The organism is Marinospirillum alkaliphilum DSM 21637, assembly GCF_900119735.1.
In the GTDB taxonomy this organism is placed as follows: Bacteria; Pseudomonadota; Gammaproteobacteria; order Pseudomonadales; family Halomonadaceae; genus Marinospirillum; species Marinospirillum alkaliphilum.
Window position 1 is genome coordinate 505,655 of record NZ_FPJW01000001.1, and the last position, 57,671, is coordinate 563,325.

The window sequence follows — 57,671 nt, forward strand, 5'->3', positions numbered from 1 at the left end:
ATTCGGCCCATGCAGACCAGAAAGACCTGCTGAACTTCATCCGGCGCATGCGCCACTGGCCCAGCCAGATACGACTGGTGCATGGGCAGGATACTGCCCGACAAACCCTGAAGCAGCAGATTGAGCGGTTATATGCCAGTAAACGGAAGGGTGTGGAAGTGCTGCTGCCAGAATAGAACAAGTGGTTCAGTCTACTGAATCCAAAGTAAAAAATGACCAAGGGCACAAAAGCGTGCCCTTTTTCATGCCTGAACGGTGCCGGAAAATGCTAGAATCCGTGAGTGTTTTTATCCGGCTTCGGGAATGCGCCGCAAAAATCTCGGGGCGGTAGCGTGTTCTTTTCAGGAATCTACTCACAGGCAAGAACCTTCAATCATGAAAATCGCCATTGCAGGCACGGGTTATGTCGGCCTCTCCAATGCCATACTGCTGGCGCAGCACCACCAGGTGGTTGCGCTGGACATCCTGCCGGAAAAAGTTGCACTGCTGAACAACCGTCAGTCACCGATTGAAGATACGGAAATTCAGCAATACCTGACTGAAAAAACACTCAACTTCAGGGCTACGCTGGACCCTCAGGATGCTTATCAAGGGGCAGATTTTGTCATCATCGCCACCCCCACGGATTACGATCCACAGACCAACTACTTCAATACCAAAAGTGTAGAAGCCGTTGTTCAGGATGTGTTGGCCATCAACCCTGATGCAGTGATGGTGATCAAATCCACCGTGCCGGTGGGCTACACCCAAAGCCTGCGAGAAAGATTCAGCACACAGAACATTCTGTTTTCACCTGAGTTCCTGCGTGAAGGCAAGGCTTTGTATGACAACCTTTACCCCTCACGCATCATTGTGGGTGAGCAGTCCGAACGCGCAGCAGTATTTGCCAACCTGCTGAAGGAAGGAGCCATCAAACAGGATGTGCCTGTGCTGTTCACCGACTCCACCGAAGCGGAAGCCATCAAGTTATTTGCCAACACTTACCTCGCCATGCGAGTGGCCTACTTCAATGAACTGGACTCCTATGCCCAGAGCCATGGCTTGAACTCTCGTCAGATCATTGAAGGTGTCGGGTTGGACCCACGCATTGGCAACCACTACAACAACCCCAGTTTTGGTTATGGTGGCTACTGCCTGCCCAAAGACACCAAACAACTGCTGGCCAACTACGACAAGGTGCCCAACAACCTGATTCGTGCCATTGTTGACTCCAACACCACCCGCAAAGACTTCATTGCCGAATCCATTCTGGCCCGCAAACCGAAAACAGTGGGTGTTTACCGCCTGGTGATGAAATCCGGCTCAGACAACTTCCGAGCCTCTGCCATCCAGGGCGTGATGAAACGCATCAAGGCCAAAGGCATCGAAGTGGTGGTTTATGAACCGGTGTTGAAAGATGAGCACTTCTTCAACTCCCGCGTCATCCGTGACCTGAAAGAATTCAAACGCATCAGTGACGTGATAGTCGCCAACCGCCGAGCCCCCGAACTGGCAGACGTTGAAGATAAAATCTACACCCGCGACCTGTTCGGTAGCGATTGAACATTACTCTATAATTTAGTCCTCTGACATACACAGGCACCAAAACACGTGGCAAAGAAAGAAACAAAAGTTCTGGAGCAGATCCGCGCGGAAAGCTATGAGACCCTGCCCAGCAGCTGGACAACCTACAAGCGCCTGCTGACTTATGTAAAACCCTACTGGTGGGCCTTCATGCTGGCTTTCATCGGTTTTGGCATCTATGCCGGCAGCAGCGCCGGGCTGGCCCATGTCATGAAAATGCTGATTGACTCCATTGAAACCGGCCTGGCAGACAAGCGGCTGTTTTTCCCACTGGTTGTCATCGGTATCTTTGCCCTGCGTGGGGTTGGTACCTTTCTCGGTACTTTTTTCATGGGGCACATTGCCAGGCAACTGGTGCATCACCTGCGCATGCACCTGTTCAGTCGTTTTCTTGTATTACCTGCACGCTATTACGACCAGAGCTCTTCCGGTCATCTGGTCTCCCGCCTTACCTATAACGTCAATCAGGTCACTGGCGCTGCCACCGATGCACTGAAAACCCTGTTGCGTGAAGGTTTGTTTGTGATCGGTCTGATGGGCTACCTGCTGTGGGTGAACTGGGCACTGTCACTGGTGTTTGTGGCCGTGGCACCGATCATCGGACTGGTGGTGCGTTATGCTTCCAAACGTTTTCGTAAACTCAGCCAGCGCATCCAGATGTCCAGTGGTGAAATCACCCATGCTGCATCTGAAGCCATTGGTGGTTACCGGGTCGTGCGCAGCTTTGGTGGTGAGGAATTTGAATACCAGCGCTTCAATAAGGCCAGTGATTACCACCGACGCCAAACCATGAAAATGGCCGTCACCAAATCCATCAATACCCCTGTGGTTCAGCTACTGATCGCTCTGGCCATGGGGTTTCTGGTGTGGTTGGCGCTGTCACCGGAACTGGTGGGTGCCATGACACCAGGAGAGTTCATCGCCTTTCTGACAGCCGCCTCCATGATGGCCAAGCCTATGCGGCAACTAACCGAAATCAACAGCACCATCCAGAAAGGTCTGGCCGCAGCTCAGGATATCTTCACCTACATTGATGCACCCGCTGAACCAGATCATGGTACTCATATGATTGAGCGAGCTGCTGGTGATATTGAATTTGATCAGGTCAGCTTCCGTTACGGACAAGACCAGCCGCTGGCTCTGAAGGGGATCAGCTTCAACATCAAGGCTGGGGAGATGGTGGCACTGGTGGGGCGTTCCGGTTCCGGCAAATCCACCATTGCCAGCCTGATACCGCGTTTTTATGAAATTGAAGAAGGCGATATCCGGCTGGATGGCATTTCCACCAAGGAGCTTACCTTAAAGAGCCTGCGCCAACAGATTGCACTGGTGACTCAGCAAGTCACACTATTTAACGGTACCCTGGCAGAAAACATTGCCTATGGCATGCCAGGTATCAGTCGCGAAAAAATTGAAAGCGCAGCAAAGGCAGCATATGTAACAGAGTTTGCAGAAAAGTTACCCGAAGGTCTGGATACCCTGGTGGGTGACAACGGGATACTCTTGTCAGGTGGTCAGCGCCAGCGCATTGCCATTGCCAGGGCCATTTTGAAGGATGCGCCAATCCTGATCCTGGATGAAGCCACTTCAGCACTGGATACTGAATCCGAACGTTATATCCAGAGTGCACTGGAAGAAGTCACCAGAAACCGTACCACCCTGGTGGTGGCACATCGCTTGTCCACCATTGAAGCTGCAGACAGAATCCTGGTGGTTTCGGAAGGAAAAATTGTTGAAGAAGGCAGCCATCAACAGCTGCTGGAAAAAGGCGGCATGTATGCCACCCTGCATAAAATGCAGTTTAATGATGATGCCACTAGTCTGGCGTGAAAGTGCTGAGCAGCGGGTGATGATCAAGCCGAAAACCTTGTGTGACTACCTCATCAATTGGGTGCAGAAGAAGCGCATCTGGTGATCTTCAACCGTACCGAAAACAGCATCTGAGATAAAAGAATTTGGCACCTTGCAGCAGAGTACAAACAACACCGATACAGGTTGGGGGTGTGAATTGAAATACCGACTAGGTTTGTATCGGATGGCTAAATAAATTTAGGTTAGTATTAGACACATTACAATGAACCACTTGAATAACAAAGCCAGTCTCAAAGCTTGGACAAAAGAAAGCAGAAAAGGCGGCAATGAAGGAATGTTTCTTTGGATGTTTTAACAGTTGCTTGTAAATAAATATTTAAGTTGTTTGCCATTAAGCTAATTGCAGAAGCTTTTCAATGGTTTTTGATGCAGGAAGGTAAGGTATGTTAATATTTGATTTTTTTAGGAAGGAAGATGTTTTTATATCTGCAAAAAGACCGGGTGATCTTTATAAGCAATTAGCTGCGCTTGCAAGTATTTCATCGTATTTGAATCGTGTGTTTTACAGGGCTGATAGCCTTTTTTTTGATTATAGGTTGCTTGATATATTTTCATCTATAGATTTTATTGAGGTTCCTAATCGAAGGGGTAATTATGTCGCACCACATAGATCGACGTTTTTTTTAAATAGTGGTGGTGTGTTTAAATATTCGGAACTTTACGATTCTTTTAAAAGGTATTCTTACAGCTTTTCTGCTAATTATTTTGAGGGTCGAAAAGCTATTTTTCTATCTTTTGAGTCAGAAAAAAGAAAGTGGTTAAATCAGCTGGATTTTTTAGATTTTATTGTACGAAGATTGGGTTCTAAAGCTGTTATTATAAATAGTGGGATGACGCAGACCATTAACAGGGTTTGTTCTGGGTATAAAACAGATCAGAGGTTGTATGAGGAAAATATTCTTACTTCTTGGTGTAAAGAAAATGATTGTGATTTTGTAAATTGTTTTGGGATGAGTGTAGACGAAAAAATCCCGTTTGCTTTATCGTGTGCTTATTCGATTGGTTCTATTGGAACATCAAATTTTATTACTAATGCATTGAGTATTCCTACCTTAAGCGCTGGTAATAACTATATTTATGATTATGCGGTAAGTAGAGGGGTTTCTGGTCATAATAAGAATGAAGTTGTTGTTACAAAAGACTATGTTATCGAAGTCGGTGTTGATGGGAGATTTATAGATAAGGATTATGTTTTTTCTGAACAGCTGGTATCTTATTTAATTGATGAAAGATTTTTTGATATTCTTTCTGAGCGTTTTTGTTTGGGTAGTTAAAGATATGGTTTTATTGGATTGCACCTTGAGAGATGGTGGTTATTATAACGGTTGGAACTTTTCTGAAGTTTTGATACGGAAATATCTTGCAGCAGCAGCTGCTGTTGGCGTGAATGTGGTCGAGTTGGGCATGAGAACGCTGACCAATAATGGTTTCAAGGGGGCTTGTGCTTTTACGACGGAAGCGTTCGTTAACTCTCTGGATGTACCTACGAGTTTGAAAGTTGCTGTCATGGTTAATGCCAGTGAGCTGGTTGGTTCTTTACCACAGGATCAGGTGCTGGAACAGTTGTTTCCTGTGAATGCTGTAAATTCACGTGTGGATTTAGTGCGCATTGCATGCCATGTGCATGAGTTTTCTGCAGCTTTACCGGCCAGTGACTGGTTGAAGAAAAAAGGCTACCGTGTTGGGTTCAATCTGATGCAGGTTGCTGATCGCAGTGAAGCAGAAATTAAAGCACTTGCCAGAGAGGCCGCTGACTACCCCCTTGATGTGCTTTATTTTGCAGATAGCATGGGAAGCATGACTCCTCAGCAAACGGCACAGGTTATCAGTTGGATACGCAGTGAGTGGCATGGTGATCTTGGCATTCATACCCATGACAATATGGGGCTTGCCTTGTCAAATACCCTGCGAGCTCTGGGTGAAGGAGCAACTTGGGTCGATTCAACTGTCACTGGTATGGGACGTGGACCCGGGAATGCGCGTACGGAAGAGCTTGCTATCGAAATTGCAGAGCGCCGTGGCGTAAATATCAATCTGGTGCCACTCATGTCATTAATTCGCCAACACTTCGCTCCAATGCAGCAAAAGTGCGGCTGGGGAACTAATCCTTATTACTATTTGACTGGAAAATATGGGATTCACCCCACCTATATCCAGGAAATGTTGAATGACGCCCGCTATGATGAAGAAGATGTATTGGCTGTAATTGAGCATCTGCGTGTTGAAGGCGGCAAAAAATTCAGCCTGAATACACTAGATGCAGCACGTCATTTTTATCAGGGCAAGCCTGATGGAAAATGGTCTCCATACACTGCTTTTGAGGGGCAAGAGGTTCTGCTTCTTGGTACTGGACCAGGTGTTGAACAGCATGGTAAAGCTATTGAGTCTTATATTCGTAGTCACCGGCCATTGGTTCTGGCTCTGAATACGCAGACACATATTGCAGCTGATTTGATTGATTTTCGGGCGGCCTGCCACCCGGTTCGCTTACTGGCTGACTGTGAGGCGCACACAAGGCTTCCTCAGCCCTTGATTACACCCTACTCTATGTTACCCGAAGATGTTAAAGAAGCTTTGAAAGATAAGAACCTGCTGGACTATGGTTTGAAAGTTCAATCCGATACGTTTGAGTTTCATGAAAACTTTTGTCTCCTTCCTACTTCGTTAGTGGCTGCTTATGCACTAGCTTTACTCACCAGTGGGAAAGCCAGGAAAATTGCCATGGCAGGTTTTGATGGTTATGGTGCAGATGATCCACGAAGTAAGGAGATGCAGAGCTTACTGGATGTATACCAGAGAAATGAAGCCGCCATCCCACTGGAGTCAATTACCCCCACGCGTTATAACTTGCCAGTTCGATCGGTTTATGCACTTTGATTTTTGTTTTTTAAAGGCTTATCTGGAGTAATCATGCGTACAGTAATACTGATTCCGGCTCGTTTTGCATCAAGCCGCTATCCTGGAAAGCCACTGGTTTCACTTCTGGGTAAACCGATGATTTTATGGGTTGCTGAGCTGTCTGCTAAAGCTGTGGGGCAAGAGAATGTATATGTTGCCACTGAAGATGAGCGTATAAGAAGTGTCGTGGAGGCTGCTGGTTTTCAGTCCGTAATGACCAGTGCCGAGGCTTTGACCGGGACTGATCGGCTTGCAGAGGCAGCTGAAAAAATAAAGGCTGATATTTATATCAATGTTCAGGGTGATGAGCCATTGGTGGATCCGAAGGACATCCTGAAAATAATGAATGAAAAACTGACAACGCCAGAGCATATTATCAATGGTTTCAGTTGGGTATCAGAATCAGAAGATCCTCATTCAGTGAATATCCCGAAAGTGATTACGCGTGAAGATAATACTCTGGTTTATATGTCAAGAGCAGCCTTGCCGGGATTTAAAGATCAAAAGTGTGCACCTGTAGGCTATAAAAAACAAGTTTGTATCTATGCATTTAATCAGGATGAGTTGAAAGCATTTCGTAGCTTTGGAAGAAAAAGTCAGTTGGAGCATAGTGAAGATATTGAAATTCTGCGCTTTCTTGAGCTAGGTAAAAGTATACGAATGGTTGAAACAAAGCCAGGAAGTCTTGCTGTTGATGTTCCAGAAGATGTAGGGCGTGTTGAAAAAGCCATGTTGGAACTTGGGTATCATGCTTAATAATTTATCAGAATATAAAACCTTGGTTTTTGATTGTGATGGTGTGGTTCTCAACTCCAACAAGGTAAAAACGCAAGCTTTTTATAATTCAACCTTGCCTTTTGGTAAGTCGGCTGCGAAGGCGATGGTTGATTATCACATTAAAAATGGTGGTATATCGCGATACAGCAAATTTGATTACTTCTTAAAATCCATTGCACCAGAGTATGCTGGTAACCCAGATGTGTTGAGTATTAAAGAGCTGCTGTCAATTTACGCTGAGGAAGTTCGTAAAGGACTTCTGAGCTGTGAAATTACTAATGGCCTTTCGGTGCTTCGTGAACAGACATCGGATTCAAGATGGATGATTGTTTCTGGTGGCGATCAGAAGGAACTTCGCGAAATATTTAAAGTACGTAATATTGACCAATATTTTGATGGTGGTATTTTTGGAAGCCCAGCTACAAAAGATGAAATACTGAATGAGCTAACAATAGATGGTCGCTTGCAAAAGCCTGCTCTTTTTATTGGTGATAGCAAGTATGACTTTGAAGCTGCATCCGGAGCTGATTTAGATTTTGTTTTTATTCGTGCATGGTCTGAAGTTGATGATATAGATTCATGGTTGATGTTAAATGGTATTTATGGATTAAATTTTGTTTCTGATCTTTCTGAAACCATGTGGAAAAAATAATAATGCGAGTGCTTGTTTGTGGTTCTCGACCTGGTGCAAAGATTTATGATGCCGAATATGGTTTTTTTGTTAATGGAGCTATTAGCAAGGCGCATCTTGGAAAGTTTAAGAAGATTTATCAGGTTGTAGCTAAAAATGCCTTTATAAAAGCCTCAAAAAGCACTAAAGATTATGATGTTGTGTGGAGAAGTCAGGTTGTTTTAAAGAATGTTAGCCATATTGATCACATTTTATTTGTTGGTAAGGGTGATTTCGAAAATTTTTCTTCCGTCTATAATGATTTTGGTGGACAGTTAGATGGTTTAAGTTTTGAAGATGTGCAACCTGAATCTCGCAATGAAAAGGTCAAGAAAGTTTGTAGTATTGATATTCCAGTTGGTTTTTTTGTTTCTTTGAAACTGTTGGCTAGATTTCATTTTTTACCTTTTTATGAGAGTCTGAGGTATTTTTTCAGTGGGATAGCAAATAATGATGATTGCCCGGGCTTGTTCAGGCCTTCAAATGGTGTTTATGCTTTGGTTGAGGCAATAGATCGATTTGGGGCTGATTTTGAATATTACCTTGTAGGGGTTGGTATTCACTTTTATGATTATCAATACGATGTTGATGGGGTTGCATATAAAAGAAAGAAAGCGCTTCGACCACATTTGCTTGCAGATATTGCTATTCTTCAAAAGCTCTCAAAATACAATGTATTTGTTGATGATGTTTTTGTTTCTGATTTGTGTGGACTGAAGCTTATAAAAGATGATTCAGATGAGGACTGATATGACCAAGAAAATTGGCTACACAACAGGAGTTTATGACCTCTTTCATATTGGTCACCTGAACGTACTCAAGCGTGCAAGGCTGGAGTGTGATTACCTGATTGTCGGGGTCACCACCGATGAACTCTGCGAATCACGCAAGGGCAAGCGGCCAATCATTCCTTTTGTTGAGCGAATGGAAATTGTTGAGCACATTGATTTTGTGGACGAGGTAGTGCCGCAGGTCAATATGGACAAAATGGAAGCCTGGCGTAACCTGAAGTTTGACAAGATGTTTGTGGGCGATGACTGGAAGGGATCCGAAAAGTGGAATCAGATGGAAAAGGAATTTGCGGCTGTTGGTGTTGAAATTGTTTATTTTCCCTATACATCTCATACATCAAGTACCAAGCTAAGGGAAGTGCTTAACAAGTTTCTTGAGGAGAGCTGAGCATGAGCGACAACGCGCTGAAAGTTTTTCAGGAAAAGTTTCGGGTTCATGAGTTGAGCATAGCCGAAACACCTGGCTGGATTCTTTCAGTGCGTCCACAGCAGTTGACTCTTGGCTCAATGGTTTTAAGTGTGCAGACTGAAGCAAAAAGCTTTGCTGAGCTTACTGCATGCCAGTGTCAGGAGATGGGGCAGTTGCTTGCCCATGCTGAGCAGTTGGTAAAAGAGCGCCTTGATGCCGTTCGCATCAATGTATTGTGTCTGATGATGCAGGACCCTTTGCTGCACTTTCATGTTTTTCCGCGTTATGCTGAGCCACTGCAGTTTGCTGGCCAGGTCTGGCAGGACGAAGACTGGCCGGGTCCGCCACTGATTCGCCCTGTGGTGACTGATCAAGCAGTGCTGCATGAGTTGCAAGGGATTTTTAAATAAATATAAAAGGGGAATGTTTTTGAATCATTTTTTTGATGTGATCAGGTACCGTTATCTGCGTTCATTTGTTGTTAAAACTGCGCGACGATATTACCGGGTCGGTAAATTCAGTGCGGCATGCAAATCCTATAAAAAATGCCTTGCTTCCCTGGAAAGGGTTGATTTGCCAAGTGTTTATAATGTAAAGCGCCAGTGGGAGTTTGAGTATTACCGTTCACTTTATCGGTTGGGTGAATCGCCTTTTGCAGACCCTTTTTTTGATGTGGACTTTAAACAGGCAGTTCCCTCCGTTATACCGCAATCTGTTACCGGTAGCTTTTCCATTCGGACTTTGCACTCTGGATACTTCATCACGGGGATTTATAAAGGGACTGGAAAGCAAGTTTGTTTATGCATTGATGACCAGCCGGTGACCAGTCTTTCGTTCAGAAAGAGTGGCCTTCGAAAAGGACATTTCAAAACTTATCTCAAGCGTTCGGTCGTGGATCGTTTGCCTGCTGAATCCTGCTTGTCACTCAGGGATGATCTTGGTCAGCCGCTGGCCTGTAGTGGTGTGACTTGTTTTAATCTGCTGGTACCTCATGGGGATGGCAGCTTGTTTGAGCGGCTTGCACAGGGCTCAAAAATCAACAAGAAGGGATTTCTGACCCTGACGAATGAGCAGGTCTCGCTGCAGCAGGATCGGTTTCTGGATCTTTATGTACGTGTGCGTCAGCACTTTGATGAAAAACTCGACAAAAAGCTCTTCATTCTTTATGGCACCTTACTGGGATTGATCCGGGAGGGTGATTTTATCAAGGGTGATGATGATTTTGATGCCGGTTATGTTTCCTTTGCCGACAACGCTGAGTCTGTGAAACAGGAAACCATGCAATTGGTTGTGGAGCTGGTTCTGGCTGGATTCACCTGCAGCTTCAATACCAATGGCCGTTTGTTCCGGATTCGTGACCAGGCCACACCTGGACTGCATCTGGATGTACGTCCGGTCTGGTTTGAGAAGGGCAAGGCATGGCTGCACAAGCAGGCTTGCCTGCCACTGGATCAATCAGACTTTTTGCCGGTGACAGAACAGCAGTTGCGCGGCAAGCTGGTTTATACTCCCGCATCTGCAGAAAAGTTTCTGATCAGTTATTACGGCAGCGGCTGGAAAGTTCCGGACCCCACCTATTCCAACGCATCTCAGCGGATCCCGAAATCAGTGACACGGCATTTGAAAAAGCTGTGTATTGGCCCAGAGGATTATCGAGTCATGGTGGATGAAATCGAACGCAGAAGGCCGGATTATCCCAATGCAGGTCAGTTTATTTCTATTGGTCTGCACCCCCTGTATCCCTTGACTGAATATGAGGCCAACTGTGAGTGGTAGTGCACGTTTGGTAGGTGCAACGGCTGATAAAGCTCGAAAGTATCTGAAGCAGGTCACTGATGTGCTGGACAGAAAGGGTGTGATCTATTGTCTGGATGGTGGAACCCTGTTGGGGATCGCCAGAGAAGGGCGTTTGCTGCCCTGGGATGATGACATGGACCTTTTTGTACCTGCTTCAGAAGTGGATAAGCTTAGAAAGTGCATTCTGCCACTGTGGTTGAGTGGCCTGCGGGTAAGAACAGAGGCTTTTGAATCTGTCTGTGGCCCGGCAAAGCCGGGCGATCTGCGTGTTGTGAAGTTCAGGAACCGCAAGCGGTTGATCAGTCGCGGCGAGATTCTGCTGGATATTTTTGTCAAGTATGCCGATGAGGCGTTTTACCATTGGTCGGTTGGCAAGGGTGAAGGTCAGACGGTGAACAAGAAAGTGCCGCGTCACTTTTATGATAACCTTGCAACCCTTGAGTTTGATGGCAAAACCTACCCTGTTCCGGCGGATCTGGATGGTTATCTGACCTGTCGCTACGGTGACTGGCGCACGCCGGTGGAAGCGTGGAACTACAGGCAGGATGACCTGGCTGCTGTTTCTGCTGATCAACAACGCTAATCTTCTGAGTTCTGTCTGACATGTCCAAAACCATTCTGACCTATGGCACTTTTGATATGTTCCATATCGGTCATCTGCGCTTGCTGGAGCGCCTGAGTCATATGGCTGACCGGGTTATCGTGGGTGTATCCACGGATGAGTTCAATCTCGGTAAAGGCAAGAAAACCCTGATTCCTTATGAGCAGCGGGCAGAGATTGTGTCGGCCATCAGTCATGTTGACCTGGTGATTCCCGAGGTTTCATGGGATCAAAAGGTTGAGGATGTAAAAAAGTATGGTGTTGATGTGTTTGCCATGGGCAACGACTGGGAAGGCAAGTTTGATTTTCTGAAAGAGCACTGCGAGGTGGTCTATCTGGAGCGCACCCGGAACATTTCCACCACAGAGCTGAAAAAATCCTTGAAAAGCTTTTTGTCGATTCCGCATGAAGACCTGTTGAAGGCTTTTGAAGTGCTGGAAATGCTGCGCCAGGATCTGGAGTAACTCACACAATGTTTGCCAGGTTTTCCAAGGCACTGCACAAGGCGGGTTTTTATCTTTCGGGTGCAACAACGGCTTATCTGCCGGATGCCTTGTTTCGACCATTTCTGCAATCCAGACTGGCTGCCCTGTCCGATTATGACGAACAGGCGGTGATGGACCGGGTGAACTATTACAACCGCCTGGATGCGCCTTTTGATCTGGGTGATGCCGGTGTACGCATCGGTGATTTCCGACGCGATGGCAGCAGTGCCTATTTTCTTGATCTGAAGCGGTTGGCGCGGTATTTCCCTGCTGATTACCGCATGCACTATCTTTTTGGTGACATCACGCACGTACCGGATGTGCCGAGCTTTCTGAAAAGCCGCCCGATTGAGGGAGATGTCCGCAATTCCGTGTTGCTGAAACTGAATTCGGTTCGACACTATTATGCTGAGTCGGACCTTCTTTCTTTTGAAGGAAAGATTGGTAAGGCGGTATGGCGTGGTGTGGATCATATGCCCTGGCGTCAGGAGTTTCTGCAGCGGTATGCAAATAGCCATTTCTGTGATGTGGGCTGTGTTGGCAAAAAGGCTCGCAGGCCCGAGTTTTTAAAGCCTTTTATGTCGATTCGGGAGCAGTTGCGTTACCGTTATGTGGTGAGCATTGAAGGTTATGATGTTGCCACCAATCTGAAGTGGATTTTGCGCTCCAATTCCTTGTGCATGATGCGTCGCCCACGTTTTGAAACCTGGTTTATGGAGGGGCGTCTGCAAGCGGGTGTGCATTATGTGGAGCTGCGTGATGACCATGCTGATCTTGAAGAGAAGATTGCCTGGTACGAGTCGCATCCGGATGAGGCGCTACAGATTATTGCCAATGCCCGCCAGTTCAGCCGGATGTTTGAAGATGCCCGGCTGGAGGAGCTGGTAGGGCTTTTGGTGCTGGAAAAGTTTTTCCGTTACTCCGGTCAGTTATTGAGCAAGTAGTTAACAATTCTTTCTGAAACCTTCCCATCCAGCGTGCCAATCAATTCTTCTGTGGTGCGATTTCTTTCGCTGCTGAGTCGCTCAGGGTTTGATAGTTCTGCCTTGAGGATTTTGACCAGTTGTGATGGTTTTTCTACATGAGCAGCAAGAGTTTGATAGGGCGTGATGGTCTGGTCCATGCGCTTTTCAAATCGGAAACGTAAGGGGCCGCGATAACTCCAGCGCAGTTTGAGGAAATCCAGCCAGACTACTGGTTTGTTCAGTGCTGCAAATTCAAACAGGGCTGATGATGCTTCGCTGATGAGCAGGTCGGCAGTAGCCATGTAGGGCAGCAGGGAGAGCTCTTCCGGTGGGGCCAGATAGGTGTTGTTGTGTTTGCTCCATGCCTGAAAGCATTTGCGCTGTGCCTTGTAGTTCGGATGCAGGTAGCTGTTCAGGTGGGGTTTGATGATGATGTTGCAGTCAGGTAGCAACGCTGGCCAATCGCGGGGCATGCATTCAATGGAGCTGGGATAAAAGGTGGGTGCATACAGCAGGGTGGGTTTGTTGCTGCTTAGCCCGTGTTGTTCCGGTTTGAAAGCCTGTGGGTATGGCAGGTTTATGGGGGCCAGGGGGTCAAGTTTGGCGAATCCACTCTGGATGAAGCAGGCTTGCGGGTAGAGGTTCTGGAGTTGTTGTTGGCGGTGTGGGCCTTCAGTGAAACGTACATCAAAGTGACTCAGGTCTTCAGCGTAGTAACAGGCTTTTGTTCCTATTCCATGATACAGCAGGGCTGTTCGGGTTTTTTCCGGCAGTTGCGACAGTTCGCTGTAGTTGTTGCCAAAAATGATCCAGTCTGGTTCTTCCTGTTGGTAGTGTGCTGTCACAGCAGCTTCTTCAATAATCCTGAATCGCAGTTGGGATGTTGCGGCAAAGTGTTGTATGAGTGTTTTTGCATCGCTTTTGTTGTGAATCAGCAGTTGGCTTTTAATGCCTCGTAGCTCCAGTTCATGATAAACAGGAAGAAATTGCGGAAGGTGGTACAGGCTCGAAACGTTAAACCAGATATTGTGGGACATTGGGCTGAGGTGTCTGCTGTAAGTTGCTTGGTGTTGGTGTATCTTACCGTTTTTGGTCCTTGGTTTGAATGGACCCTTGTCTGAAGAGTAGCGTATGACGACCAGTGTGATTTTTACAACCTACAACTCACCTGCCTGGCTGGAGAAGGTGTTGTGGGGTTTTTTTGAGCAGACCGTGAAGGATTTCGAGATCGTTATTGCTGATGATGGCTCACGTGACGAAACCCGCGAGCTGATTGAGCGGATGCGCAGTCAGTCACCGGTGCCGATTCAGCATGTGTGGCAGGAGGATGATGGTTTCCAGAAGTGCCGCATCATGAACAAGGCCATTCTGGCAACAAAGGGTGATTACCTGATTTTCACGGACGGAGATTGTATTCCGCGTGCTGATTTTGTTGAGCAGCATCTACGTCATCGTGAGCCGCGTGCTTATCTGTCCGGCGGTTATTTCAAGTTACCCATGCATGTGAGTGAAGCCATCACTCAGGATGATGTGATGCATCAACGTCCTTTTGATCCGGCCTGGTTGGTCAGTCAGGGCATGAAAAAAACGCATAAGTTCATGAAGCTGACCGCTCAGGGGCGCTGGGCTGACTTTCTGAATACCATTAGCCCGACGCGTCCGACCTGGAACGGCCATAATGCCTCTTGTTACAAGGAGTTTGCGCTGGCGGTGAACGGTTTTGAGGAGAAGATGCAGTATGGTGGTCAGGACTGTGAGTTTGGTGATCGTTTGGTGAACTTTGGTCTGAAGGCAAAGCGCATCCGTTATTCTGCGGTATGTGTGCATCTGGATCACAAGCGGGGTTATGTAACGCCTGAGATGCTGGCCAATAGCCGTGCTATCCGCCAGGACACCAAAAAGAATCGTGTAGTGAAGGCGCGTCTGGGTATTGATCAATATTTATAGTGAGATGATCACAAAATGAAACTACGTGAAGTCTGGCCATCCTTGCGAGCGACCTGGCGTGTCTGCCGACTTTCTTCGGCTGTTTTGAAGCGGTCAGCCGAAAAACCCTTGCCTGTCATTGTGACACTGACATCGATTCCTTCTCGTTTGCGGACTTTGCACTTAACAATTCGCAGTTTATTGGCACAATCAACAAAGCCTGAGCGTATTGTGTTGTGGCTTCACCGTGATCTTGAGCACAGCCTGCCGCAAAGCCTTGTTGAGCTGCAGGGTGAGGTATTTCAAATCCATTATGTGGATTTGACTTGCTCACATCGTAAGTTGATTCATTCGCTGACTGCTTTTCCGGATCGCGTGCTGGTTACCTGTGATGATGATGAGATTTATGAGGAGACATGGCTTGAGCGCTTGTATCGTGATCACTTGCAGTTTCCTGGGGATGTGATTGCTCATGAGTGCCGCAGAATTGCTTATGGTGCTGATGGTGCGCCTTTGCCCTACAGGAAATGGCGAACCCTTACGCAGGCGGGGGCTGCAGGTATGGATTTGCTGCCAATCGGTTATGGAGGGGTGCTTTATCCCCCGGGTGCCTTGATGCCCGAAGCCACGGATGTTGACTTGTTCATGCGCCTGGCTCCAAAGGCTGATGATCTTTGGTTTAAGGCGATGTCTTTTCGTAAGGGTACACGAGTCAGGCGCTCGCGTGATCCCTTGCCAAAGCCAGTAGGAATTATTGGTTCCCAGTGGGTGTCTTTGCAGAAAACCAATGTGCATGAGGATGCCAATAGGCTGCAGTGGTTGGCGATTTGTGAGCATTTTGGGATAGAGCTGGAACCACGACCTGCTCAGCGTAAGGCCGGTCCACTGTTGATGCTTTGGTTGTATTTCAGTAGCTGTTGGCGGCTATCCTGATAGCTTGAAAGGGGAGTTATTTCCCCTTTTTACTGTTTTTTCCTATAAGGGGCGTTGTGCTGATGGCGCGAACTGTTTCCAGCATGATTGAGTGTTTAAACAGTTTGCGGTACCGGCGTCTTTGACGCTCAATGGATTTTATTTTCAGTAGCTTGTTGCTGATTGCACAGGTTGAGCGAATGGGAAACAGGGTTTTGTCGCCTAAACCGTCAATGATCATGAAACGGTGGCAATCACCTTGCCATGCATAGACAATATTTCTGCCTGTCAAGTCACTCATCACGAGTGATGAGGCCTTGTAGGTTTGAAAAAAAGCTTCCAGATCTGCAGCGGCCTGGGCATCAAAGCGGCCCGTTTTGAGAAGTTCTGTATAGGTGGGGGCAAGCTTTCCATACTGATCTTTTTGAGCTTCAACAATAATGCCCGGACCCAGGTCTGTATCAGCAAATCCTCTGAAGCTTGCCAGGTGTGGAAAGATTGAAGATTCAGTGGCAATGGATTTAATGCGTACGTATTCGTTTAGCTCACGCAGTACACAAAGGTGCTTGAAACGAAAGCGCAGCTCATGGCGCCATTCTTTAAGTGAGCCTGGTCTTGTGGCATAGGGTTGGTGGATGAGCACCTTTACGAGCAGATTTTTGTCATGCGGATGCTGGTAAATGTGTCGTGCAGAACCTTTGAGTAAAGGTGTCTCTGCAGCCAGCAACAGCTTATGATCAGACATTTATTTACATCCCGCCCATGGTTAAATACTACAATTATATGAAATTTCCATTGCGGGGTAAAACATTACCCACTCTTCTTTGAGCTGTGCAGGGAGTTATGGTTCAGTTTGCTTGATTCGTTTAGTATTGCAGCAAGGCATTTTCTGAAGGAGCAGCCGGTCTGCTCCTTTTTTATTGGGTTTTTTGAATCTGGTTTTCCGAGGTTTTTATGGCAGTTACCCCTGCACATGCTTCCGCTTTTCGTTTTGTTCGTTCCCAGTCTGTGGCCTCTCTGAACCTGGATGTGCAGGAGTTTGAGCATCTGCAGACCGGGGCAAAACATTTTCACCTGGCGGCGGATAATGACGAGAAGGTGTTTCTGGTGGCATTTCGTACCATGCCGCAGGATTCCACCGGGGTGGCGCATATTCTGGAGCATACCGCGCTGTGTGGCAGTGAGCGCTATCCGGTGCGTGATCCCTTTTTCATGATGACGCGCCGTTCGCTGAATACCTTCATGAATGCGTTCACCAGCAGCGACTGGACGGCCTACCCCTTTGCCAGCCAGAACCCGAAGGATTTTGACAACCTGCTGGATGTGTATCTGGATGCCGCTTTCTTTTCCCGGTTGGACCCGCTGGATTTTGCCCAGGAAGGCCATCGGGTGGAGTTTGCCGAGCCTGAAAATCCTGAGTCGGATCTGGTCTACAAAGGGGTGGTTTACAACGAGATGAAAGGTGCCATGAGCGCGCCGACTTCGATTTTGTGGCAGACCCTGACCAAATACCTCTTCCCGGAAACCACTTACCACCACAATTCCGGTGGTGAACCGGCGGCGATTCCGGATCTGAGTTATGAGCAGTTGGTGGATTTTTACAAAAGCCATTATCACCCCTCCAATGCGGTGTTCATGACCTTTGGTGATGTGGATGTGGCAGCCTTGCAGCAGAAGGTGCACGACCAGGCCTTGAGCCGTTTTGTGCGCAGTGAGCTGGAGTTATCGGTACCGGACGAGAAGCGGTATTTTGCGCCGCTGCGGGTGGAGGAAGCCTATGCCCTGGAGCAGCCGGATACCAGCAAACAGACGCATCATGTGCTGGGCTGGCTGCTGCCGAAATCCATTGATGTGGAGTCGTTGCTGAAGGCGCATCTGTTGAGTCGGGTGCTGCTGGACAATTCCAGTTCGCCCTTGCTGGCGGCGCTGGAATCCAGTGAGCTGGGCAGTGGTCCGTCACCCTTGTGCGGGCTGGAGGATTCCAACCGTGAGATGAGTTTTGTTTGTGGTCTGGAAGGCAGTGAGCCAGAACAGGCGGCTGCGTTTGAGCAGCTGGTGCTGGATACCCTGCAAAAGGTGGCCGATGAAGGTGTGGATCAGCGGGCGGTGGAAGCCCAGTTGCATCAACTGGAGCTGAGTCAGCGTGAAATCTCCGGTGACGGCATGCCTTTTGGCCTGCAATTGATTCTGACCGCCATGTCTCCGGCTGTGCATCGGGGTGATCCGGTATCGGTGTTGAACATTGATCCGGTGCTGGAACAGCTGCGTGAGGCGGTGAAAGACCCGCAGTTCATTCCGGGGCTGGTGCGTGAATGGCTGCTGGATAATCCGCATCGGGTGCGGGTGACCCTGCGTCCCGACAATCAGCTGGCGCAGCGTCGGGATGCTGCCGAAGCGGCCCGTCTGGCTGCGATCAAGGCACAACTGACCGATGCTGAAAAGCAGGCCATTGTGGTGCGTGCCAAGGCGCTGGAAGCACGTCAGCAACAGGTGGATGATGATGCCGTGCTGCCGAAGGTGACGCTGCAGGATGTGCCGCTGGAACTGCATCTGCCGCAGGCGCATGAACTGACGGCAGGCCCGCTGAAAACCACCTGGTTTAATGCTGGCACCAATGGCCTGGTGTATGTGCAGGCGGTGCTGGATCTGCCGCAGTTGGATGAAGACGAACAACAGCTGCTGCCCCTTTACACCCACTGCCTGACCGAACTGGGTTGTGGTGAGCGGGATTACCGCGCCAATCAGGCGTTGCAGAGTGAAATCACCGGTGGCCTGAGTGCTTCGGTATCGGTGCGTGGTGCGGTGGAGGATGAACAGCAGGTGTCTGGTTATCTGGTGTTGTCCGGCAAGGCGCTGGCGGTGAACCAGCAGCCGCTGCAACAACTGATGGCGGAAACGCTGGAAAAGGCCCGTTTTGATGAACTGTCGCGCATTCGTGAAATCGTGGCGCAGCGGGCTTCACGTCAATTGCAGTCGATCACCGGTCGCGGGCATGGTCTGGCGATGCAGGCGGCGGCGGCCGGTTTCAGCCCCGCAGCCCGTTTTGCGCACCTGACGCGTGGCCTGGCCGCGATTCAGGCCAGCAAGCAACTGGATCTGGCACTGGCTGATGAGACTCAATTGCAGCAGTTGGGGCAGCGTCTGGCCGCCCTGCACAATAAATTGAAGCAGGCACCGCGTCAGTTCCTGTTGGTGGCTGAAGCCGATCATCAACAGGCCTTGTTGCGGGCACTGGAAATGAACTGGGCGGATCTGCTGCATGTGCCGGAACAGGCTGCATTCAGCCTGCCGACTACGCGTGAACCGGTGCAGCAGTTGTGGCTAACCAGCACTCAGGTGAACTTCTGTGCGCTGGCTTTCCCGACCGTGCCGGGTGGTCATGCTGATGCTGCCGCGCTGACGGTGCTGGGTGATTACCTGCGCAATGGTTTCCTGCACCGTGCCATTCGTGAGCAGGGCGGTGCTTATGGTGCCGGTGCCGGGCAGGACAATGGGGATGGCGTGTTCCGTTTCTTCTCTTACCGTGATCCGCGCATTGAAGGCACCTTGCAGGATTTCCGTGCTTCACTGGACTGGCTGCAGAGCCAGCCGGTGGATGCCGTGAAGCTGGAAGAGGCGATTCTGGGCGTGGTGGCATCCATCGACAAACCCGGTTCACCGGCCGGTGATGCCCGTCAGACCTTCCATTCCAGCCTGTTTGGTCGCACCCCGGAACACCGCCGTGCCTTCCGTGCCCGCATCCTGCAGGTCAGTGGTGAAGACCTGCAGCGGGTGGCAGCCACCTGGCTGAAACCGGCACAGGCCAGCGTCGCCATTGTCACCGGCAGCAAAATGGCCGAAGGGCTGGATGCTGGTTACACCCGAATCGAGATTTAACGGCTGGCTGTAAGGTGATGCTATGAGTGACATGGATTCAGACCAGTGGATCAAACAGGATAAAACCTTGTCGGCTCTGCGCCATCTGGCGGAAAATGCGCCAGTGGACGTGCTTTGGTTATATGGCTCGAGGACAAAAGGAACGGCTGATGAATCCAGTGATTATGATCTGGCTGTTGCTTTCACTGATTTTGAAACCGATCCTCTGGAGCGACGGTTGCGACCAGAGCTGTTAAGTCAGCAGTGGTGCGATGCATTGGGGCTGGATGGTGACAGGTTGTCTCTGGTTGATATCAATCAGGCCCCTTTGCCCTTGGCAATGGCTGTGATTCGTGATGGAAAAGCAGTGTTTGTGCGCAACCCCTTGCGGCTGATTCGTGAGGAACTGCGAATCAGCTCCATGTGGGAGGTCGATTATCAGTATCACAGGGCTCATTATGGATGAAATCTACATCGCAGCAATGCAAGAGCACTTGGCTCAGCTGGCAGAGGAACTGGAAGAGTTAAGTGCTTTGCTTGAAGTATCCGAACGTTTGCCGCAACTGATTTATCGGGGGGCTGAACGTAATCTGCAGTTGTTGACGGAGGCTTGTATTGGCATTGCCAAGCAAACCCTGAAATCCAGAGCCCTGGCTGTGCCAAGTGATGCTCGCCAGTCATTCATCAAGCTGCGTGCGCTGGGTCTGGATCCGACAGATGCAGACTGGAATCGTATTATCGGTTTACGCAATGCGCTGGTTCACGACTACCTCAACTTTGATCCAGCGGTAGTGCTGCAGATCATCAAGGCTCGCAAGTATCAGGTTTTACTGGATTTTGCATTTGGCATCCTGCGTTCTTGCTGACTTGGACGTCTGCAGCAACAATTGTATCAGCCCTCAGGGTAGGGGAGCGTCAATTGCTGTTTTCATTCAGTCCTTTCAGGTAGATGGCAAGTGCATGCCATGCCGGTAATGAAGTTGCGTCGTTGGCAGCGTTGGCAGCAACAGGATGGCTGGCAAAGCGAGCGATCACCATTTCTGCTTCGGGATCGATGTAGAGGGTCTGCCCGTGGACACCGCGAGCCATGAAGGCACCATGTTCATTATGGGTGATCCACCACATGCTTCGGTAGCTCCAGCCCGGCAGTGAGGTGTAGCCTCCAGCTGCAAATGCAGCCTTGTTGCCACCGTTTCGGATATCCTGAATGGCTGCAGGGGGAATAACCTGTTTACCTTCCACCTGCCCATGATCACGAATCATTTCTCCAAAGCGAGCGAGGTCTCTGAGGCTGGTGTTCAGGCCACCTCCGGCAAAAGGGGTGCCTGTGGAGTCAACCGACATATAGGCATCCCGCTCTGCTCCAATTTTCTTCCAGATACGCTCAGACAGCAGTTCTGCAACATTTTTTCCGGTCACTCTGGCCAGCACCCATCCCAGGGCATCAGTGTTTGCTGTGCGGTAATGAAAGGCTTCACCATGCTTTCCCTGGGGTTGCACTGTCTGGAGAAACTCATGGTAGCTGCGAGGACCGGTATATTCAGCCGGTTTGGGAAGCGGGTTGCCAGCCGCCGCATGAGCCCAGACTTCAGCACCGGGGTCAGCATAGTCTTCGCTGAACTTGATACCGGTTGTCATATCCATCAACTCTCTGATGGTGGCTGTGCCAAAGGCGGAGTCAGCAAGTTCCGGCACATAAAAAGCCACACTTTTTGCCTCATCCAGTTTGCCTTCAGCAACCAGCATGGCAGCCAGTGTACCAACGAAGGTTTTCGTGACTGACATGGCACCGTGCTGCCCTTCACGTGTGAGCACACCAAAATAGCGCTCATAAACCAGCTTGCCTCTGTGCAGGACAAGTATTCCATCTGTGTAATTTTCCAGAAGGGCATCATCCCAGCGCATTTTTTGATGGCTGCCAGTGGGAGTGAAAGTCAGGCTGTCAATTCGGGCGTCAGGGTGCTCCGGGAAATGGTGAATAGGGTCGCTGCCACGTGAAACGCTGATCGTCGGCATCAGTTGACGAAAGTTCGATACACTCCAGCGCATGGCGGGAAACTCAAAGTAGCTTCCATCCTCAAAGCGAAGGATTTTATCTGCTGGTGGTGGTGAGCCTTGCATCCAGCCTAGTTTTTTCGGGTCACTGGCTTGTGCATCAGGAAAGGGTTGCGCTGCACCGGGGGTTATTGATGTCACACCGATACTGAGGCAAGCGATTGCAAGCAGGCTTGCTTTGATGCGAGATGTTTTTTTGATCAGATTCATTGTCAGCCCCTGATGACAGCTTGATGGTGAAGACTCTTTGTGTCTTGTAGCCTGACACTTTTGCTGAATTCAGCTTCACCTTTTTTGTCCGTTTGATCAAGTATCTCTGAACAAAGTGGCTATTCAAACTATTTATTCTTGTCGTGACATGCCGCCCTCATTTGTTCGCCTATACCAAACAATGGGTTGTTTTAGGTCTTTGTTTGATATATGGCGAATTATTTGGGGAATTCAGCAAAAACCTGCTCCAGATTATCCAGTGAAAAACAGCGCTGTTCCAGACTGTAACCCTGGCAGTTGAGCTTTTGCAGAAGTTGCTCCGTTTTGGCAGCCAGCTGTTCCGGTTTAAAGCGTTTACTCTGGCGTTTGACTTCAGCCACCAGCAGGCGCTTTTCCAGATCGTTAATGGCGACGATGTCTATTTCGTGTTCGCCTTTGTTGTCCCAGTAGCTGCCAATGCGGTTGAACTGACCTGAGTGCTTCAACTGGGCGACAAAAAGACCTTCCAGCTGCTTGCCTGAGAAGGTATCAAAGTCACGGGCAATCAGCTGGTGCAGATAGCTGAAGTTTTCCATTTCCACTGCGCTGCGGTTGGCATGAATAAAATGAAACCAGAAGAGGAGGAAAGGGTCGACCAAGCTGTAGCGAAGATTGCGCGAGTTTTCTTTGGCATGAATGGGGCGCTGCCTGGCAATAATGTCGAACTCGTTTTCCAGTTTGTCCAATGCCGGGCCGACGCCCATGTCTAAATAGCTTTCTATTCTTGCTCTGCTGGTATGCCCCTTGGCAAGAGCTGCCAGGATGCTGAAATAAGCACGGTGCTCACTGCCAAAATCTTCCAGTGACTGCTCCCCGCCCTGGCGCTAAAGCGCCACGGGCGAGGCTTCCAACTTCTCAGGCAGCAACTGGTGCGTGACCAGATTGACGCTTGCCTCCATTGGCAGAGACCGACAGTCCTGCGGCCTTTAATTTCAAAATACCCTGCGCTCGAATGTTGATCGCAGCATTGATGTCTCGATCATGCTCTACCAAACAAGCTGGACATTGCCAGTCACGCACTTTCAGCGATAACTCTTCCAGCTTGTGTCCGCAGCAAGAGCATGTCTTGGAGCTGGCAAACCATTGATCAATTTTGATCAGGTGTTTGCCTTGCTCTTTGGCTTTGTACTCCAGCTTTTGAATCAAGCCTGACCAACTGGCATCAGCAATGTGCCTGGACAGCTTTTTGTTTTTCAGCAAGTTTTTGACTTTTAGTGTCTCGACAATCACCGCTTGGTTTTCGTCAATAATCATGCGAGACAGTTTGTGCTGAAAATCAGCACGGGCATTTGCCAGGCGTTGATGCGCCTTGGCGAGTTTGAGTCGCGCTTTTGCACGACCTTTGCTGCCTTTTTTGCAGCGTGATAGGGCTTTTTGCTTGCGGCGCAGATTGGCACTGGCTTTCTTCAAAAAGCGTGGATTCGGTGTTTTATCGCCGCTTGAATCAATGGCAAGATGCGTTAAGCCCATATCCAGTCCGAACACCAGGCTTGCATCCAGATCATGGATCGGTGCTGGTGCTTCTTGCCCATCGTCATGCAGCAGTGAGGCATAGTATTCACCGGTCACGGTGCGAGACAGGGTGATACTTTTCAGCTTGCCATCAACCTTGCGATGCATCCGCGCTTTGATCGGTTGCTTCAGCTTAGGCACTTTGATCCAGTCATCACCACAATCAACGCTCATGCAATGATAGCTGGATTGCCTGCCGTGTTTACGCTTGAACCTGGGGTAACGGGAGGCAAGCTTCGGATCAAAGAAGCTTTGGAAGGCTTTATCCAGATTGATGCAGGCCTGCTGCAATGCAATCGAATCAAAATCTTTGAGCCAGTGATACTTGCGAGATTTCTTCGCCACGACCAACAACGGTTTCATATCCCGCTTGGCATTCAGTTTGGTTCCATGACGCTTGTACTGTGAGCTGATGATATGCAGCGCCTTGTTGTACGCAAAGCGCACAGCACCGAACTGGCGGTTTAAAAATTCCGCCTGCTCAGGTGTGGGATAGATGCGTACTTTGGTGGCTTTAATCATACTGTATATGATGACAGTCATCGCTGCGACCAGCAACCCATGACTGCTACGCAGTCATCCGCTTATATCCCCGCCCGATTGGGCGAGGGTTTACGCGGGGTTTGCTAAACGATGCAAGCCCTCTTCGATCAGGGGGGAAGAGGCAGAAATGAGTTTTTCAAAGGGTGCTTCACCCGCATTCAGCAGCCACTCCAGGTACTTGGGAATGCCACCGGATAAGCACCACCATTGCAGTAAACGCTCAGGTGTAAAAAGCTGATTGTCCTTTAATACTTGTTGCAGGTATTGGGGTGCCAGAGGTCAAAAATTCGCCTGGCTTGGCATAAAGCCTGTTTGTTGGATACTTGAAAACTGCTATTATATACTTCGGGTATATGGTTGGTAGTGAAAGGTAGAGGAGTATCGATATGGTGACTGGAAGTGTTTTTGAAAACAACAAAACTCAGGCAGTGCGTTTACCCGTATCAGTGCGCTTTCCCTCAACAGTAAAAAAAGTCATGATCCGCAGCGTCGGGCAGGATCGTATTATTTCGCCGGTGGAACACAGTTGGGAGAGCTTTTTTCACAACCCGCAAGCCACTGTAAGTCCTGACTTTATGGCCGAGCGGGCCGAGCAGATAGAAACGCCACGGGAAGGCTTTGATGATTAAATATCTGTTGGATACCAATATCTGTATCTATGTGATCAAGCGCCGCCCCATTGAGGCTTTAGCGCGTTTTAATGAGGCCGCTGGGCATCTGGCCATCTCATCAGTCACGCTGGCAGAACTGCTGCATGGCGTGGAAAAAAGCCAGCAGGTCGCCAAAAACTTGCTGGCAGTTGAGGATTTCTACAGTCGGTTGGATGTTCTGGAGTACGGTGAACAGGCCGCTTTTCATTATGGCGATATCCGTGCTCAACTGGAGAAACAGGGGCGGCCTATCGGGGTGAATGACCTGCATATTGCTGCTCATGCCAGAAGCATCGGTGCCACTCTGGTCACCAATAATATGAAAGAATTTGAGCGCGTTGATGGACTCCGGCTACAGAACTGGGTGGCTGGTTCTTAAGTTTTACCTCAATCCGCCACCCGGTAGCTGTCACGCCCGGCATGTTTGGCCTGGTAGAGCACTTCATCCGCCTGGTGCAGCCACAGGGACCAGTCCTGGTATTCGCTGTGAGCCTGGGCCAGGCCTGCGCTGGTGGTGATTTTCAGGCCGTTGCTGAAGGTGTGGGTGCGGATGGTCTGCAGCAAGCCTTCTGCGGTTTGCATGGCTGCTCGTTGATCCTGTTGGTCCAGCAGCACTAAGAACTCTTCACCGCCTAAGCGGAATAATCGGTCTGATTTGGTGATGTGCTGGCGAATCAGCTCGGCAAACTCCACCAGCAACACATCCCCCTGGTGATGGCCATAACGGTCATTCACCTCCTTGAAATGATCCAGATCCAGCAGCAAAAGGCTGTAAGGTGTTTGCTGTTGTTTATGTTGTTGCAGGGCGGCGGCGAGGCTGTCTTGCAGTTGGCTGCGGTTCAGGCAGCCGGTGAGTGGGTCACAGGTTCCCAGCTTGACCAGATCCCGGTGCAGGCGCACCACTATATCGGCAAAGAAGTTGATAAACAGGGTGGTCAACCCCAGTGCGAGCAATACCCGAATGGCTTCTTGCCAGGGAAAGCTGTGCAGGATCACCGGGGTCAGACAGGCCATGAAGGCCAGTGCCGCTTTGCCGGCCTGAGTGGAGTGCAGCATGAAAAAGTAACTGGCCATCACCGGAAAGGCCCAGTAGATGCCCTGATGCCCATTCAGCCAGGTGGAGTAGATCACGCAGACACTGGCAAACAGCACAAAACCTTTCGCCTGCCAGTGTTGCAAGGCTTGTTGGCGGCCAACCCGCAGGTTGTAGGCAAGGAATATCGCAAAGGCTAGCATCATCAATGCCAGGCCATGATGCTGCTGATAAAACTGCACAGCAATCATTGGCAGCAGGGCCAGTAAAGTCCAGAGCTGGACGTTAAACGTGACCCGGTTACGAAAGCTGAACAGGGTGGTGCGGGGATTGATGGTTTGTTGTTGGAGTTCCATCACTATAAACCCTTGTATAAAACAGGTGTTTTACATTCTGGGCAAGAGTGACGAATTAAACAAGTGTTTGCTTTGAAGCTTTTTGTTAAGTAGAAGTTTTTTCAGTCAAAACCGGCACGACGCAATTCGGTTGCGCTTCGGTCGTTAAACAGAAAGTCCCAGAAACTGCGGGCATTGGCGCGTTGATTACCGGCGTTGGTGAGGGCAGCGGCATAAACAATGCGCGAGTGATGATCAGCAGGAAGTTTTAAAACATCGCGCTGGCGATCAATGCCACCTTCAACCAGGCGCTGCCAGGGTAGGAAGGCTATGGGTATTTCACGGGTTTTCACGCGTTCGAACAGGTCTTCAAATTCTCCGGTGGCTTTCAGGCGGTTTTCCACTTCCCGCAGCATTTCCTGGCGCTCAAGCACTTCGCGGGCAGCGCGGTAGTGCACGGAGTTTTCAGCAGCCAGGCCAATGGCTTCGTTTTGCAGGCGCAGTACGTTCAGGCTGCGGGCGCTTTCCAGTGGTGCCCATAAGCCCATGCGACCAATCGCCAGCACGCGGGCTTCGGTGGCGCGATTGCGTGTCACCTGCTCATGCGCGCGGGCCATTTCGGTAAAAATCAGAATGTCGAACTGCAGGCCTTCATCCAGTAGTCTTTCCAGGTCCAGGTGAGTGCCCTGGTGAATGCGGAAAGGGCTGGGTCTGGTTTCCTGATAGCGGTCGATGATGCGGTTGATGACCCAGTAAAAGCTGGGGTCAACCAGCAGGCGAATGAGGTTGGGATCTTCTTCTGCCTGTCTGCGGGCTTCCCTGCTGTCTGGTACAAAGCCCTGAAAGTTGAACTGGCTCATGGGCAGTTGTGACTGGGTCATGGAACTGGCAAATAGCGGCCAACTGATACCAAGGACCAGCAAGGTAAAACACTGCTTCAGAAGGGTGGTCAGCTTCATCATCATCCTGATCAGACTGGGTAGCACAAATTTGGACTATCATCTTAGCGGCTGAAGTGGCGTTTGCCTATCGCTCTTTTGCTTCGGTACTGTTAACCTTCTGGCCTTTTCTTTTGCATCATTTCACGGATTGCCAGAGTCACTGATGAGAACACCCAAGCCCCTGCCGTATAGCAAGCTTTACAAGGCCTGCCGCCACAGGGATTTCAGTTTTGAAGATACCCGCCATATTCCTGCCCTGGACACCATCATCGGCCAGCAACGTGCCGAAGAAGCGCTGCGTTTTGCCACTTCGGTCAATCGCAAGGGTTACAACATTTTTGCCGTGGGGCATGCTGGTCTTGGCAAGCGCACCATGGTGCGCCGCTTTCTGGAGCAGCGGGCAGTCAGTATGGAGGCGCCGTCTGACTGGCTGTATCTGCACGATTTTTCCAATCCGCGCAAACCCTGGGCCGTGCGCTTGCCTTGTGGCATGGGCAAGGTCTTTAAAGAAGACCTGCAGGATTTGATTCTTGATTTAAAGCAGGCGATTCCGGCAGCTTTTGATAACGAAGGTTTTTTTGAGCGAGCCGAGAAGATCAAGGATGACTTTTCCGAGCGTCAGAGCAGTGCATTAAAAGCCCTGGCGGCAGAAGCCGAACCCATGCAGTTAAAGCTGATTCTGCAGTCTCCCGGTGGTTATGCCTTTGTACCGGCGGATGAAGAAAGTCAGCCGATGGATGCAGATGTCTTCTCCGGGCTGGATGATGAACTGCGCCGCGACTTCCGTGAGAAGATCGAGGCGATGGAGAAAAAACTGCGGTTGGTGTTGCGCGAGTTGGCACAACTGGAAAAAAGCAGTCGTCAGGAACAGCAGCGGCTGAATGAAGAAGTCACCAACTACGCGGTTGAGGAAGGGCTGGAGGCGCTGAAGGCCAGGTATCTCGACTTCCCGCGCTTGCAAGAGTATCTGACTGCCTTGCATCAAGACCTGCTGGATAACGTGGCGATCTTTCTGGACAGTGAAGATGAAGATGGCGACGCAGTATCCAGTGTGTCACCTGACAAACGCATTCCGACCCGTTATCAGGTCAATCTGCTGGTCAGTCACAGCGAGCGTGAACATGCGCCGGTGATTGAAGAGGCCTTGCCGACCCACAATAACATTGTTGGTCATGTCGAGAATGTGACTTATCAGGGCACTGTGGCAACTGACTTCTCACTGATTCGTCCCGGTGCCTTGCATCGTGCCAACGGTGGTTTTCTGCTGCTGGATGCCGAGCGTCTGTTGAGCCAACCCTATGCCTGGGATGGCTTGAAGCTGGCACTGCGCACCGGTAGCCTGCGCATTGACACGCTGGAGCGGCAACTGTCAGTTTCCGGCAGTGTGTCACTGGAACCGGAACCGATTCCGCTGAACTGTACTGTGGCGCTGCTGGGTGACTATGAACTGCTGCATGCGTTGCAGGAGCAGGACTCCGAGTTTATTGAGCTGTTTAAAGTGGTGGCCGAGTTCGAAACCGAGATGTCGCGTACCACGCATAACCAGCGCCTGTATACTCGCCTGATCTCCAGTATGGTGCACCGTGAGGGCATGCTGCCGGTGGCTGCAGATGGTGTGATGCGCCTGATCGAAGAATCGGCTCGCATGGCAGAGCACCAGAATCGCTTGTCCCTGAATGCGGCGGATCTGAATCACCTGCTGCGGGAAGCTGATTATCTGGCCACCCAGGAGTTAAGCCCGTCGATCACCGCTGAACATGTGCGTGAGGCGCTGGCTGCCCGCCGACGTCGGGCCGGTCGTTATCCGGATCATGTGCTGGAATCCATTCGTGAGGATTTCATCATGATCAGCACCAGTGGCAGCAAGGTTGGGCAGGTGAATGGTCTGACCGTGATCGGCAGTCATGATTATCTCCATGGTCAGCCTTCCCGCATCACTGCCCGGGTGCATTATGGCAACGGTGAAGTGCTGGACATTGAGCGCAGTGTGCATCTGGGCGGCTCCATGCACTCCAAGGGTGTGATGATCCTGACCGGTTATCTGTGTGGGCTGTTCGGTGCCGAAGACAGCCTGCCGCTGGATGCCAGCATTGTGTTTGAACAGTCTTATGGCGGCGTGGATGGTGATTCGGCTTCCCTTGGCGAGCTGATTTGTCTGTTGTCAGCCATGGCAGAAGTGCCGGTGGCGCAGAACCTGGCAGTGACCGGTTCGATCAACCAGTTGGGTGAAGTGCAGCCGATTGGTGGTGTGAATGAAAAGATCGAAGGCTTTTTTGAGGTGTGTAACGCCCGTGGCCTGACCGGTGATCAGGGTGTGATCATCCCGCGCCAGAACGTATTGCAGTTGATGCTGCGTGAAGAAGTGCTGGAAGCGGTGGAGCAGGGGCAGTTCCATATCTGGGCAGTGGGTCAGGTGGAAGAAGCCATTCAACTGATGCTGAACTTGCCCGCGGGACAGTTGACCAGCACCGGTAAGTGGCCGAAAAACAGCGTTTATGGAAAAATAGCCGAACGTCTGGACCGTCTGCGTGACAAGGATGACGATGAGCAGGACAGCAAGGACAGCAAGGACAGCAAGGACAGCAAGGACAGCAAGGATGGCAAGGACAAAGACGGCAAGGAAAAAGAAGCTCAGGTTAAAAAAACCAAAGACACCAAACCCCGGAAGAACTGAGGCGTTATGTTAGATTCCAAACTCTTGCGCAGTGAACTGGATGCCGTGGCCGAGCGCCTGGCAACCCGCGGTTTCCAACTCGACAAGGCCGCTTTTGCTGCGCTGGAAGAAAAGCGCAAAACCCTGCAAGTGCAAACAGAAACCCTGCAGGCGGAACGCAACAGCCGCTCCAAAAACATCGGTAAGGCCAAGGCTGCCGGTGAAGACATTCAGCCGTTACTGGCCGAAGTGGCCAGCCTGGGTGATCAACTGGATGCCGCCAAGGCGGAACTGACGGCACTGCAGGATGAATACCAGTCGCTGCTGGCCACCCTGCCGAACCTGCCGCATGCATCCGTGCCGGTCGGTCGTGATGAGGCCGACAATCAGGAAGTGCGCCGCTGGGGTGAACCACAGGCATTTGATTTTACGCCGAAGGATCATGTGGACCTGACCGAAGCGTCCGGTTTGCTGGACTTTGAAACCGCAGCCAAATTGACCGGTTCGCGCTTTAACCTGATGCGTGGTGGCATTGCCCGCCTGCACCGGGCGCTGGCGCAGTTCATGCTGAACACCCAGGTGGATGAACACGGTTATGAAGAGTGCAACGTTCCGCTGATTGTGAATGGTGACAGCCTGTATGGCACCGGCCAGCTGCCCAAGTTTGCTGAAGACCTGTTTCGCCTGCAACTGGAGCAGGATCAGGCTTATTACCTGATTCCCACTGCTGAAGTGCCACTGACCAACATCGGTCGGGATGCCATTCTGCCAGCTGAACAGCTGCCGCTGAAACTGACTGCGCTGAGTGCCTGTTTCCGCTCCGAAGCTGGCGCTTATGGCAAGGACACCCGTGGCATGATTCGCCAGCATCAGTTTGAAAAAGTGGAACTGGTGCAACTGGTACATCCCGAGCAGTCCTATGCTGCACTGGAAGAAATGGTGGGTCATGCGGAAGCGATTCTGCAAAAGCTGGAACTGCCTTACCGGGTATTGACCCTGTGCACCGGTGACATGGGCTTTGGTGCTGCCAAGACCTATGATCTGGAAGTGTGGATTCCCAGCCAGAACACCTACCGCGAGATTTCTTCAGTATCCAACTGCGAAGACTTCCAGGCACGCCGCATGCAGGCGCGTTTCCGCAACCCGGAAACCGGTAAACCGGAACTGCTGCACACCCTCAATGGCTCCGGCCTGGCGGTGGGCCGTTGCCTGGTTGCCGTGCTGGAAAACTACCAGCAGGCCGATGGCCGCATCCGTGTACCGGAAGTTCTCAAACCCTACATGGGCGGGCTGGAACTGATTTAAGCCCATGCCTGTCATACTGCGCGTGGATGGACTCAGGTTTTTCTTCTACTCTAACGAGGGGAATCCGCTTGAGCCTGTCCATGTGCACATCCGTCAGTCTGTCAAAGAAGCCAAAGTCTGGCTGGAACCGGAAGTGCAGCTTGCTCGCAATGATGGCTTTGATGCCAGGGAACTTAAGCGTATCCTTGAACTCTCCTTGTCACATGCAGCAACGTTAAAGGAAGCCTGGAATGAGTATTTCACCTAAGTCCATTCGTTTTGATGACAACAGCTTCTGGGTGGAGTTAAGTGACGGCAGGATGCTGGGCGTACCTCTGGCATGGTTTCCTCGGCTGTTGTCTGCCACTCCGGAACAGCGTCTTAATTTTGAGTTGAGTCCACGTGGTATTCACTGGGATGCGCTGGATGAGGATATCTCGGTCGAAGGTTTGCTTGCAGGCCGTGGTGACATTACCCATCGTCCGGGCCAGGTGGCTTGAGCCATCTTTTGGCTCATGTTGCCTTGCTCGAAGGTCTGGAGCAGTTTAAGTCGCTACAAAATGGCTGACCTGTGAGTTTATCTGCCCCATCTAACCTCCGTGTGTTGCTCCTAAAGCAGGGAGGCCTGAGAGCTCCCTTGTTTGATCTCCCCTCTTTTTAATCTGACGCATAATGTAACGCTCTGTACTAAGCTTGATGTAAAGCAATGAAAAGGGTTCGAACCATGGCCAGGCCAATGCGTTACGAGTTACCCGGTGCTTTGTATCATCTCACCTCAAAAAGTTGTGATGCAGTGCTCTTTAAGGGCGATCAGGATCGCCTGGGTTGGATCGGGATCCTGCGCAGTGTGATGTCCCGGTATCGTTGGCGCTGCCTGGCCTGGTGTCAACTGGAGCAGCATTATCACCTGGTGGTCAGCCCTTTAACCGGTTTGCTGACGCAGGGCATGAGTCAGTTGAATGGCCGTTACACTCGTTTTTTCAATCATCGTCACCAACGCAAAGGCAAGCTTTTTGCCGGGCGCTTTCAGGCATTGCTGGTGGATGAAGACAGGTTTCTGCTGCCGCTGGTGCACGAAGTGCTGACGGAACCGCAACGGCTGGGTCTGGTGGATAGTCCTCACTCATGGCCATGGAGCAGTGCAGCGGCCTTGCTTGGTCAAGGCGACTCAGTTGTTCCGCTGGATCTGGAGCCCTTGCACCGGCATCCGGCCGTGACTGCTGCACCACAGGAGTTCTGGCCGCTTTACCTCAGCCAGGCACAGGAACAGCGTTTGTGGGACCGGGTGCGCCATCAGTTGTTTCTGGGGGATCGGCAGTTTGTGCAGCGGATGCAGCAAAGGTTGCCGGATATGCAATCGCCCGACTCCCGCCCGTCACTGCAGTCCTTCCGCCAGCGTTGGGATTATCAGGAAGGCATGGCTCGGGCTTATCTGGAAGGGCATTACACCCTGCAGCAGATTGCTGCTTTTTATCAGGTTCATCCGTCCACGGTCAGCCGTCAGGTGGCTGCTTACGAAGCCAGGCATGGGCTCAAGGATGACCATCACTGAAAAAGTGGTAGTTGTTGCGGCCATTTTCCTTGACCTTGTACATGGCCTGATCAGCAGCCTTGATCAGCGCTTCCGGGGTTTCTGCGTCAAAGGGATAGAGGGCGATGCCGATGCTGGCACCCAGGTTGAAGCGGCGTCCATCTTCCAGCACAAAGGGTTCACTGAATTGTCGCATCAGTTTGGTAGCTATCGTTTCGGTGCCATAACGGGCGGTGGATTGTGAGCTGAAACCACTCAGAATGAACAAAAACTCATCACCTCCCAGCCTGGCCAGGGTATCTGATTCCCGGATGCTGCTTTCCATGCGTCTGGCTACCTGTTGCAGGATCAGGTCACCACAGTCATGACCTTGCTGGTCATTGATCGGTTTAAAACCATCCAGGTCAACAAACATCAGTACACAGACACCCCGTTCCCGGCGCGCTTTGGCCAGGGCCCGATCCAGCCGGTCTTCCACCAGCAGTCGGTTGGGCAGGCCGGTGAGGCTGTCATGGGTGGCCAGGTGGGCCATTTCGGCATCATGCTGCCGGATGCGCGCCATTTCACTGGCCATACGCAGGTTGATGGCCCGGCGCAGGCGGCTGGCGGCGGCTCGGTGATGGCGCTCCCAGGCCAGGCTTTGTCCCTTGATTTCTTCCTGCCAGACTGCAAAAGAATGACGCGGCGACAGTTGTGTGCTGGTGGTGTCTTCGCGCACCGCCTTGGCCGGTTCACCAGCCCAGAATTTGGTGGCAATTTTTTCTGCGCGCAGCAGCACCAGGTATTCATCACCGGAAGCAGACAAGGGTAGAAACAGGTAGCCGCAGATCCAGTCGGTTTTGCCGTGCAGGTCGACAGGCACGCGTTCGGCATAGGCCAGGCCGGCACGGGTATTCTGGTGAGCTGATTGTTTCAGGCACTGAATGGCGGACTGGCAGACCGGTCGGCCGAAGAGGTAATCCACGCCATCCAGGCGCAATGCAATGGCATCCGCTTCAAAGGTTGCCAGCAGACCAGTGATGTTGCCGAGGCCGATCGCCAGATCATTTTCAGCTTGAAAGCGGGCGTTGAACAGGTCGATGCTGCGACCCAGTCGGCTCATCTGATGGCTGAGCTCACGGTTTAATGCCAGTTGCAGGTTTTCACTGACCAACTGTGCCACCATGCTGCAAAAGGTGCGGATCTGCGGGCAGAGGTAACGGGGCTGGCTGCCATGACACACCAGCAGCCCCCACAGGTGGCCATCCGGCATCAGTGACAGGGTCAGGGAGGACAGGGTGCCCATGTTGCGCATGTACTCCAGATGCACTGGGGAAACACTGCGCAACTGGGTCCGGGACAGATCCAGTGAGCCGGTGTGCGGGTTCACTGCAGGCACCAGTGGTACCGGTGTGTAATGCACATTGCTGATCTGACGGGTGCGGTTGATGCGGTAAAGGCGACGGGCCTGAGCCGGAATGTCGCTGGCCGGAAAGTGATGCCCCAGAAAACGTTGCTGGCCATCAGTACGCTCTTCGATGGTGACCTGACCATTCCACTCCGGATCAAAGCGGTACACCATCACACTTTCATGACCGGTGACCTCCAGCAGAATGCGGGTGGCCATTTTCAGCAGCCGATCCGGGTCGTTGGTCAGTTCCATTTCATCGAAGAAATTACCCAGCCGGGAAAAAAGCCGGTAAGTCAGGAGCTTTTCATCATCGGGAAGGGGCTCCATCTCCACCAGAATACCGCTGTCGTGGTGATGTGCCCGCATTGAAAAGGTATGACCACCATACACCAGAGGTTGTAGCTGAGGCTGCCAGGAGGGCGGATGAGACAGCACCTTGAGTAAAAAACCACCAGCCTCAGCGCCCAACACCTGGCTGACGGGTTGCCCTAACAACTCATCTGGCTTTTTTCCCAGCCACTCATTGGTGTTGGCACTGACCTGAATGATCCGGAAGTTTTCTGAATCTATGACCAGTAGTACACCATCTGGCTGAATCAGGCCGGGTTGATGGATGGGTTCGTTTTCACCGTGTTGCAGCAGATCATCAACCGGGGGGGTACTCAAGGCTGTTTCTCCAGTATTTTTGCGTGTATCGGTTGAATGTTCAGGAGTTGTTGGCGGAAAAAGCGAAAGGTATCTATGGCTGCCTGACAGGCTGTTTGCTGATCAGTCAGTAACAGACGCAGTGCCGGAAGTTGTTCCAGTTGCTGATGTTCGGCCGCAGTGGCCTGGCGTAAATGGGCGAGATGTACCAGTGGCAAAACAAGGATTCCTTGAAGCTGTAAGTCGGTCGGCTGAAAAACTGGATCTCCCTTTTCAGGCGCATTACATGCAATGTGCAGGTGGGTGTCAACGCCACTAAAGCTGTTTATAATCAATTGGTTAAAGTGTCATTGGTTGCAAAAACCCATGAGAATTGCATATTTTCTGACCGCTTTTGGTGCAATTGAATGATTGCTGGTTTTATTGACTGGCTCGGACTGATTTTCAAGGTTTTTCTTACTGTTTAAAACGCTTTTTGACTGACTGGTTAATGCTCCATTAATTTATATCTTTTTGATCTGCATCAAGCTTTTTCTGCGACGATTCAGCTGTGTATTTCTGTTGTTTTTTCTTCTAGACTTGCCGTTCCATTTTTAATTCAGGAAATCCTGATTTATGCCTGCCCCGATCAAACGTTTTCTGCCGTTGCTGGTGATCCTTGTCGCCCTGCTGGGTTTTGTGCTGTTGCGACTGACACGCCCGGAACCACCGCAGGCAGGGGATGAGGAAAGACGCTGGCCGGTGGCGGCAGTGGTGTTGCAGGCACAGGACCTGTCTCCTGAATTGCGTTTGTTCGGTCAGTTGACCAGTAACACCGATGCCCTGTTGCGGGCACGCACGGCCGGTGATGTGCAGGCGGTGCCGGTGCGCAGTGGTCAGTTGGTGCTCGCCGGAGAGCTGCTGTTGCAACTCGATGACCTGGATGCACAGGCCTTGTTTGATCAGCGCCGTGCCGAGTTGCTGGATCTGCAGTCCCAGCGTCAGCAGCGATTGATGCAGCATCAGGTGGATCAGCAGGCACTGGTGCAGGAGCGCAGCATGCTGCAACTGGCTGAGCGCCAGTATGAACGCCAGCGGCAACTGGCACAGGGCGACAGGGCATCCCCGCGGCAGGTGGAAGAAGCCAGTCTGGCTCTGAGTCAGCAGCGTCTGGCATTGATGAACCGGGAGCTGGCGGTGGAACAGCACCCATCCCGGATGGAGCAACTGGATGCCGCCATTCGCCGGGCACAGAGCCAGTTGCAACTGGCGCAACGGGATCTTGAAGCCACTGCGTTGCGTGCAGCGCATCCCTTGCGGGTGCAGGAGGTGCTGGTGGCCCGTGGTGATCGGGTGAATGTGAATGAGCCGTTGCTGCGTATCTTTGTGCCTGAAGCCCTGGAGTTTGAAGCCCGTCTGCCGCTGAGTCGCATTGCTCAGGTGCGTGATGCACTGGCCGCCGGTCAGCCGTTGCTGGCCACCACTGAAGTGGATGGCCGCAGGCTGGTGTTCCGCATGCAGCAACTGGCCGGTCGCACCCAGGATGCTGCCGGTGTGCTGGCCAGCTTTGCCTTGCAGGAAGGTGACGTGGATGGTCTGGCGCTGGGGCGGTTTGTGGATGCCCGTTTGAAGCTGCCGGTGCAGCAGCAGGTTTACTGGCTGCCCACCGATGCCGTGCAGGGGCAGGATCGTGTGTATCGCATCAGTGATGGTCGTCTGGAAGGCTTGCAGGTGGAACTGCTGGGGGATCATCAGCGTGATGGTCGTCCCGGCCTGCTGGTGCGCAGTGCGTTGCTGCAACCCGGTGATGAACTGCTGGCCAATCGCCTGCCCAATGCCATGCAGGGGTTATCGGTGGATGTGGTGAGCCGACTGGAGCCCGGCCATGAGTGAACACGGCGGGCTGATCGGGCTGTTCCTGAAACACAAGCTGGCCAGCAATCTGCTGGTGGTGCTGATGCTGATGTCCGGCAGTTGGGCGCTGATCAAGCTGAACACCCAGTTTTTCCCGAACTTCGCACTGGATTTTGTCAGTGTGCGGGTGGTCTGGGTGGGTGCCAGTGCCGAGGACGTTGAAGCCGGTGTCACACTGCCACTGGAAAATGTGCTGCGCAGTGTCGATGGCCTGAAATCAATGACTTCCACTTCGTCGCTGGGTGTTTCAGCCATCACGCTGGAATTCCGGGATGGCACCGACATGACCCAGGCGCTGTCGCAGGTGGAAGATCGCGTGGCGCAGTTGCGTAACCTGCCGGATGCCGCTGAAACCCCGGTGGTGACTCGCATCGTGCGTTATGAACCGATTGCCCGTCTGCTGATCACCGGCCCGGAGCAACCGGAAGAATTGCGCCGTCTGGCCCGCCAGTTTGAACAGCAGTTGCTGGATGCCGGCATTGAGCGAGTGGACTTCGGTGGTCTGCCGCAGGAGGTGGTGGCCATTGAAGTGCCGCTGCCGCAATTGCTGGCGGTTGGCATGACGCCCCGGCAGCTGGCCGAACGGCTGGCGGCTTATACCCAGGATCAGCCTGCCGGTCTGGTGGGGCGGGATCAGGGCGGTCGTCAGTTGCGGATTCTGGAACAGGCGCGGGATCTGGATGCCTTTTCCCGCCTGCCGGTCGCCAGTGATGCTATGCGAGGCCTGATTACCCTGGGAGACATTGCACAGCTGGAACGGCGTCCACGGGATGGCCAGACCCTGATCCGTTATCAGGGGCAAGCGGCAGTGGAGCTGTGGTTGCAACGCACCGAAAACACCGATGCCCTGAAGGCTGCCAGACGTTTCAGTGACTGGCTGGCAGAAACACAACCACAACTGCCACCGGGCGTGGAGCTGAAGGCGTATGACCAGCTGTGGGAACTGATTGACGAGCGCATCAAGCTGCTGCTGAAAAACGGTCTGGGCGGGCTGGTGCTGGTGGTGGCGATCCTGTTTCTGTTTCTCAGCGGCCAGTTGGCGCTGCGGGTGGCACTGGGCATTCCGGTGGCCTTCACCACCGCCTTTGTGGCGCTCTGGTTGTTTGGGGGCAGCATCAACATGATGTCCCTGTTCGGTTTCATCATGGCGCTGGGCATCATTGTTGATAACGCCATTGTGGTGTCTGAACATGCTTACACCCTGCGGGCGAAGGGGCTTTCTGCCGAAGAAGCGGCAGAAGGCGGTGCCCGGCGCATGATCGGGCCAGTGGTGGCTTCATCGCTGACCACCGTGGCAGCCTTTTTCCCGCTGATGCTGGTGGGTGGCATCATCGGCAAGATCATGTTTGAAATTCCGCTGGTGGTGATCTGCGTGATTCTGGCCACCCTGATCATCAGTTTCCTGATCCTGCCGCATCAGCTCAAACGTGGGCTGGCGCGCAATCCGCTGACCGCACCGGAGCAGCGAACCGGCATCAGTGCCCGTTTTGAACGCGGGCTGGAAGAATTTCGGGATCATCGCTTTCGCCGCTGGGTTACCACGGCGGTGGCACAAAAAGGACTGACCCTGGCATCAGCGCTGGCACTGTTCATTCTGGCGATTGGCATGCTGGCCGGTGGTCGGGTCGGCTTCACTTTTTTCCCCAGCCCGGACGGCACCACCGTGCGGGCCAATGTGGCGTTTGTGGCCGGTACTTCACCACAGCAGGTGGAAGCCTTCATGCTGCAGATGGATCAGGCCCTGCAGGATGCTGAAAAAGCGCTGCTCGGTGGCCAGCCGGGAGCGCAGAACGGCAGGCTGGTGCAGACTCGGGTCACCCGTCTGGGTCAGCAGCTGAGTCAGGATGGCAATGCTCCCCGTGGTGACCAGTTTGCTTCCATTCTGGTGGAACTGACTTCACCGGATCGACGTGATGTCAGTAACCAGCAATTGATGGATGCCTGGAATGCCCGCATGCCCACCGCGCCGGGACTGGATGCTGTGGTGGTCACGGCGGTCACCGGTGGGCCGCCGGGGCGGGATGTGGATGTGCGCCTGAGTGGTGCCTCGGCAGAAGTGCTGAAACAGGCGGCGCTGGAGCTGGCCGGTCGCATGGCCGACATTCCGGGCTTGTACGCGGTGGAAGATGACACCCCCTACGGGCGTGAACAGTTGCTGATCCGGCTGCGGCCGGAAGCTCTGGCACTGGGTTATTCACCGCGCTCCCTGGCGGCTGAGCTGCGTGGTTTTTTTGATGGTGCACTGGTGCAGCTGTATCAGGACGGTCTGGACGAACTGGAAGTGCGAGTCATGCTGCCGGATGCCGAGCGGCACCGTGCGTCCACCCTGAGCGAACTGGCACTGCCGCTGCCGGATGGGCGTGGCTGGGTGTCGCTGGATCAACTGGTGTGGCAGGAATTTCAGCCGGGTTTTGAAACCCTGCGCCATGCTGATGCCCGACTGGCGATTCATGTTTCCGCCGAGGTGAACCGGGCGCAGGGTAATGCCGGACAGATCCGTGAGCGCCTGGCTACATCGGTATTGCCGGAGCTGGCTGAGCGTTACGGCATTCACTGGTCTTTCCAGGGGCGGGCAGTGGATCAGGCCGAAACCCTGGGTGACATGCGCATGGGGCTGTTATTTGCCCTGGCGGCCATTTTTATGGTGCTGGCCTGGATGTTCGGCAGTTACCTGCTGCCGGTGGTGGTGATGGCGATCATCCCCTTCGGCTTGCTGGGTGCGGTGCTGGGCCACTGGCTGCTGAACATCGAACTGACCATTCTGTCACTTTTTGGCCTGTTTGGTCTGACCGGCATTGTGGTTAACAACTCGATCATACTGGTGAGCTTTTATCAGGCCCTGCGGGATGACGGCATGGACCGTGATACCGCCATCGTTGAAGCCTCCTGCGCCCGCCTGCGTGCGGTGCTGATCACCTCCATCACCACCATCGCCGGCCTGGTGCCGCTGCTGTTTGAACGCTCGGTGCAGGCCCAGTTCCTGATCCCCATGGCGGTATCTCTGGTCTTCGGCCTCGCCGTGGCAACCCTGCTGGTGCTGGTCGTCATTCCAGCCCTGCTGGCCTCTGTGGAAAGCTGGCGTGAACGGCTGGAAAAAGAGCCTGTAGTGACTTCCTGACAGCAATGCCGTGCTTTCATGGCTATTCCCATTCGTTTTGTGTAGGATTGAGCCAGCTTGCATAGTATCCATTGCCACTCAAGGGTGGTATTTACAGGCCAGTTGATTTCATTTTTCAGCATCATGTCATGATTTCCATCAGGAGCACTGCTGAGTGACAGCACAACGAACCGCAGCAGGTAACAAGCGGGTTCAGCGCAAGACTACAACAATAAAAAAGCATCCGGACAAGTCACCGGGCAAGCCAGAAACGGCAGCTCCGACGGTTAAACGTCCTTATATTGTCGGTATCGGATCTTCTGCAGGTGGCCTTGAGGCCCTGACCCATCTGATCAGTGCTTTGCCCACGGACCTTGGTGCTACTTATGTGGTGATTCAACACCTTTCGCCGACGCACCGCAGCATGATGGTGCAACTGCTGGGGCGGGAAACTGCCATGGCGGTGCTGGAGATTGAAGACGGTGCCCTGCCTCAGCCTGATACTGTCTACGTAACACCCCCTTGTCACAATGTTGTGCTGACAGAGGGGCGTTTCTCACTGATTGATGGCCCTCGAAAGACCCTGCCACGCCCTTCTGTGAATACCTTTTTCACTTCATTGGCCAGTTGCAAGGGTGAGGATGCCATGGGTGTGATTCTTTCCGGTACTGGTTCGGATGGTGCTGCCGGAATGCGTGAGGTGAAGGCTGCCGGTGGATTTACCTTTGCCCAGGAACCCAGCTCGGCCAAATATTCCGGCATGCCTCAGGCGGCAATTGATACCGGTTGTGTTGATGCCGTCTTGCCGCCGGAAATGATTGCCACCGAAATTGCCATGATCACCCGTACTCATGGCGCTGTTTCTCTGACTCCTAAACCGGCCACAGCAGCAACCTCGCTGAAAAAGCTGTTGATGAAGGTTAAACAACATACCCGTATTGATTTTGGTGGTTACAAGGAAGGCACAGTGATTCGCCGTATTGAACGTCGTCTTGCGGCGCGCCGGGTGAGCACGTTGGAGGATTATCTGGTTCTGGTTGAGAGTGATACCGATGAGCTGGACAGGCTGTGTAAGGATATCCTGATTTCGGTCACTGCATTTTTCCGTGATCCAGAGGCCTTTGAGGTATTACGGGCATCATTAAAAGCCATGTTGCAGGGTAAGCAGCCGGGTGATGAGATACGTTTATGGGTGGCCGGCTGCGCAACCGGGGAGGAGGCCTACACTCTGGCTATCCTGCTTTCCGAGCTTTTGGGTCCTACTCTGGTTCATTACCGTATTCAGATTTTTGCCACCGATATCGACATGAATGCCTTGGCCATTGCACGTCGTGGTTCATATAACGAAAGTGTGCTCAGTGATATGAGTGAAGAGCTGCTGAATCGTTATTTTACTCGCTCCACAGGCAATCATTTTGAAGTCTCACGCTCCCTGCGTGAAATGGTCGTGGTTGCACGTCAGGATATTATTCAGGACCCTCCCTTTCTGCGCCTGGACCTGGTCAGTTGCCGCAATGTGCTGATCTATTTTAATGCGGAGCTGCAGGCCAAGGTGTTGTCCACCTTCCACTATGGTTTGAGGGTGGGCGGGCTGCTTTTTCTTGGCAAGTCAGAAGGGATTTTTCAGCAGGAAAGCCTGTTTGTTCCGATCGATAAATCGGCCCACCTGTTCAGCCGTCAGGCGGGTGAGGGGTGTCTGGTGTCCACCAGTTTTCGCCTTCCGGAAATCCGTGATCCAGGCCAGAAGGTTTTTCGTGCATCGGACAGTGAGCAGCGTTTGCTGAATGTTGCGATCAGGCAGTACATCCCGCCTGCAGTACTGATCAATTCCAGTCATGAAATCCAGCATATCCACGAGGATGTTTCTCCCTATGTGAGCATCAGTGCCGGGAGGCCCACAACCAATTTGCAACAGTTGATCAGGCAGGAATTTCGTACTGATCTGCAATTACTGGTCCACCAGGTGGAGCGCAAACCTGAAACAGCTTATGCCCGGCCCCACTGGATCAAGGTGCCGGATGGAAGCGTTCATGTCCGCATGGCAGTACATCCACTGGAGCCGGGCGTTACCAATACCTGCTTTCTGGTTTGTTTTGAGCCGGCGCCAGAGCCCAAGGTGGTGGGTACCCTGTCTGCACCTGCCCATGCTGGTGAAACGGTGCAAGATATCAAGGTGCTTGAGGATGAGCTGATCATCACGCGTGAACGTCTGCAAACCGTGATTGAGGAGCTGGAAACCTCGAATCAGGAGATGCAGGCGCTTAATGAAGAGGTTCAGGCTGCCAATGAGGAGTTGCAATCCTCCAATGAAGAACTGGAGTCCTCCAATGAAGAGCTGCAATCCACCAATGAAGAACTGACCACCGTTAATGATGAATTGCAGCTGCGCACAGCGGAGTTGGCCGAGGCGTTGAATGATCTGGAAAAAATCCAGAACAGCGTCGGTTTCCCGATTCTGGTCTGTAACACCACCATGGAGCTGACTCGCTTCAACAGCCCAGCCGCAGATATCTTTTCGTTGGTTGGCAAGTCCATTGGTCAGGCGATTCCGGCGCTGCGTTTACCCAGGGGGATGAAAGACTTCTCGGCCTGGGTTTATCAGGCCATTGAAGAAAACATCACCATTGAAGAGCCGGTTTACACCAACGATCGCCACTACCTGCTGCATATTGCACCCTATGAGCAAACCCTGCTGCCTGGGGCGCGTGGTGCCATTATTGCTTTTATGGATCAGACCGAGCAGATGAATCAGGAGCGGGAGGTTCGTGAGAGTCGTCAGCGTTTGATGGCCATCATGAGTAACTCCACAACACTCATCACGCTCAAGGATCTGGCAGGTCGTTATGAGTTCGTGAATGCCCAGTTTGAAAAGGTCTTTGGCTTGAAAGCCGGTGATGTGATCGGCAAAACCGATGCGCAGTTGTTTCCGGGTGATATCGCGGAAGCCTTGCGTGCTCGGGATCTGGATGTTGCACGTCTGGCTGCGCCCATTGAATCCGAGGATGTGATTGATTTTCTTGAGGGTGAACGCTATCTGATGTCAGTGCGTTTTCCGCTGTTTGATGTGGATGGTGTTGTTCAGAGTATCTGTACCCAGTCCATTGACATTACCTCGCGCAAACATGCCGAAGAGCAGTTGCGCTTGGCTGCACGGGTTTTTGACCGTGCTGGTGAAGGGATCGTGGTTACCGATATATCACAAAAAATCCTGACGGTGAATGATGCCTTCACCAAGGTTACCGGTTATGAGGCTGCGGAAGTATTAGGTAAAACACCAGCCATCCTCAACTCCGGTCGTCATGACAAGGCGTTCTACCAGACTATGTGGGATACCCTGCAGGATCAGGGTTGGTGGCAAGGCGAGATATGGAACAAGCGAAAAAATGGTGAGCTGTATCCTGAATGGTTGACCGTGAATACGGTGCAAAATAATGATGGAAGGATCATCAACTATGTGGGTATTTTCAGCGATATCACCGTGATCAAGGAGTCACAACGTCGTATCGAATTCCTGGCAACCCATGATGAAATGACCTCGTTGCCCAATCGTGGCCTGTTTCTTGACCGGGTGTGCCAGATGGTTATTAAAGCCCGCCGTGTGCAGGAAACCCGAGCGGCCGTTTTTTTTGTGGATCTTGATAACTTCAAGGTCATCAATGACTCGCTTGGTCATCAGGCTGGTGATGACATGCTCAAGGAAGTGGCCGTACGTTTGCGTAATTGTGTGCGAGGTGCTGATACCGTGGCTCGCTTTGGTGGTGATGAGTTTGCCTTGCTGCTTGAAGATGCCAACATTGCGGAGGCGGAGATAACCGCTGGAAGAATTGCTGCAGCATTGTCGAGCCCCATTATCCTGGCGGGACAGGCGATTCATGTCAGTGCCAGTATCGGGATCAGCCTGTTTCCTGAGGATGGTGAGGATGCAGACACCCTCCTCAAGCACGCCGACGGTGCTATGTACAAGGCCAAGGATGCCGGGAAATGCACTCACTATTTCTTTACCAGCGATCTGAAAAAGTCAGCCGATGAGCGTTTGCAGCTGGGTAATGGCCTGCGTCAGGCCATGGATCGGGATGAGCTGTTCCTGATGTATCAGCCACAGTTGTCACTGGCTGATGGGATGCTGGTGGGTGTTGAAGCTTTATTACGCTGGCATCATCCGGAGCTGGGTTTGATTCCACCGGACAAATTCATCCCGCTGGCAGAAAAAACCGGTCTTATTGACAGCATTGGAGAGTGGGTTGCGGATGCTGCCTGTTGCCAGGCTGCTGCCTGGTTAGAGCAGGGGTATGCAATACCCCGTGTGTCCATCAACGTATCTGCGGAACAATTCCGCCGTTGTGACATTGCACTATCCATCCATAATCTGCTGGAAAAATATCAATTGCCCCCGGAGTTATTGGTTATTGAGCTGACGGAAACTGCTTTGATGGTTGATCCTGAACAGGCGCAAAAGGTTTTGCGTAAGCTGAAGGATATGGGGCTGCATGTAAGTATTGATGATTTTGGTACAGGTTATTCCTCTCTGGCACAACTGCGGCGTTTCTCTATTGATGAACTTAAGATTGACCGTGTTTTTGTTAATGAAGTGGCATCCAGCAGGGATGACAAAGCCATTGCCCGAACCATTATGGCAATGGCCGACTCCCTGAATCTTTCAGTGGTGGCCGAGGGGATAGAGACCCAGGAGCAGTGTAATGTGTTGCATGAGCTGGGATGCCAAACAGGGCAGGGCTTTTTGTTTTCCAGAGCAATCAGCGCCGATGAGATTGTACAGCGCTTCCCGATGGTCATAAAACAGCCTTAATCAATGTGGGGCAGGCATTGCCATTTTTGGTTTGTAATGCTTTGTAAATAACCTTCGTTATTTGCCAGTATAAAGTTACAATTATCCGTTCAGCACCAATACTATCCTGATGACAGAAAATGGGTTGATGATGAAGCAGCCATACAGCAAATCTGGTCTTGCTACTGGTGGCTATGTTGCACCAGTTGATGCCCTTGTCAGGTGACCTCCTGACGATGGTTATTATCAGAGGCTGGCTGGGTTTTGTGATCCTGGCTTTGCTGGGTGGCTCGATGAGTTTTGCTCAGGAGCCCAAAAGTCCTGATCTGGAGATCAGTCAGCAAGTACAGCAGCCTTTATCCAGCCATTTTTCGGTGTATCGCCATGCCGGTGAGCCTTTAACTCTGGAGCAGGCGATCAGGCTGGATGCCGAGCAGGCGTTTGAGCCGCCGCAAGTCGGATCTGTATCAAGCACCAACTTTGGTTTGACACGGGATGAAATCTGGTTGCGCCTGCATTTTTCCACCCCACCGAACTTGCCACAACGCTGGCTGCTGGAAGTGGCTCATGCGTCTCTGGACAGGGTTGATCTGTATCTTTCCGCAAATAATCAGGCCTATCAGCACCAGTATTCGGGTGATTTGATTCCTTTCAGTCAGCGACCTTTTCAGCATCGTTATCATGTTTTTGATGTGTCGCTGCAACCTGCAAGCCACTACACTCTTTATCTTCGGGTGGTTTCCGAAGGTACACTCAGCGCACCGGTTACCCTCTGGCAACCGGATGCTCTCTGGCAGCAGGATCAGCTCAGTTATTCACTGCTCAGTGCCTATTACGGCTTGTTGGTAGCACTGCTGGTTTATAACCTTTTTCTCTTTTTGTCCCTGCGTGATCCGCTGTACCTCACTTATGTGGCCTTCATCAGTACACTGGCGGTGGGGCAGGCGGGGCTGGCCGGTTTTTCCGGACAGTTTCTCTGGCCGGATAATGCCTATTTAACCAACCTTTCGCCGACCGGCGGTGTCTCCCTGGCTGGCTTTTTTGGTGCCCTTTTTGTGCAGGGTTTTCTGGGCAGCACACCACGGCGTTTACGCCTGGGCTGGTTGATGCCGCTGATCAGTGGGGGTTATGCGCTGGTTTTTCTGACCGCCTTGTTCTGGTCTTATTATCTGGCTGCCGTGGCGGTTAACCTGCTTTCTCTGGTGTTTGTGCTGGCTGCTTTATTGATGGGGGCGGTGAGCCTGTATCACCGGCAACCCGGTGCGCGTTATTTTGTACTGGCCTGGGTGGCGTTGTTAACCGGTGTGCTGGTGATTTCCCTGCATAACCTGGGTGTGTTGCCTTCCAATTTCCTGACCTCCAATGCCTTGCTGATCGGGTCTGCATTGGAAATGTTACTGCTGGCACTGGCGCTGGCGGATCGTATCAACGGGATTCAGAAAGCCAGGGATGAAGCGCAGGCGCAGGCGATCCGGCTGCGACAGGAAATGGTGGAAGCACTGGAGGAAAAGGAGCGCTACCTGGAAATGCGAGTGGCGGAAAGAACCGAAGCGCTGGAGCAAGCCAATCAAGAGCTGCAGAAGAACCATCAATTGATGGAGCATCAGGCTCATCATGATGCCCTGACTGGGCTGGCTAACCGTAAACGGCTGAACCAGAGCTTTAAAAAGGTTCAGCAGCAAGCCGACCTTCAGAACACTGGTTTTACTGTGGTTGTGGCTGATCTGGATAAATTCAAGCAGATTAATGATACCTGGGGGCATCAGGCCGGTGATGAAGTTCTGATGACTCTGGCACAGCGGCTGCAGGCTTGTATGACTCCCGGTGGCACTCTGGCTCGCGTGGGGGGTGATGAGTTTGTTATTTTACTGCCGGATACCCAGAATCATCAGGCCGCCGAAAATTTTTGCCAGCAAGTATTCGACAAGGTGTTGCAGCCGGTTCTTTTAAGCCAGGGTACAAGAATCAACCCCGGTATCAGTCTGGGTTATGCCATTTATCCGATAGATGCAACCGACATGGATCAGCTGTTGAACCTTGCGGATCAGGCGATGTATCAAAACAAGCAGGAGCGTGCGGAGGAATGCTGAAAGCAACCGGGTACTTGAGACTTGCTTTTTTTGTTTTGAAATGCTGATATCTATAGTCAGAAACAGGAAGAAGTCTGGAGTCTGTATTTGACCGGGAGTGGCAAATGAACAAAATTTGGATGTTTGAAGCGCTGGATTATCATAAACGTTTGATTCCCCTTTTAACCTTGCCCTTGCTGTTACTTTTGATTGTTGGTGTGATCCTGCTGGGTGAGTTGAAAAGTGCACTCAGCTCGGGGCAGGTTTCCATGCATGATCAGCCAAAAATCCATATTCCCAGCAGCGAGGTTCACAGTGTTGAAGCCCTGATGCGCTGGAATCATCCCACCCGAGGTAATGTCCCGCCGGGGGCCTTTATTCCCCGTGCTGAGCAGAGCACCCTGATTAATCGGATTACCGAATTTGCTCTGGATCAGGCCATGCAGCAACCAGCGCACGCTGGATGAACTGATGCGGCTGGATGATCTTAAAATCATAATATCGATTGATGACTTTGGAGCCGGATATTCTTCATTGCAATACCTGCATCGTCTGCCCATTTCCCTGCTCAAGATCGACCAATGCTTTGTGCGTCGCCTTCCTGGGGATGCAGGCGCGGCTCATATTCTGGAGGCTGCCATTACCCTGGCGCATAAAATGGGCATTCAGGCGATAGCTGAAGGTGTGGAAACCCTGGAAGTCTACGACTTTCTGTCTGGGCTGGGGTGTGACCTGGCACAGGGTTATCTGATGTCCAAACCCTTGCCTGCCGACGAGTATACTCGTTGGTACCAGCAATGTAATGGACGTTATGCCTGCTGGGGTGGCCTGTAACGGTGGTAATCTATCCTCTGATGGCTCTACGGCAGATTTGAGTGTCACTGGATTGGCCTGATTTTTAACCCCACTGAAAGCTGTTACCCTTGGGTTTTATTTCACACAAGGGTTTGGAATGACCTATTCCATTGCAGTGATTGGTAGTGGCATGGCCGGATTAGCGGCGGCTTATAGGGCGCGTTGTACAGGCCATGATGTCACTGTATTTGAAGCCCTCGACAGCCATGGTATGGATGCTCACGCCATGACGTTCAACGGCGGCTTGGTGGATGTGCCCTTGCGTGTGATGAGCCCCGATGATTGGCCTGGTGTGCTACAGCTGGCGAAAGGGGTGGGAGTGGGCACCTTCAGTGTACGTACCTACACCTCCTGCAGCTGGATCAACCGTCAAACCTGGTTTCGCAGTGGAGAAATCCCTATTCTTGGCTGGCCTTTTGTTGGTTCCTGGCGTTATCTAAACATCCGCGCATTACGTATGGGCTGGGGTATTTGGCAACTGAAACGCCTGACCCGTAAACTCGAACAGCAGGGCACAGAGCTCACGCTGGGAGAAATTCTTGAGCAGCACAGATTTGATCCGCTTTTCTGGCGTGGATTGGTACTGCCCATCCTCACCACCATTTGTACCTGTGAGGAAAAACACCTGCTGAACTGGCCAGCGGCGCAGTTGTTATCACTTCTTCGCGGCATCCTCCATGGTTCTGAACTTTATCGCCTTGAGGGAGGTACCTCGGCGCTGGTTAAGGGCTTATCCGAAAATCTGAAACTGTATTCCGGCAGTCCGGTAGCACAGGTCGAAGAAAACAATGAAGGAGTGAAGGTTTATAACCAACGGGGTGATGGTGGTGTGTTTGATCGGGTGATTGTTGCCACCCAAGCCAATCAGCTGGATTTTCTGGACAACACCCAGTTTGCTGAAGAACAAAAAATGCTGGCAAACATCCGTTTTGATTCAGGTGAGCTTTGGGTGCATCAGGATCAGCGTTTTATGCCTGCAAAAAAGCAGGACTGGACTGCGCTGAATTTCCAGATGGATGAGGCGCTTAAAAAGCCTATGTTCACCGTCTGGGTCAATCAGGTTGAACCCACCCTCAAGGGTTGTGCGCCGGTGTTCCAGACCTGGAATCCTCTGTATGAACCCGCCCCGGACACTGTGCTTGCTCGGATACCACTGGAACGCGCGGTGGTTCACCCTGGCACTGCTCAAGTTCATGAAGCCCTCAACCAATGGCATGATCAACCTGGCCGCAAGGTTTTCTTCTGTGGTTCATGGGCTTATGAAGGTGTGCCGCTACTGGAGTCCGCCGTGCGCTCTGCCAATGCAGCGGTGGATGCCATTAATTGTGAAGGTGTGAATGGGTTGCAGTTGTGATGTTCAGCTTCGGGTTGCTGCTTCTGTAAGCCGTCGGGTCAGTTCTTCAGGCGGCAGGGCAGTGGCAAACAGGTAGCCTTGCAGCAGTTCGCAGCCCAGGCTTTGCAGGTGGGTCTGTTGTTCAGCGGTTTCCACGCCTTCCGCGATGAGTTTCAGTTTCAGGCTGCGGGCCATGGCGATGATGGCATCCACCAGCAGGGCATCTTCGGGGTTGTTGGTGCAGTCACGGATGAAGCTGCGATCAATTTTCAGGGTGTCCAGCGGGTAGCGTTTCAGGTAGCTGAGGGATGAGTAACCGGTGCCGAAGTCATCAATGGCCAGCTGCACACCCAGTGCCTTGAAGGATGCCAGCCACTCAGCTGCGCCCCGATGATCATCCAATAGCAGGCTTTCGGTGATTTCCAGCATCAGATCCCTGGCCTGCAGGCCACTTTGTTGCAGTAACCGGGCCAGCACCTCGGCCGTTAATCCAAGCTCTTTCTGGCGACCGGACAGGTTCACCGACAGGTAGAGCCCCGCCCCCTGACGATTCCACACAGCGGCCTGATGACAGGCTGTTTCCAGTACCCAGTATCCAATCGGGCCGATCAGGCCGGTGTCTTCGGCCAGTGCAATGAACTGGTCCGGTGGAATCCAGCCACGTTGTGGGTGCTGCCAGCGCAGCAAGGCTTCCACGCCGCGTATCTGGCCTTGTTCACTGCTGACAATCGGCTGGTAGTGCACCTGCAGTTGCCCAGCATCTATAGCCATGCGCAGATCCTGTTCCAGTTCCATCAGTTCAGCCGCCTGTAATTGCAGGCCGCTGGTGAAAAACTGCAGTTGGTTGCGACCGGTGTTTTTGGCCCGGTACATGGCCAGGTCGGCATGGCGCATCAGTTCATCGGCAGTGGTGGCATCATCCGGGTAGAGGGCAATGCCGATACTGGCGCCAATGGTGATATCCCGTCCGGCCAGATCAAAGGGGTGGCTGAGTCGGCGGATGATGTTTTCAGCAGCCAGGGTGGCATCACGGTTGCTGGTGATCTGTGGCATCAGCAGCACAAATTCGTCACCACCGAAGCGGGCCAGGGTGTCTTCCCGATTGATGCAATGCTGCAGGCGCTGAGCCACCAGGTTCAGCAGGGTGTCACCCCATTTGTGCCCCAGGGTGTCGTTGACGTATTTGAAGCGGTCCAGATCGATGAACATCAGTGCCAGTGGCTGGTTTTTCTGTTTGCTGGTATCCATCGCCAGCTCCAGCCGGTCGGTCAGCAGGCTGCGGTTGGGTAGCCCGGTGAGGGCATCATAATAGGCCTGCCGGTGAATGTGGGCCTCGTCTTTTTTGCGCTGGGTGATATCGGTGAACACGGAGACGTATTCAAGTATCTGGCCCTGGTCATTACGCAGTGCTGAAACGGATAACCACTGGGGGTAAATCTGTCCGCAACGGCGACGGTTCCAGATTTCTCCGGACCAGTTGCCCTGTTGTTGCAGGCTTTGCCAGAAGGCATGGTAAAAATAGGCGTTGTGGCGGCCTGATTTGAGGATTTTCGGATTCTGGCCGAGGATTTCTGCTTCGCTGTAACCGGTGATGCGGGTGAAAGCCGGGTTGACGGCTTTGATGCGACCATTCCCTTCCACCACCATGATGGCTTCGTTGGCGGTTTCAAAGATGGTGGCAACACGGCGCAGTTGTTCTTCCACCTTTTTTTCTTCGGTGATGTCGGTGCGCACGCAGACTTTGCCACCATTGCTGGTGTTGCTGTCGCTGGCCAGAAACCAGCGCTGATCAGGTGTTTGTTCGGTGTATTGAGCCGAGCCGCCGGTGTCGGACTGGTTTGCTGTTTGTTGCACACCGGCTTGTTTCTGCTGTTGCTGAAAGCTTTGCCAGTCCAGCGGTTGGCGGGTATCCAGCCAGGGGTAGGCGTTTAACCAGGGTTGGTTGTATAACCTGAGTCTGCCTTGATCATCAAACAGCGCAAAAGCTTCTTTCAGACTGCTGACAGCATCACTGAGCAGGTTATGGGCCTGTTCGGTGCGCTCCTGTGCCTGCTGCCATTTCAGGAACATGGCGCTGAGGATCAGCAATAACAGAATGATCAGCAGCAGCAAGCCCAGGTTAAAGTGATCGGCTCTTTGCATCTGTTGCTGATGGTGGCGGTGGTAACTGGCTTCAATCTGTCGCAGCAGTTGCTGGCTATCCAGTGCCAGTAAGCTGTCCAGTTCCTGTTGTACCTGGCCCAGATGGCGCAGTTGCTGGCTGGCATGGTAGAGGAAGTGTTGGCTCAGGTGGTCGTCTGGTGCTTTTTGTTGCAGGGTTTGCAGTTGTTGATGGATGTCTGCCTGCCCATTGGTCTGGCGAAAGAGTTGGTAGCGCAGCATGCGACTCATCAATTCACGGGCTTCTGTGGTGATGGCATGGTTTTCCCGGTGCATCTGGCCGACGAGTTGTGGCAGATACAGCAGGCCATTACGAACCAGTGCAGCATGCAGCTTGATGTCTTCAATCAGCAGTTCCTGCTGTTCCAGCGCTTGTTGGTAGTCGCTCAGTAACTTCAGGGCTTCACTGTCCAGGCCATTACGAAAGGGCCCATCGTTGAATTGCTGTTGCACAGCCAGCCGCTGACGGGCCTGCAACTGGCTGATGCGGTCGTAGTTGAGTCGTGCATTGGTGGTGATCAGCAGGATTTCTTCGCTGATCTGTGCTGATAAATCACCGAACTCCAACAGCACTGCCAGGCGTTCACTGTGATGCTGAACCGTGTGGCTGCCGGTCTGGCTGTAAAGGGCAAGCAGAGCCAGTAACAGCAGACTGATGACACTGATGAAGGCAGTGGCAGCACTAGCGTTTTTCATGCTGGGCTCCTTCATCCATGAAGGGGTGCTGACCGGTCAGTGACTGAATGAAGTCAGCCATGGCAACCACTTCATCATCCGTCAGTTGCCGGCCTAACTGGAAACGTGCCATGACACGAATGGCTTCTTCCAGATTGTCCACGCTGCCATCGTGGAAAAAATGACTGTTCAGGGCGGCTGTGCGTAACCCGGGCACTTTAAAAACATGACGGTGAGACTCCCGCCCGGTGACGTTGTAACGCCCCAGGTCGGTGGTCTGGATCGCATCACCTTTCAGTGCAAAGTAGTTTTCCAGTGATCCCATGCGGGCAAACAGATTGCCGCCCACATTGGCACCCTGATGACAACTGATGCAACCATAATCCCGGAAGAGTCGAAAACCGTGCTGCTGCTGCGCAGTGATGGCATCTGCATCACCCTGCAGCCAGCGATCAAATGGGGCGTTGGTGGTCAGCAGGCTGCGCTGGAAATCTGCCAGCGCCGAGCGAAGGGTTTCCGGGGTCAGGCCCGCCGGGTAAATGGCGGAAAAACTGGCGACCAGTTGTTGATCCTGTTGCAGGCGAGCCATCACATCCGGCCAGTTGCTGGCCATTTCCACCGGGTCGTGCAGTGGGCCATCAACCTGTTCTTCAAGGGTGCGGGCACGGCCATCCCAGAACTGGAAGGCGTTGAGTGCTGCGTTGTAAACACTGGGAGAGCGAAGCTTGCCAAGAGCACCATCGGTACCGCGTGACAGGGGCTGCTGATCCGCACCGTTGCGGCTTAAGTCATGGCAGGAGGCACAGCTGATGTCGCCATCGCGGGAAAGCCGGGTGTCATGAAACAGCTGCTGGCCCAGTTGCAAAATGGCAGGATCTATTTTCGGTGGCTGGGGCACAGGGGTGATCATTTCAGCCGACAGCGGAAGGCTGAGGATTAGCAGGCAATGGATGACACAAATATAACGAACCAAATCTGATTCCTTTCAACTGCTTTAAAAACACTCCATGATAGGTGAAATAAGTTCATCTTTTTCTGATCTGCTGCAGGTTTCTGGTGAAAGTGTGGAGCTTTGCGGGCTTGACCCTTGCTGCAGCTTTGCCGGATAATGTTTGAAACAGGCGTTTTATATGGAGCAGGCATGGCCCAGTCGGATACCGTTGTTCGCATTCTTGATACTGCAGAAGCTCTTTTTGCTGAAAAGGGATTTGCTGAAACTTCCCTTCGTACCATCACCGGCAAAGCCAAGGTTAATCTGGCTGCAGTGAACTATCATTTTGGTTCTAAAAAGGCACTGATTCAGGCTGTTTTTGCCCGCTACCTGGACCCTTTCTGTGAGCAGTTCAACCGTGAGCTGGATCGTCTGGAAAAACAGCCGGGTTTAACGCTGGAAGAGCTGTTGACGGTGCTGGCCACCACCACCGTGAGTGTGCCAGCCAGTAAAGGCAGCCTGTCAGTGTTCATGCGCCTGCTGGGACTGGCTTATACCCAGGCTCAGGGGCACATGCGCCGTTATCTGCAGGAGCATTACGGCAAGACTTTTTTCCGCTTCACCAATCTGCTGAAACAGTGCACCAGTGAATTGCCGGATGCCGAGCGTTTCTGGCGCATTCACTTCATGCTGGGTGCGGTGGTGTTCACCATGTCGTCACTGGATGCTCTGCGTGACATTGCCGCCAGCGACTATGATGAAAAAACCCGTATTCGTGATCTGGTTGCGCGTCTGTTGCCGGTGGTGACTGCGGCGATGAATGCTCCAGTGCCGGAGCAGCCCCCCAGACTGTCCGAGCAGGTTGCCTGAAGCCTTCATGATCCGTATTTCGCTGGCGCAACAACACCTCTGGCTGGAAGATGCCAGTGGCAAGGTGCTGGCGGATTATCCGGTATCCACGGCGCTGGCCGGTGCCGGTGAGCAGGAAGGCAGTGGTGCCACCCCCAGAGGCTGGCATCGGATTCGTGTTTGTATCGGTGCCGGATTGAATCCCCGTGCGGTGCTGCGGGGGCGACGCCCAACCGGTGAAATCTGGACGCCTGAACTGGCGGCAAACTTCCCTGATCGTGACTGGATTCTGGGTCGGATTCTCTGGTTGTGTGGTGAGGAGAAGGGTTTTAATCGGGGTGGATCAGTCGATACGCAGCGGCGTTACATCTACCTGCACGGCACACCGGACGACCAACCGATGGGGGTGCCACTGTCTCACGGCTGCATCCGTTTGCAGCCCGATGCCATGGTGGCGCTTTTTGAACAGGTTACACCTGGCATCAAGGTGTTGATTACTGAGGATTGATCAGTAGCCCGCGACTTTGAAGATCCTTGATTAAAGCCAGAGCAAAATGCTCTAACTCAGGTTGAAAGCTGGCGGCAAGGTTCAACGCATTGGCAAGTATTTCGGGTTGCTCAATGTATTCATGCACCATCTGGTTGCGGATCAGTCGTATTTCCAGCCATTGGTCTGCAGACTTCAGCATGCCCAGTTTTTCTGCACGATCAAGGTTGTCGATCACTGCCCCGGTATGTTCACCTAAAGCGCGCAGCCATGCAGGTAAAAGCTTATCGCCGACGGTGTCTTGAAGCCGACTGAAGCGGCTGGCAAAGGCTTCAACTTTTTCAGCAAGTATTTCATTATGCTGTAGTGATGCTGCTGTTTCGGGTGTCATGGCATTTTGAAACACCTGGGAAGCTGAGTAGCGTAAGTGCTGGATTTCTTTCTCGATAACGCGTTGAAGAAACTGCAGGCGTTCAGCCAGCTCAGGTTTCATAAGATAATCCCTTGACGCAATGCAATATCATGAATGGGAGATCGACTGAGATTTGATGCCAGGAGTAATACATCTACTTTCCTTCCATGCATGGCTCGCATCAGTCTGGCGCTGAGGCGCGCAGATATTTCAGCTGGATTCATGACTGGCTCATCCAACTCTATCAGCAGGTCGATGTCACCGCCCTTTTTCTGGTCATCCGTGCGCGAACCAAACAATCGGATACGGACATTCTGTCCCAATAATTGCTGGACTATGTCGAGTATGATCTGGTGTTGTTTTTCACTGATACGCATGGCATTCAGTCACAAAAAGCAGGTCAGGAAAAGTTGATTATAGGGTGGGGGGGAGTGAAAAGTAAAAATCCTGACAGGAGGTGATGCAACCACTGAGTGCATCACCTCCATACGGGCAGATCAGATACGGGTCAGCCAGCCGTGTTTATCTTCTGCCTTGCCCCACTGAATGTCATTCAGTGCCTTGCGCAGCTTCAGGGTGGTGGCGCCGGGTTTGCCACTGCCAACCGGGTGCTCCTTGCCCTTGTGAATCAGGGTGCCGACCGGTGCCAATACTGCAGCAGTGCCGGACAGGGCTGCTTCACAACCGGGTTTGGCTGCACGTTCCAGCAGTTCAGTCACGGTGAGCTGGCGCTCGGAAACGGTCATGCCCAGATCACGTGCCAGGGTCAGGATGGAGTCACGGGTGACACCGTGCAGGAAGCTTTCATCCAGTGCCTTGGTGATGATTTCGTTGCCATCAATCAGCAGGAAGTTGGCCGCGCCGGTTTCCTGTACATCACCGCCGGGGCAGAACAGGATCTGATCAGCCTTGAAGGCGGCTTTGGCTTCCAGGGTCGGACGCAGGGCGCTGGCATAGTTACCACCACTCTTGATCATGCCCATGTGCGGTGCGCAGCGCATGCCATCATCTTCCAGCAGCAGGCGCAGGGCGGTGTCACCACCGGCAAAGTAGTCGCCGACGGGTGAAACCAGAATGTACAGGCAGGAGCTGAGCGACGGTGCGGCAGCCTTGCCGATGGCTGGTTCAGTGCCGAAATGGGTCGGGCGGATGTAAAGCGAGCCGGGCGGGGCAGGAACATCGGCAGCAAAGCGTTTCACCGTCTGGATGATCATGTCGGTGACCTGCTTCTCGTCAATGGCAGGCAGGGCCAGCAGGCGGCTGCTCTGGGCCAGACGGGCAACATTGCGATCCATGCGGAAGATGGCAACGGAACCGTCTTCATGGCGAAAGGCCTTGAGGCCTTCAAAGCAGGTGCTGGCGTAATGCAGCACATGCGCACCGGGGTGCAGGGTCAGCTTGTCGCTGGGTACCATTTCGGCGGGGCTCCAGCTTTTGCCATCAAACCAGGAAATTGCCATTTCCGGCATGAAAACCGTTCCAAATGCAGCTGCCATACCTATGTCCTCAATTGTTGCAGTCAGGAAAAATGCTGGGCGTCATTCTAAGGGATAACGCCCGTTTTTGCTCATGCCAATGCAAAAAATCATTGCAGAATCATCACCACACAGGCCGCGGTGATGCCACCCATGCTGCGATTGAACCAGCGCCAGTGATGCTCACTTTTCAGCAGTTTGCCAATCGCCACACCAAAACCGGCCCATAAACTGATGCAGGGCAATCCCACCAGGACGCTCATTCCGGCCAGCAGCAGGGCATTCATGATCAGGTTGCCCTGATCCGGCAGAAAACCGGCCATCAGTGCAATACCCATGATCCAGGCTTTGGGATTGGCAAACTGAAAGGCTGCCGCTTGCCACAGGGTCAGCGGGCGGCCCTGGTGTTCAGTGCTGATCACCGGTGGCGGTGCAGTGGCAATCTGCCAGGCCAGCCACAAGAGGTACACACTGCCGGTGATCTTCAAACCGGTCTGCAGCAGCGGAAAATGTTCAAAGGCGCTGCCCAGCCCCAGTGCCAGGGTGCTGAACAGCAGCAGGCAGCCGAAGGCAATGCCGAAAATGTGTGGCAGGGTGCGCCGGAAGCCATAGTTGGCACCGGATGCGGTCAGCATGATGTTGTTGGGGCCAGGTGTCAGGGTCATGCTGATCATGTACAGCATGGCGGCACCCAGCAACAGCAGACTATCGGGGGTGAGGTTCCAGCCGGTTTCCATGGTTTCCTCCTTGGGTTTTACAGGGCCATGGCAGCAGGTGATTGTTGTTGCTGGGGTTTTTCAGTGATCGGCAGGTGAATCAAGGCTGAAAAGGCACCAAAACCGACGCCGACCCACCAGACCAGGGTGTAGCTGCCATAAAGGTCATACAGGGCTCCGCCCAGCCAGACACCGAGAAATCCGCCCAGCTGATGTGAAAAGAACACCAGCCCATACAGGGTGCCCATGTAGCGCAGACCATAGATGTGCGCCACCAGGCCGGAGGTCAGCGGCACGGTGGCCAGCCACAAGGCCCCCATCAGGACTGAAAAGATCACCACTGATTCCGGTGTGATGGGGTTGAGAATGAAGGCAGCGGCAACCAGCGTGCGCAGCAGATAAATAATCGCCAGCAGGTATTTTCTGGAATAACGGTTACCCAGCCAGCCGGCCAGAATAGTGCCGCCCAGATTGGAAACACCGATCAGTGCAATCGCCAGCGCACCGAGTGTGGAGGTGGATGACACTCCCAGCGACTGCACGATGCTTCCGGGGTCAATGCTGCTGCACATTTCGGTGATGAAGGCCGGAAAGTGGGCGGTGATGAAGGCCAACTGGTAACCGCAGGAAAAGAACCCCAGAAAAATGAAAATGAAGGAGGGGTCGCGAACGGCACGTGCCACCACTTTTCCCATGGGTTCATCCAGTTGGGTTTTGCTGCTGTCGGGTGTGGGTGCCTTCAGAAACAACAGTGCCAACATCGACAGGGCAATAAAAACGGCAAACACCAGCAGGGTGTCCTGCCACATCAGGCTGTTCAGCAGCATCTGGGCCACCGGTGGCCCGACAATCTGTCCTGCAGATCCGGCCGCCGTGGCGATGCCCAGTGCCATGGAACGATGACGCTCAGGTGCAGCCCGTCCGATCACTGCCAGGATCACACCAAAACCGGTTCCGGCAATGCCCAGACCAACCAGTATCTGCAGCAACTGGTGTTGACCCGGCGTGAAGGCCAGTGCAGATAGCAATAACCCCAGGATGTAACAGGCAGCACCGGCCAGAATGGCCTTGCGATCACCGTATTTTTCCGCCAGTGCTCCAAAAATCGGCTGGCCGATGCCCCAGAACAGGTTCTGCAGGGCCAGGGCAAAGGAAAACTCGGCTCGAAGCCAGTCAAACTCCTCGGCAATCGGCAGCTGAAACAGGCCAAAGGAAGAGCGGACGCCAAAACTGATCAACAGAATCACACAGCCTGCAATCAGGATTGGATTCAACAGGGGGGAATAACCCTGCGGATTATTTCCGGTTTTTAAAGGGGTGTTTGAGGTTGTTGCTGCACTGGCAGAGTTCATGTCCCTGATTCCACAAATTGTATGGGTGCAATTCTTGTTGGTTTGTTGTTGAATGGGTGCAATATCAGGTTATTCTTTCCTGAAAGAACTGCAATCGGAATATTGCCACCATGACAATTACCCTCAGAGACAAGGCGCAGGCGCGCTGCAGCTGGTTGCCGGATCTGGATGCCTGGCGTGCGTTGCATCACCCGTCATCAAATCGCTCTGCTGCAGATAACAAAACACCGCGCTACAAG

Annotated in this window: 52 protein-coding genes and 2 pseudogenes (2 of these 54 running past the window's edge); 38 read left to right on the forward strand and 16 right to left on the reverse strand. The window is 52.4% G+C overall.

Annotation, left to right across the window (positions count from 1 at the left end; translation table 11 throughout):
* From BT114_RS02425 to BT114_RS02490, 14 genes are all read left to right on the forward strand, one after another.
* Positions 1 to 176 carry the 3' portion of an MBL fold metallo-hydrolase RNA specificity domain-containing protein gene (locus BT114_RS02425; protein ID WP_072324702.1) on the forward strand. 1,237 nt of this gene lie to the left of the window's left edge, so the window shows 176 of its 1,413 coding nt (coding positions 1,238–1,413); the start codon falls outside the window, past its left edge; the stop codon is at positions 174 to 176.
* 199 nt (positions 177 to 375) lie between these two features.
* Entirely contained in the window at positions 376 to 1,542 is a 1,167-nt protein-coding gene (locus tag BT114_RS02430; RefSeq protein WP_072324703.1) for a nucleotide sugar dehydrogenase, read from the forward strand.
* 105 nt (positions 1,543 to 1,647) lie between these two features.
* On the forward strand, positions 1,648 to 3,393 hold the full coding sequence (gene msbA, locus BT114_RS02435) for a lipid A export permease/ATP-binding protein MsbA (protein WP_072324880.1): 1,746 nt from the start codon (positions 1,648 to 1,650) through the stop codon (positions 3,391 to 3,393).
* A gap of 425 nt (positions 3,394 to 3,818) precedes the next feature.
* Positions 3,819 to 4,709, forward strand: coding sequence for a hypothetical protein (locus BT114_RS02440; RefSeq protein WP_072324704.1), 891 nt, complete (start codon positions 3,819 to 3,821; stop codon positions 4,707 to 4,709).
* Positions 4,660 to 6,312, forward strand: coding sequence for an aldolase catalytic domain-containing protein (locus BT114_RS02445; RefSeq protein WP_218163436.1), 1,653 nt, complete (start codon positions 4,660 to 4,662; stop codon positions 6,310 to 6,312). Before BT114_RS02440 ends, BT114_RS02445 begins: the two co-directional genes overlap by 50 nt.
* Positions 6,313 to 6,345: 33 nt before the next feature.
* Complete coding sequence (locus BT114_RS02450; RefSeq protein ID WP_072324706.1) at positions 6,346 to 7,089, forward strand: 3-deoxy-manno-octulosonate cytidylyltransferase; 744 nt, start codon at positions 6,346 to 6,348, stop codon at positions 7,087 to 7,089.
* The gene (locus BT114_RS02455) at positions 7,082 to 7,762 is read left to right on the forward strand and encodes an HAD family hydrolase (RefSeq protein ID WP_072324881.1); all 681 of its coding nucleotides are present in this window, start codon (positions 7,082 to 7,084) and stop codon (positions 7,760 to 7,762) included. The genes BT114_RS02450 and BT114_RS02455 overlap by 8 nt, the downstream gene beginning before the upstream one ends.
* Positions 7,763 to 7,764: 2 nt before the next feature.
* A complete protein-coding gene (locus BT114_RS02460; protein WP_072324707.1) occupies positions 7,765 to 8,529 on the forward strand; it encodes a hypothetical protein in 765 nt (254 codons plus the stop codon).
* A 1-nt stretch (position 8,530) separates the two neighbouring features.
* Positions 8,531 to 8,959: an FAD synthase family protein gene (locus tag BT114_RS02465; RefSeq protein WP_072324882.1), complete on the forward strand. Its 429-nt coding sequence runs from the start codon at positions 8,531 to 8,533 to the stop codon at positions 8,957 to 8,959.
* A 2-nt stretch (positions 8,960 to 8,961) separates the two neighbouring features.
* Positions 8,962 to 9,390 carry an HIT family protein gene (locus BT114_RS02470; RefSeq protein WP_072324708.1) on the forward strand — a complete coding sequence of 143 codons (429 nt, stop codon included), beginning with the start codon at positions 8,962 to 8,964 and terminating at the stop codon, positions 9,388 to 9,390.
* 481 nt (positions 9,391 to 9,871) lie between these two features.
* Positions 9,872 to 10,756 (forward strand): hypothetical protein, encoded by an 885-nt coding sequence (locus tag BT114_RS02475; RefSeq protein WP_218163437.1) that lies wholly within the window; start codon positions 9,872 to 9,874, stop codon positions 10,754 to 10,756.
* 61 nt (positions 10,757 to 10,817) lie between these two features.
* A complete protein-coding gene (locus BT114_RS02480; protein ID WP_177247023.1) occupies positions 10,818 to 11,360 on the forward strand; it encodes a LicD family protein in 543 nt (180 codons plus the stop codon).
* Positions 11,361 to 11,380: 20 nt separating this feature from the next.
* Positions 11,381 to 11,842: an adenylyltransferase/cytidyltransferase family protein gene (locus BT114_RS02485; RefSeq protein WP_072324710.1), complete on the forward strand. Its 462-nt coding sequence runs from the start codon at positions 11,381 to 11,383 to the stop codon at positions 11,840 to 11,842.
* An 8-nt stretch (positions 11,843 to 11,850) separates the two neighbouring features.
* The gene (locus BT114_RS02490) at positions 11,851 to 12,807 is read left to right on the forward strand and encodes a glycosyl transferase family 90 (RefSeq protein ID WP_072324711.1); all 957 of its coding nucleotides are present in this window, start codon (positions 11,851 to 11,853) and stop codon (positions 12,805 to 12,807) included.
* On the opposite strand, the gene BT114_RS02495 is transcribed toward BT114_RS02490, so the two are convergent.
* Positions 12,789 to 13,673 carry a CDP-glycerol glycerophosphotransferase family protein gene (locus BT114_RS02495; RefSeq protein WP_177247024.1) on the reverse strand — a complete coding sequence of 295 codons (885 nt, stop codon included), beginning with the start codon at positions 13,671 to 13,673 and terminating at the stop codon, positions 12,789 to 12,791. The genes BT114_RS02490 and BT114_RS02495 overlap by 19 nt on opposite strands.
* A gap of 286 nt (positions 13,674 to 13,959) precedes the next feature.
* Here BT114_RS02495 and BT114_RS02500 point away from each other — a divergent pair, with 286 nt between their 5' ends.
* Together BT114_RS02500 and BT114_RS02505 are read left to right on the forward strand one after the other, a co-directional pair.
* Positions 13,960 to 14,775: a glycosyltransferase family 2 protein gene (locus tag BT114_RS02500; RefSeq protein ID WP_072324713.1), complete on the forward strand. Its 816-nt coding sequence runs from the start codon at positions 13,960 to 13,962 to the stop codon at positions 14,773 to 14,775.
* Between the two features lie 210 nt (positions 14,776 to 14,985).
* Positions 14,986 to 15,687, forward strand: coding sequence for a hypothetical protein (locus BT114_RS02505; RefSeq protein ID WP_072324714.1), 702 nt, complete (start codon positions 14,986 to 14,988; stop codon positions 15,685 to 15,687).
* Positions 15,688 to 15,703: 16 nt separating this feature from the next.
* On the opposite strand, the gene BT114_RS02510 is transcribed toward BT114_RS02505, so the two are convergent.
* The gene (locus BT114_RS02510) at positions 15,704 to 16,411 is read right to left on the reverse strand and encodes a YrbL family protein (protein WP_072324715.1); all 708 of its coding nucleotides are present in this window, start codon (positions 16,409 to 16,411) and stop codon (positions 15,704 to 15,706) included.
* Between the two features lie 209 nt (positions 16,412 to 16,620).
* Between BT114_RS02510 and BT114_RS02515 the strand changes: the two genes are divergently transcribed.
* The 3 genes from BT114_RS02515 to hepT are packed head-to-tail and all read left to right on the forward strand — an operon-like array spanning position 16,621 to position 20,387.
* Positions 16,621 to 19,542, forward strand: coding sequence for an insulinase family protein (locus BT114_RS02515; protein WP_072324716.1), 2,922 nt, complete (start codon positions 16,621 to 16,623; stop codon positions 19,540 to 19,542).
* Between the two features lie 22 nt (positions 19,543 to 19,564).
* Complete coding sequence (gene mntA / locus BT114_RS02520; RefSeq protein ID WP_245770373.1) at positions 19,565 to 19,987, forward strand: type VII toxin-antitoxin system MntA family adenylyltransferase antitoxin; 423 nt, start codon at positions 19,565 to 19,567, stop codon at positions 19,985 to 19,987.
* Positions 19,980 to 20,387, forward strand: coding sequence for a type VII toxin-antitoxin system HepT family RNase toxin (gene hepT, locus BT114_RS02525; protein WP_084661793.1), 408 nt, complete (start codon positions 19,980 to 19,982; stop codon positions 20,385 to 20,387). Before mntA ends, hepT begins: the two co-directional genes overlap by 8 nt.
* Before the next feature lie 49 nt (positions 20,388 to 20,436).
* Here the strand turns inward: hepT and BT114_RS02530 are convergent, their stop codons facing one another.
* The 3 genes from BT114_RS02530 to BT114_RS02540 all read right to left on the reverse strand — a co-directional run bounded on the left by BT114_RS02530 (position 20,437) and on the right by BT114_RS02540 (position 23,880).
* Positions 20,437 to 21,786 carry a serine hydrolase domain-containing protein gene (locus BT114_RS02530; RefSeq protein WP_072324717.1) on the reverse strand — a complete coding sequence of 450 codons (1,350 nt, stop codon included), beginning with the start codon at positions 21,784 to 21,786 and terminating at the stop codon, positions 20,437 to 20,439.
* Positions 21,787 to 22,004: 218 nt separating this feature from the next.
* Positions 22,005 to 22,529 carry a DUF234 domain-containing protein gene (locus BT114_RS02535; protein WP_072324718.1) on the reverse strand — a complete coding sequence of 175 codons (525 nt, stop codon included), beginning with the start codon at positions 22,527 to 22,529 and terminating at the stop codon, positions 22,005 to 22,007.
* A gap of 151 nt (positions 22,530 to 22,680) precedes the next feature.
* Complete coding sequence (locus tag BT114_RS02540; protein ID WP_245770374.1) at positions 22,681 to 23,880, reverse strand: RNA-guided endonuclease InsQ/TnpB family protein; 1,200 nt, start codon at positions 23,878 to 23,880, stop codon at positions 22,681 to 22,683.
* Between the two features lie 386 nt (positions 23,881 to 24,266).
* Here BT114_RS02540 and vapB point away from each other — a divergent pair, with 386 nt between their 5' ends.
* Complete coding sequence (gene vapB / locus BT114_RS02545; RefSeq protein ID WP_072324719.1) at positions 24,267 to 24,509, forward strand: type II toxin-antitoxin system VapB family antitoxin; 243 nt, start codon at positions 24,267 to 24,269, stop codon at positions 24,507 to 24,509.
* Complete coding sequence (gene vapC, locus BT114_RS02550; RefSeq protein ID WP_072324720.1) at positions 24,502 to 24,909, forward strand: type II toxin-antitoxin system tRNA(fMet)-specific endonuclease VapC; 408 nt, start codon at positions 24,502 to 24,504, stop codon at positions 24,907 to 24,909. Before vapB ends, vapC begins: the two co-directional genes overlap by 8 nt.
* Positions 24,910 to 24,917: 8 nt before the next feature.
* Here vapC and BT114_RS02555 read toward each other — a convergent pair whose 3' ends face one another.
* The gene (locus BT114_RS02555; RefSeq protein WP_072324721.1) at positions 24,918 to 25,919 is read right to left on the reverse strand and encodes a GGDEF domain-containing protein; all 1,002 of its coding nucleotides are present in this window, start codon (positions 25,917 to 25,919) and stop codon (positions 24,918 to 24,920) included.
* 101 nt (positions 25,920 to 26,020) lie between these two features.
* The gene (locus BT114_RS02560) at positions 26,021 to 26,857 is read right to left on the reverse strand and encodes a substrate-binding domain-containing protein (protein ID WP_072324722.1); all 837 of its coding nucleotides are present in this window, start codon (positions 26,855 to 26,857) and stop codon (positions 26,021 to 26,023) included.
* Positions 26,858 to 27,002: 145 nt separating this feature from the next.
* On the opposite strand from BT114_RS02560, the gene BT114_RS02565 reads away from it, so the two are divergent.
* The 5 genes from BT114_RS02565 to BT114_RS02585 all read left to right on the forward strand — a co-directional run bounded on the left by BT114_RS02565 (position 27,003) and on the right by BT114_RS02585 (position 32,328).
* Entirely contained in the window at positions 27,003 to 29,513 is a 2,511-nt protein-coding gene (locus BT114_RS02565) for a Lon protease family protein (protein ID WP_072324723.1), read from the forward strand.
* Positions 29,514 to 29,519: 6 nt separating this feature from the next.
* Positions 29,520 to 30,797 carry a serine--tRNA ligase gene (gene serS, locus BT114_RS02570; RefSeq protein WP_072324724.1) on the forward strand — a complete coding sequence of 426 codons (1,278 nt, stop codon included), beginning with the start codon at positions 29,520 to 29,522 and terminating at the stop codon, positions 30,795 to 30,797.
* Between the two features lie 4 nt (positions 30,798 to 30,801).
* A complete protein-coding gene (locus BT114_RS02575; protein ID WP_072324725.1) occupies positions 30,802 to 31,044 on the forward strand; it encodes a DUF4160 domain-containing protein in 243 nt (80 codons plus the stop codon).
* Positions 31,028 to 31,276, forward strand: a complete 249-nt coding sequence (locus BT114_RS02580; protein WP_072324726.1) for a DUF2442 domain-containing protein — start codon at positions 31,028 to 31,030, stop codon at positions 31,274 to 31,276. Before BT114_RS02575 ends, BT114_RS02580 begins: the two co-directional genes overlap by 17 nt.
* Positions 31,277 to 31,500: 224 nt before the next feature.
* Positions 31,501 to 32,328 carry a transposase gene (locus tag BT114_RS02585; protein ID WP_177247025.1) on the forward strand — a complete coding sequence of 276 codons (828 nt, stop codon included), beginning with the start codon at positions 31,501 to 31,503 and terminating at the stop codon, positions 32,326 to 32,328.
* On the opposite strand, the gene BT114_RS02590 is transcribed toward BT114_RS02585, so the two are convergent.
* Together BT114_RS02590 and BT114_RS02595 are read right to left on the reverse strand one after the other, a co-directional pair.
* Positions 32,309 to 34,363 (reverse strand): bifunctional diguanylate cyclase/phosphodiesterase, encoded by a 2,055-nt coding sequence (locus tag BT114_RS02590; RefSeq protein WP_072324728.1) that lies wholly within the window; start codon positions 34,361 to 34,363, stop codon positions 32,309 to 32,311. The two genes, BT114_RS02585 and BT114_RS02590, sit on opposite strands and share 20 nt — an antisense overlap.
* Entirely contained in the window at positions 34,360 to 34,560 is a 201-nt protein-coding gene (locus tag BT114_RS02595) for a hypothetical protein (protein ID WP_072324729.1), read from the reverse strand. The genes BT114_RS02590 and BT114_RS02595 overlap by 4 nt, the downstream gene beginning before the upstream one ends.
* 397 nt (positions 34,561 to 34,957) lie before the next feature.
* On the opposite strand from BT114_RS02595, the gene BT114_RS02600 reads away from it, so the two are divergent.
* The 9 genes and pseudogenes from BT114_RS02600 (at position 34,958) to BT114_RS02630 (ending at position 48,396) form a co-directional block, all read left to right on the forward strand.
* Complete coding sequence (locus tag BT114_RS02600; RefSeq protein WP_072324730.1) at positions 34,958 to 36,214, forward strand: efflux RND transporter periplasmic adaptor subunit; 1,257 nt, start codon at positions 34,958 to 34,960, stop codon at positions 36,212 to 36,214.
* Positions 36,207 to 39,353, forward strand: coding sequence for an efflux RND transporter permease subunit (locus BT114_RS02605; RefSeq protein ID WP_072324731.1), 3,147 nt, complete (start codon positions 36,207 to 36,209; stop codon positions 39,351 to 39,353). Before BT114_RS02600 ends, BT114_RS02605 begins: the two co-directional genes overlap by 8 nt.
* A gap of 154 nt (positions 39,354 to 39,507) precedes the next feature.
* Positions 39,508 to 40,368, forward strand: a pseudogene (locus BT114_RS15315) (chemotaxis protein CheB); the annotation flags it as partial.
* A gap of 66 nt (positions 40,369 to 40,434) precedes the next feature.
* Positions 40,435 to 40,968: pseudogene (locus BT114_RS15320) on the forward strand (CheR family methyltransferase); the annotation flags it as partial.
* 63 nt (positions 40,969 to 41,031) lie between these two features.
* Entirely contained in the window at positions 41,032 to 44,139 is a 3,108-nt protein-coding gene (locus BT114_RS02610; protein ID WP_425434762.1) for an EAL domain-containing protein, read from the forward strand.
* Positions 44,140 to 44,354: 215 nt separating this feature from the next.
* Complete coding sequence (locus tag BT114_RS02615) at positions 44,355 to 46,208, forward strand: diguanylate cyclase (protein ID WP_177247026.1); 1,854 nt, start codon at positions 44,355 to 44,357, stop codon at positions 46,206 to 46,208.
* Positions 46,209 to 46,312: 104 nt separating this feature from the next.
* Complete coding sequence (locus tag BT114_RS15025) at positions 46,313 to 46,654, forward strand: EAL domain-containing protein (RefSeq protein WP_072324733.1); 342 nt, start codon at positions 46,313 to 46,315, stop codon at positions 46,652 to 46,654.
* Positions 46,655 to 46,658: 4 nt separating this feature from the next.
* Positions 46,659 to 47,021 (forward strand): EAL domain-containing protein, encoded by a 363-nt coding sequence (locus BT114_RS15030; RefSeq protein WP_072324734.1) that lies wholly within the window; start codon positions 46,659 to 46,661, stop codon positions 47,019 to 47,021.
* A 118-nt stretch (positions 47,022 to 47,139) separates the two neighbouring features.
* A complete protein-coding gene (locus BT114_RS02630) occupies positions 47,140 to 48,396 on the forward strand; it encodes an FAD-dependent oxidoreductase (protein ID WP_072324735.1) in 1,257 nt (418 codons plus the stop codon).
* 3 nt (positions 48,397 to 48,399) lie between these two features.
* Here the strand turns inward: BT114_RS02630 and BT114_RS02635 are convergent, their stop codons facing one another.
* Positions 48,400 to 51,231: an EAL domain-containing protein gene (locus BT114_RS02635; protein WP_072324736.1), complete on the reverse strand. Its 2,832-nt coding sequence runs from the start codon at positions 51,229 to 51,231 to the stop codon at positions 48,400 to 48,402.
* Positions 51,218 to 52,183, reverse strand: coding sequence for a cytochrome-c peroxidase (locus BT114_RS02640; protein WP_084661799.1), 966 nt, complete (start codon positions 52,181 to 52,183; stop codon positions 51,218 to 51,220). The genes BT114_RS02635 and BT114_RS02640 overlap by 14 nt, the downstream gene beginning before the upstream one ends.
* Before the next feature lie 168 nt (positions 52,184 to 52,351).
* Here BT114_RS02640 and BT114_RS02645 point away from each other — a divergent pair, with 168 nt between their 5' ends.
* Entirely contained in the window at positions 52,352 to 53,011 is a 660-nt protein-coding gene (locus BT114_RS02645; protein WP_072324737.1) for a TetR/AcrR family transcriptional regulator, read from the forward strand.
* Positions 53,012 to 53,018: 7 nt separating this feature from the next.
* Entirely contained in the window at positions 53,019 to 53,498 is a 480-nt protein-coding gene (locus BT114_RS02650; protein ID WP_072324738.1) for a L,D-transpeptidase, read from the forward strand.
* Here the strand turns inward: BT114_RS02650 and BT114_RS02655 are convergent.
* The 5 genes from BT114_RS02655 to BT114_RS02675 all read right to left on the reverse strand — a co-directional run bounded on the left by BT114_RS02655 (position 53,485) and on the right by BT114_RS02675 (position 57,432).
* On the reverse strand, positions 53,485 to 53,970 hold the full coding sequence (locus tag BT114_RS02655) for a hypothetical protein (RefSeq protein ID WP_072324739.1): 486 nt from the start codon (positions 53,968 to 53,970) through the stop codon (positions 53,485 to 53,487). The genes BT114_RS02650 and BT114_RS02655 overlap by 14 nt on opposite strands.
* On the reverse strand, positions 53,967 to 54,266 hold the full coding sequence (locus BT114_RS02660; RefSeq protein WP_072324740.1) for a nucleotidyltransferase domain-containing protein: 300 nt from the start codon (positions 54,264 to 54,266) through the stop codon (positions 53,967 to 53,969). Before BT114_RS02660 ends, BT114_RS02655 begins: the two co-directional genes overlap by 4 nt.
* Positions 54,267 to 54,386: 120 nt before the next feature.
* Positions 54,387 to 55,385, reverse strand: a complete 999-nt coding sequence (locus BT114_RS02665) for a branched-chain amino acid aminotransferase (RefSeq protein WP_072324741.1) — start codon at positions 55,383 to 55,385, stop codon at positions 54,387 to 54,389.
* A gap of 89 nt (positions 55,386 to 55,474) precedes the next feature.
* Entirely contained in the window at positions 55,475 to 56,101 is a 627-nt protein-coding gene (locus BT114_RS02670) for a LysE family translocator (RefSeq protein WP_072324742.1), read from the reverse strand.
* A 17-nt stretch (positions 56,102 to 56,118) separates the two neighbouring features.
* Positions 56,119 to 57,432, reverse strand: coding sequence for an MFS transporter (locus BT114_RS02675; protein ID WP_084661800.1), 1,314 nt, complete (start codon positions 57,430 to 57,432; stop codon positions 56,119 to 56,121).
* Positions 57,433 to 57,542: 110 nt separating this feature from the next.
* On the opposite strand from BT114_RS02675, the gene BT114_RS02680 reads away from it, so the two are divergent.
* Positions 57,543 to 57,671, forward strand: partial view of an aminotransferase-like domain-containing protein gene (locus BT114_RS02680; protein ID WP_084661801.1) — the 5' end (the start) only. The gene runs 1,347 nt beyond the window's last position; the window shows 129 of its 1,476 coding nt (coding positions 1–129); its start codon is at positions 57,543 to 57,545; the stop codon falls past the right edge of the window.

Coding starts and splice junctions, on each gene's coding strand:
- BT114_RS02510 (WP_072324715.1), bottom strand. CDS start 16,411: ATGTCTGATCATAAGCTGTTGCTGGCTGCAGAGACACCTTTACTCAAA.
- BT114_RS02560 (WP_072324722.1), bottom strand. CDS start 26,857: ATGAAGCTGACCACCCTTCTGAAGCAGTGTTTTACCTTGCTGGTCCTT.
- BT114_RS15025 (WP_072324733.1), top strand. CDS start 46,313: ATGAACAAAATTTGGATGTTTGAAGCGCTGGATTATCATAAACGTTTG.
- BT114_RS02630 (WP_072324735.1), top strand. CDS start 47,140: ATGACCTATTCCATTGCAGTGATTGGTAGTGGCATGGCCGGATTAGCG.
- BT114_RS02650 (WP_072324738.1), top strand. CDS start 53,019: ATGATCCGTATTTCGCTGGCGCAACAACACCTCTGGCTGGAAGATGCC.
- BT114_RS02540 (WP_245770374.1), bottom strand. CDS start 23,880: ATGACTGTCATCATATACAGTATGATTAAAGCCACCAAAGTACGCATC.
- BT114_RS02565 (WP_072324723.1), top strand. CDS start 27,003: ATGAGAACACCCAAGCCCCTGCCGTATAGCAAGCTTTACAAGGCCTGC.
- BT114_RS02665 (WP_072324741.1), bottom strand. CDS start 55,385: ATGGCAGCTGCATTTGGAACGGTTTTCATGCCGGAAATGGCAATTTCC.
- BT114_RS02655 (WP_072324739.1), bottom strand. CDS start 53,970: ATGAAACCTGAGCTGGCTGAACGCCTGCAGTTTCTTCAACGCGTTATC.
- BT114_RS02555 (WP_072324721.1), bottom strand. CDS start 25,919: ATGGAACTCCAACAACAAACCATCAATCCCCGCACCACCCTGTTCAGC.
- BT114_RS02645 (WP_072324737.1), top strand. CDS start 52,352: ATGGCCCAGTCGGATACCGTTGTTCGCATTCTTGATACTGCAGAAGCT.
- BT114_RS02450 (WP_072324706.1), top strand. CDS start 6,346: ATGCGTACAGTAATACTGATTCCGGCTCGTTTTGCATCAAGCCGCTAT.
- BT114_RS02635 (WP_072324736.1), bottom strand. CDS start 51,231: ATGAAAAACGCTAGTGCTGCCACTGCCTTCATCAGTGTCATCAGTCTG.
- BT114_RS02445 (WP_218163436.1), top strand. CDS start 4,660: ATGAAAGATTTTTTGATATTCTTTCTGAGCGTTTTTGTTTGGGTAGTT.
- mntA (WP_245770373.1), top strand. CDS start 19,565: ATGAGTGACATGGATTCAGACCAGTGGATCAAACAGGATAAAACCTTG.
- BT114_RS02670 (WP_072324742.1), bottom strand. CDS start 56,101: ATGGAAACCGGCTGGAACCTCACCCCCGATAGTCTGCTGTTGCTGGGT.
- BT114_RS02535 (WP_072324718.1), bottom strand. CDS start 22,529: ATGGGCGTCGGCCCGGCATTGGACAAACTGGAAAACGAGTTCGACATT.
- BT114_RS02530 (WP_072324717.1), bottom strand. CDS start 21,786: ATGAATCTGATCAAAAAAACATCTCGCATCAAAGCAAGCCTGCTTGCA.
- BT114_RS02660 (WP_072324740.1), bottom strand. CDS start 54,266: ATGCGTATCAGTGAAAAACAACACCAGATCATACTCGACATAGTCCAG.
- BT114_RS02460 (WP_072324707.1), top strand. CDS start 7,765: ATGCGAGTGCTTGTTTGTGGTTCTCGACCTGGTGCAAAGATTTATGAT.
- vapB (WP_072324719.1), top strand. CDS start 24,267: ATGGTGACTGGAAGTGTTTTTGAAAACAACAAAACTCAGGCAGTGCGT.
- BT114_RS02485 (WP_072324710.1), top strand. CDS start 11,381: ATGTCCAAAACCATTCTGACCTATGGCACTTTTGATATGTTCCATATC.
- BT114_RS02575 (WP_072324725.1), top strand. CDS start 30,802: ATGCCTGTCATACTGCGCGTGGATGGACTCAGGTTTTTCTTCTACTCT.
- BT114_RS02600 (WP_072324730.1), top strand. CDS start 34,958: ATGCCTGCCCCGATCAAACGTTTTCTGCCGTTGCTGGTGATCCTTGTC.
- BT114_RS02465 (WP_072324882.1), top strand. CDS start 8,531: ATGACCAAGAAAATTGGCTACACAACAGGAGTTTATGACCTCTTTCAT.
- BT114_RS02605 (WP_072324731.1), top strand. CDS start 36,207: ATGAGTGAACACGGCGGGCTGATCGGGCTGTTCCTGAAACACAAGCTG.
- serS (WP_072324724.1), top strand. CDS start 29,520: ATGTTAGATTCCAAACTCTTGCGCAGTGAACTGGATGCCGTGGCCGAG.
- BT114_RS02430 (WP_072324703.1), top strand. CDS start 376: ATGAAAATCGCCATTGCAGGCACGGGTTATGTCGGCCTCTCCAATGCC.
- BT114_RS15030 (WP_072324734.1), top strand. CDS start 46,659: ATGCGGCTGGATGATCTTAAAATCATAATATCGATTGATGACTTTGGA.
- hepT (WP_084661793.1), top strand. CDS start 19,980: ATGGATGAAATCTACATCGCAGCAATGCAAGAGCACTTGGCTCAGCTG.
- BT114_RS02500 (WP_072324713.1), top strand. CDS start 13,960: ATGACGACCAGTGTGATTTTTACAACCTACAACTCACCTGCCTGGCTG.
- BT114_RS02455 (WP_072324881.1), top strand. CDS start 7,082: ATGCTTAATAATTTATCAGAATATAAAACCTTGGTTTTTGATTGTGAT.
- vapC (WP_072324720.1), top strand. CDS start 24,502: ATGATTAAATATCTGTTGGATACCAATATCTGTATCTATGTGATCAAG.
- BT114_RS02615 (WP_177247026.1), top strand. CDS start 44,355: ATGGTTATTATCAGAGGCTGGCTGGGTTTTGTGATCCTGGCTTTGCTG.
- BT114_RS02515 (WP_072324716.1), top strand. CDS start 16,621: ATGGCAGTTACCCCTGCACATGCTTCCGCTTTTCGTTTTGTTCGTTCC.
- BT114_RS02675 (WP_084661800.1), bottom strand. CDS start 57,432: ATGAACTCTGCCAGTGCAGCAACAACCTCAAACACCCCTTTAAAAACC.
- BT114_RS02580 (WP_072324726.1), top strand. CDS start 31,028: ATGAGTATTTCACCTAAGTCCATTCGTTTTGATGACAACAGCTTCTGG.
- BT114_RS02440 (WP_072324704.1), top strand. CDS start 3,819: ATGTTAATATTTGATTTTTTTAGGAAGGAAGATGTTTTTATATCTGCA.
- BT114_RS02470 (WP_072324708.1), top strand. CDS start 8,962: ATGAGCGACAACGCGCTGAAAGTTTTTCAGGAAAAGTTTCGGGTTCAT.
- BT114_RS02585 (WP_177247025.1), top strand. CDS start 31,501: ATGGCCAGGCCAATGCGTTACGAGTTACCCGGTGCTTTGTATCATCTC.
- BT114_RS02490 (WP_072324711.1), top strand. CDS start 11,851: ATGTTTGCCAGGTTTTCCAAGGCACTGCACAAGGCGGGTTTTTATCTT.